Genomic DNA, 56,271 nt, shown 5'->3' with positions numbered 1-56,271 from the left:
TTCTTGGCCAAGAGCGCGGAGACATGCAAAATCGTTATCCGGCACACACAATAGTGAACGAGGCAGTGAAGGCGGCAGGTAGCTCGCCAAAGACCCAGTTTGCGCAAGGACTGATAAATGCGGTCTTGCGCAAAATAGCTGTTTCAAGCAAAGATGAAGATCTTGTCGGCCAAGGGTTTGGTATTACTTTCCCAAGATGGTGGCTTGAGCAATTACAAGCCGCTTATCCAAAAGAATGGCAGGGCATTTGTATAGAGCAAGGCAAGAGACCCCCTCTAGTGCTTCGGATCAATACTAATAAGATCAGCCTTATCGACTATTACGTTTTATTAGAATCAAAAGAAATTTCATACAGACGCATTGAGCATTTGAGTGGCATAGCACTTGATACTGCGATAGTGATTCAAGAGCCGATTCCGGTATCGCAGATACCCGGATTTGATGAGGGGCTCGTTTCTGTTCAAGATGCGGGAGCCCAGCTAGCGACTCTATTGTTGAACCCACAGGCGGGGGATCATATATTGGATGCGTGTGCGGCGCCTGGTGGCAAGACCGCACATATAGCAGAGCACATGGGTTCAAATCAATATCAATTGCTTGCCTTGGAGATTGATGCCGAGCGCCTTAAAAAGGTTGAGGGCGCTCTTGAGCGGCTTAGTTTGCCAAAGAAATGCATTGCCTTAAAGCAAGGAAGCGCTAGTCGGCAAGACTGGTGGGACGGACAGTTTTTTGACAAAATACTCTGCGATGTACCCTGTTCGGCCTCTGGGATTGTGAGGCGCCATCCGGACATTGTCTTCTTGAGACGCAAAGAGGATATCGCCGCGTTTGTTAAGACCCAACGGGCAATCCTAGAGAACGCTTGGCGTATGCTAAAGCCCGGCGGCTCTCTTTTATATGTGACCTGCTCCGTATTTCCAGAAGAGGGAGAAGAGCAAATAGCGTGGTTTTTATCTCAGCACCCGAATGCTTTACGATTAGAGTCCCCCGGGCAATTACTGTCCGACCAAGACCATGATGGATTCTTCTTCGGCTTGCTAAGCAAGAACAAGGAATAAAGTAATAAGGAATGATGGGTTTACTACGCAAAATTAGCTTAAGCCTCATTTTTGCCCTTGCTATCTGTATGGGTTCGCTTGCTCATTCACAGGGTATTGTTGTTAAACAGGCGGAGCTAGAGAAGATCGATGCGGGTTGGTTGCTTAATGCAAATTTTTCGATCGCACTGCCGGCGGGACTTGAGAACGCCCTAAAAAAAGGGGTGACCTTACATTTTGTGACCGAGTTTCAGCTTACGCATGGACGTTGGTACTGGTTTGATGAGAAGGCCGTGAAAGTAGAGCGCCAAATCCGTTTATCGCATCAACCGCTCATCAATCAATATCGCATCACGGTCGGTGACTTTACATTTAGTGCAGCAAGCCTAGCCGAAGCGTTGCGAGCAACTGGAACGGTAGGCGGGTGGAGCGTCATTGAGACTGCCGCAATTAGTCCCACCAAACAATATGAGGCAGCAGTGCGTCTCACCTTGGACTTGGGCAAACTTCCCAAACCTTTTCAGGTCGATGCCCTCAATAGCAAAGACTGGTCACTCTCGGGTGAGTGGCTACGATTCCCATTTAATGCCACGATGGGTAATGTTGTGGGACGGAAATAGTGGATATTCTTGCGACCCTCACCAGCAAAGATCTGATTAAGCGCAGAGCATTGCCAGTGCTGACCGTATTTGCTGGCCTGATTGCCTTGGTGCTTTTACTCCTGCTGTCTACCGCAACCTCAAACACAGAGTTTTTTGATGGTTACTTCATTTGGCTATATGCCGCCAATATTGTTGTCGGAGGCCTGTTATTGCTATCCATTGTCGTATTGGTAGTGGTGATCAGTATCCGTTGGCGGAAGGGGCGCTTTGGTACTCGCTTGATTGCTAAATTAGCCATGATCTTTGCTTTAGTCGGAGTGGTACCCGGAATCATTTTATACAGCGTGTCTTGGCAATTCGTCTCTAAAAGTATCGAGACCTGGTTTGATGTCAAGGTTGAGTCGGCCCTCAACTCAGGTCTGGAGCTAGGTCGAGTCACCTTAAGAATCGCTCAAGAGGAGATATTGTCAGAGGGCAAGTTTATTGCTGAGCAGATTGTGCAGGTTCCCGCGGGCACCACCTCTGAGCAGGTCGGCAGTATGGTCGTCAAAATCCGCAATCAGTTTGGGATACAGGAAGTGAGCCTCTTTAATCTGCAGCGCACATTGATCCTAAGCACTGAGCCTAATCCTAAGGGTTATTTTCCAGCACCTAGTGCAGAAGTAGTGGCTGAGGCATTTAAGAAGAATGGCATTACCTTCTTAGATGAAATTGATATTGAGCAGGGACAGCATGGTTATCGAGTAAGGGCTATTGTGCCAATCACTCGACAAAAGGCTGTGCCCAGCAAGGCAGGGTCTAGTAAAACGGCCGAGGATAAATATTTCTTGCAATTGGTGCGCTTTATTCCGGCGCCACTGGCCAAGAACATCTTTGCCGTCGAGTCCGCTTATAGTGAATATCAGGAGAAGGCTCTGGGTCGGTTAGGTTTGCGCAAGATGTATATTGGCACCCTCACGCTCACCCTCTTTTTTGCCTTATTTGTAGCAGTAACTCTGGCTCTTTTACTGGGTCGGCAGTTGGCGCAGCCTTTACTAATGCTCTTGCGCGGCACTCAGGCTGTGGCCCAAGGGGATCTATCCCCCAAACCAGAGCTTGATACGGGTGACGAACTTGGCATGCTCACCCGCCAATTTAATGTCATGACCAAGCAACTCTCAGATGCACGCACTTCCTTGCAAGAGTCCAAATCTTTTCTTGAAACGGTCTTAGGAAGTCTAACGGCTGGCGTCTGTATTTTTGATAAGCACTTTAATCTCGCATCGAGTAATCCCGGGGCAGCAAAAATTTTGGGGACCGACTTACTGGTGCTTACTGGGAAGCCATTGAGCAGCAGTCCAGCGCTCCAAGAGTTTGAGGCTGCAGTTCGCGAAGGATTTGAAACCCAGAACTTAATAGCCCCTGTTGCAAACGCAGATTATGGCGCTGGGGGGCCGGTATGGCAAAAGCAGGTTCAAATCCACCCCGTGAATGAGTACGAGAACGATTTGGGGTCAACTCTATTTGTACGAGGCACACAGCTCTCATCCGAATTAAAGATGATTGTGTTTGACGATATTAGTGACGTGATCGCTGCTCAGCGCTCAATCGCTTGGAGCGAAGTAGCAAGACGCTTGGCCCACGAGATCAAAAATCCATTAACACCGATCCAGCTCTCTGCTGAGCGCTTACAGCATAAGTTGCAGGACCAATTAAACCCAGAGCAAGCAGAAATGATCGAGCGCAGCACTAATACCATCATTGGGCAAGTTCAGGCCATGAAACAAATGGTCAATGAGTTTAGGGATTTTGCCAAAACTCCTACGCCCAACTTAACTGCGCTGGATCTAAATTCCTTAATAAAAGAGATTATGGGGCTCTATGAAGGAAGCGCTATCAAGACAACTTTTGCCAGCGATTGTCCGCGGGTGATGGGCGATCCAACCCAAATACGCCAAGTTATCCACAACCTTTTACAAAATGCTCAAGATGCAAGCCTAGAAGCAGGGCATGCAGAAGGGGGCGTTGAGATTAAAACGGAGTTGGTGCCCATGGGCGACGTGGAGCAAAGTAAGTTTGCAGTGCGCATGACAATTACGGACAGCGGCCCAGGTTTTCAGGCTAAGATATTGGCAAGAGCATTTGAGCCGTACATCACCACTAAGGTTAAGGGAACCGGGCTTGGTTTGGCGGTAGTGAAAAAAATTATTGATGATCACGGTGCAAAAATTGAGATCAATAATCGTAAACAGGGAGATGCGGTGTTGGGCGCCCAGATATCCATTTTGTTTGTAAATCTTGCGAAAGAGGTTGCATAAGCATGGCTAGTATTTTGGTGGTGGATGACGAGATGGGAATCCGAGAGTTACTCCATGAGATCTTGACCGAGGAGGGGCATACGGTTTATCCCGCCGAGAGCGCCATGCAGGCCCGGGCAGTGCGCGAGCAAATGGAGCCCGATCTTGTCCTCCTGGATATCTGGATGCCCGATACCGACGGAATTACGCTTTTAAAGGAATGGGCCCGCGATAATTTATTAACGATGCCCGTTGTGATGATGTCAGGCCACGCAACAATCGACACAGCGGTTGAGGCAACCCGAATTGGAGCCCTTAATTTCTTAGAGAAACCAATTGCTTTACAAAAGCTCTTAAAGACCGTTAGCAAAGCTCTAGAGAGAGGCTCACTTAAAAAGCCAGATAGCGAGACTCCAATAGCAGAAACAAATTCACTCGAGTTACCAAAAGGCAGTAATTCGGATGAGTATATTGGCGGCATTGCAAAGAGCTACTTTGATTTACCCCTAAGGGAGTCGCGCGACCTCTTTGAGAAAGCCTATTTTGAATTCCAAATGCTAGTAACCGGCGGCAGCATGAAAAAAATCTCAGAGTTCACCGGGCTAGAGAGGACCCACCTCTATCGTAAGCTAAAGGCCCTTGGGATAGACGTCAGTAAATACAAAGGCGAGTGATGCTCTATAATCGCAAGTCTTGGCCTGGTAGCTCAGTCGGTAGAGCAGAGGATTGAAAATCCTTGTGTCGGTGGTTCGATTCCGCCCCGGGCCACCAAGATTCTATAAACCACCTTCGGGTGGTTTTTCCATTATTATTGGCTCGATATCATAAAGCGATTAGTCAAGGAAATATTTATGACAATAAAAAAGACATATTGGGCACTTATATCAACATTGGCTTTTGGGTTTATGCCATTAGCATGGGCTCAACAAAATACTACTTCCTCCCCATTAGAAACGAACAGCTCTGTTGAAAGCTCAGTCAATCCTTCAAAGTTGGTTAGGGTAAACATAGAATTTTCTGCGTTTGCTAATTCAATCGCCCTCGGGGGCACGACGATCTTAGTTGATCAAAATCCTGTGTGTAAGTCTCAGATTGCCTCTGATATATGCTCTTTCCAAATTACTCCAGGTAAACATGAAATTACCCTAAACACTCATACTGATACAGGAACTTTTACAGAGAAATATGATTTTGAGTTAGGAAAAATTTATACTTTTGATGTGGTAACGGATGTTGGAAATTCAGTCCTTAATATGTTTATACCGTTTGGCGCAGCAATTTTTAGTAAAAAAGGTAGCGATGCTCAAATTAAACTCAATTTAGTAAGTACTAAACAAGAAGGTGGGTAAAAGGACAATTAGGATCAATCGTCCTCAGCCCCGGTCGATTCCGCCCCAGGCCACCAAACTCAAATAATGCCCTGCTTCTGCGGGGCATTTTCTTTTGGGTTTGGCTGGGTTCAGCGCCATTAGTCTCGGATATCCCCATCAAGAAACGTACTTTAAAAGGACAGTTTTGTGACAGGAAATTTGTCATCCCTCAATCACTTAAGTGTTGCTTTTTAATACTAGTTTCTATATTTCCGCCTGAAAAAGAATTATTTTGACTATAAGAGGAATAGACTGAACTTCTACAAAGCGCTGGGAGTCTGATGATGGATAAAAGATATGAATCTAAAGAACAGCATATAGCAGAGCTCACGATCAAAAACCGAAGACTTGCTAATAGAGCCAAAGCCATGGAAAAATTAATTACAGGCTGGAATGAGGCAAACACCCTATTAGTAGCTAAGCTTAAGCCAAAACTAAGTCTTAAGGACTACGAAAAGTCCATCAACTATCAACCAAGCGGCTCATTTAAATTAATTTGGTAGGTGGCTAAGTATTTTCCATATTTTTTCAATTACAGAGTTGATGGTGGAATAAAGATCTTCGCCCTCATCCTCAGAGTAAAGCTGCTTATCTTTAAGGTGAATAGTAATCTCAACAGTATTTCTTAGGGCTTTTTCAACTGTAATATCGATGAATAAAAAAACAGTAGCCATAGTAGATTCATCGAATTGATTACGAATTTTTTGTAAGCGGTTATCGATATAGGCTTTGACTATAGGTAATTTAGCAAAAGAATTACCCTCATACTTAATGCCTATAGACGAAAGATTCCTCGCTTTATCAGGCGAACCATCAAGCCGCACTGGGACCTTAAAATCGATAGCAAGGTAAGTTTTATTTTCTTGTATGACCCTCACCCTCGCTTTATTGCATTAATTTTTGTGTTGATATTGCCGTAGACCTTCCAATACTTAAGTTCTTCAAATAGCTTATCCAGATCTGCATAAGATAAGTTCTTCATATCTTGTAGGGTGAATGAGTCACCTGCCTCTAGTTTTTGTACAGCATCAACATATGTCAGTTCGGCCATCTAGATCCTCTTGTTTTATCAATGATTATTCTGAATAAGATAAGCCGAATAGCGTGTCACTTGCCAAGTTCAAGTTGGCAAATGTAATAAATCTGACTTATGGGTGTAAAAGGTACATGATGTTAGATGGACAAGAGAGCACTCTAGGGGGATTTGACTATCAACCAATTCGTGATCGAGCGTTTCCATTTAGCTTTTAGAGCTGGACTGATCAATCGGTTTGGGGAAATACCTACGGCCAGTAAATTAGCGATTGAATTTAATCTTCGTAATTTTCAGTCAAATCCAATTAGCCGTGAATCGGCGAGAAAATGGATCAATGGCCAATCCATGCCAGAGACAGCAAGACTGAAGGCTTTAATCGGCTGGCTTAACTTAGACGCGGCGTTTATTTACTCTACGACTATCACTGAAAAAGCGAGTATTCCTGTAGCGATTGATAGTCAGAAAAATATGGCAAAAGTAGAGGCCTATGAACGACGAAAAATAGAAGGTTTGGCACAAGCTGCTTTGAACTTTGTATCGCCTCTGACGGCTGTATTAAATACAGAGGGCATCATTATTTTGGTTAATAGTGCATGGCGATCTGCTGCCATGCTATATCCAAAGTTAAAGGGAGGAAGCCTAGGATGCGAGGGCGTCAATTATCTTGCTGTTTGTGAGAAAGCAATGGGACTGGGCTCTGAAGAAGCGAATAAAGTGGCCAGTTTTATTCGTGCAGTTATTGCGGAACATTCGAAAACGTTTACTTCAAAATATCCTTGTCACAGCAATGGAGATAAAAGATGGTTTGAGGTCAAGGTATCTGCCTACAAACACTTGGATGACGTGTGTTGTGTTGTTACCCATATGCCGATTACTGAAGCAACGTTTAAGAAGAAAAAACTGATTGGGCAACCCTTACGGAAATAACCTTTAAAAAACATTTGTGTTTATGCGGGTTTCATCTGTGCCAATTAATGTGGCATAGTTTATGCATAGCTATAAGTAAGTAAATCTTTTAAAGGGGTGCTTATGTCAAATACCGATTCTTTATGGCTATTTTTAATACTGTGCTGTTTTGTCCTGGCAATACAGGCTACTTAAACCGGTAATTATTGCCGCAGAAGTAGGGGTTTTGTTATCCCTTCATGCCATGTCGTTTAAAACGACAGTCTAGGAATAGAGTCAGGCATCCTAAGGCCCTGGTTCGATTCCGCCCCGGGCCACCAAGATTCTTAATAGCCCACTTGTTGGGCTATTTTTATTGCTTGCTATAACTGTCCGCATGGGCTAGATACCCAATGCGGCTTTTAATATAACCCTTATGTCACGCTGGGCAAAAGTATTAAAACCCTTTTGCTCCAATACATTCCTTTCCATATCAGATTCTAAAAAGTGAATACATATTTCAACAACCTTATCTGGAGATATAAATTTAGCCGCCTCCAAAAACTCAGGCTCTATATAGGTATTTGGATCAATGGTTGCAATCACAGCTTTTTTATTTGCGAGTAAATACGACACTCTAACAATTTCAAAGATTCGAGTAAAATCATATAAATTAATATTTAATACAACTTTTGATCTGGCAATCAACTGATCTCTAGCCTCGCCATAAAAACCACTTGCAAATATTGTGCTGATGCCTGCGTTTGAAAGTTGGTGAAATATCTCTAATCTTTTTTTACCAGTTAATCCATAAATCAATACATCTATATCTTGTGTATGCGGTTTCGGTATTCTTGTAAGTGTTGGCGCATAAGCCACAGGTACCACTTGAACATTTTTTGCGCCCATCAATTCCCAGGCCAGAAGGTTGGATGGGCTGTACTCCCATACTTGGAACTTATTGGAATAAAAATGAACCTCAGGACGAATTTGGTCTTTAGACGAGCCACGTATCTGTTCTAAGTTATAAATAATCGTATTTCCGGGCAATTTTTCTAAAACCCCAATCGGCAGTACTTGGGCGCCAAAAATAATATTAATCGATTCTGGGTCAAAATTATTAAGGGCATAGGTAACGGATTGCCCCAACTCTTTAAGACCCCACTCAATTGATTGAATTACTTCTCTATAACCATAGAGCCCATGCATTCTTGGGTGTGGTACGCAATGCATGAGATGAAATTTCATGGCAATCATATTTATTAAAATAGGTATTAATATATTTTACGTGTAATTTAAAATAAATTTCATGTAGTGGTGGCGAGGACTCCAAGGATGTTCCATCCCTGCGCTAGTCAAGCTTCATGACCGACACATTAACTATCGCACGCCTCGTGTCGGTCAAATGCTTCTTCCAAATCAACCCCATACAAAGAACAAGTTGATTTTGTGAGCAAATTTTACATGGTGGGAGAACCAGATGCTTGAAAAGCAAAATCGTTATAGCTGAACGGATTGAAAATCCTTTTGTCGGTGGTTCGATTCCGCCCCGGGCCACCAAATTCAAATAATGCCCTGCTCATGCGGGGCATTTTCTTTTGGTCTGGCAGGCTTGCTTCTTTCAATTAATATACATACAATGTACATATGAGTTCACTGCGATTTGAATGGGAGCCCAAAAAAGCTTCGGCCAATTTGAAAAAACACGGCATTTCGTTTGAAGAGGCGAAATCCGTGTTTTATGATGAAAGCGCCAAGTTAATTTCTGATCCTGATCATTCGGAAGATGAAGACAGATTTATTTTGCTCGGGGTAAGCCATTCTCTTCGTGTAATTTTGGTTTGTCATTGTTATCGAAGTGAGGGTAATGTCATTCGGGTTATTTCGGCTCGTAAGGCAACCGTCAAAGAGACAAAAACTTATAAAAGGTGATGAATATGCGCAAAGAATATGATTTCTCAAAAGCTCGTAAAAATCCATATGCTTCTATGCTCAAGAAGCCTATTACCATTAGATTAGATGAGGACTCAGTGAGCTACTTCAAGGCTGTATCCCAAGAGGTGGGCATTCCTTATCAAAGCCTAATCAACCTCTATTTGAGAGATTGTGCGGCCACTCATAAGAAACTAAATCTTGGTTGGAAGTAGTCTGGAGATCGGATCGAACATCCTTGGCTCTCTCTAATACCGCCCTAGGCCACCAAGATTCTATAAACCACCTTCGGGTGGTTTTTTATTTGATTAAACAGAAAGGCTATAGGTATTTGTGTATATTGAATGTAGTTAAAGCTCTTTTTGTAACCCATGCCTAAACTTGTATATAAATTAACCAATTAAATGATTGTCTTGACATGCATTGCAATGATTAATCTACTATCTCTTTGATCATGTATTTTAAGAGCATATTTTCTGAAGGAAAAAAATGATAACAAAAAAAAGGTATTGCGCATTCAGGCCGTCGTAATGCTCTTAGACTTGGCTTGGGCGCTGCATCTATTGCAACATTTACATCCGCAACAACAGCAGAGGCCGCAACCCCCAAAACGCCCTTCGCGGTGAGCCAAACTTATATTCCGATTGCTGATAGCGCTCAGCAATTTCCGGTTAGACGGATTTATTGCATCGGACGAAATTATGCGACACATGCTATTGAGATGGGCTCTGACCCAACCCGGGAGCCGCCTTTTTTCTTCCAGAAGCCAAGTGATGCAATTCAGTATGTAGCACCAAATAAAATTGTGGAACACCCCTACCCTACTTTGACGAAAAACTATCATTACGAAGTAGAGTTGGTGGCTGCTATAAAAACAGGCGGTAAAATATTTCGTCAGAAAAAGCCCTGGATCACGTATTTGGCTATGCATTGGGATTGGACATGACGCGTCGTGACCTACAGCGCTTTATGGGTGATCAGAAAAAGCCGTGGGAAATTGGTAAATCTTTTGATCATTCAGCGCCGATCGGCCCCCTTTTTTCAGTAGGAAAAATTGGCCATCAGAAAAGCGCCAACATTTCTCTATCCGTGAATGGTGATATCAAGCAAAAGGCTAACCTTAATCAGATGATTTGGTCAGTCGCAGAACAAATTGCAAAATTATCAGAGGCCAATGAGCTATTCCCGGGCGATATTATTTACTCAGGAACGCCAGAGAACGTTGGACCGGTTGTGCGAGGCGATATCCTCCGGTGCAAGTTAGACGGCTTTCCGGATCTGGTAATTAAAATCGTTTAGCCCTTTATTCCATTAATTGGCTAAGGCAATGCTAAGCACACCTTCTCGGGAAACATATTAGTAAAGTAACGGCTAGCATGTCTTAATTTGCTGGGAATTACATAGTAGCGTCTCTAACCAAGCTTTAACAAGGCGACGCCCAGCACGATTAGGGCTCCGCCAACCCAGCGTATTGCAATATTGGGGTCTCCAAAAACCAGAACGCCAATCGTAAAGGTGCCAACTGCGCCAATCGAAGTCCATACTGCATAAGCCGTACCAATTGGTATCTCTTTGAGCGAGTACCACAGCAATAATCCGCTGAGGGCCATGCTAACAATAGCCAACAGAAGCCCCCAGGCTTTCATATTAGGCAGATCGGATAGTTTGAGACCCAGTGGCCAGCCAATCTCACAAAGGCCAGCTAGCAAGAGTGCAATCCAGTAGATGCTCATTAAAAAACTCAATCAGAATATAAAAATGCTTAAGTAGGCTAGCATAGCAAAGATGAAAATATTTTTAACTGGGGCAGAAGGCTTTATTGGCAGTAAGGTATTAGAGCGCTTACACGCTGAAGGGCATGGGCTTAGCGCCGCCGTTCGTTCAGTTCAGGAAGAGAAACGATTGCAGGCGCTGGGGATTGAGACAGTTAGAGGTAATTTATGCGATGAAATCGATCTACATGCAGCACTAAAGGGCCATGAGGCAGTGATTCATTGTGCGGCGTATGTGCGCTTGTGGGGTCCACGAGCAACATTTCAAGGAGTGAATGTCGAACTCACCAAGAAATTAATTGCAGCATCACAAGTGGCAGGAATAAAACGTTTTATTCATATGAGTACGGCGAGTGTAGTTCTAAATGAACGACGCCCACTATACGATGCAGAAGAAAGTCTACCATTGTGTAATCGCAATGAGATGCCCTATGCGCAGTCCAAAGCGCAAGCAGAGGAGGCGGTGCTGGGTGCCAACACAACACAACTAGCAACAGTAGTGCTTCGCCCAGCATTTGTATGGGGAAAAGGAGACCTAATCGATCGACAGATTGGGCCTGCTGCTAATCATGGAAAGTTCGGTTGGTTTAATCAAGGAGAGTATTTGTATTCAAGCTGTTATATCGGTAATTTATGCGAAGCAATTTCTTTGGCCGTGCAAAGCTCGGTAAAGGCAGAAGCATTTTTTATAGCTGACAACGAGACCCTGCGTTTTCGTGACTGGATGACTCAGCGTTTGCGCGTTGGTCATTACCGCGTGCCAACATTCTCAATTCCCAGGGCACTGGCCTGGCCATTTGCACGATTTACCGAGAATGGTTGGAATTATTTACCACTGAAGAGTGATCCGCCGTTAGTTCGTGAGGCGGTTCGAGCGACGGGCTATCCCCTGACACTCTCCATAGAGAAGGCAAAACGCATTCTTTCGTATCGAGCACCCTATTCGATCGAAGAGGGTATGGCGGCCATTGCCACCTCTCAAGAGGACCAAGACTAAAGCGGGGCGGCGAAGGAGAAGAAAGTGAGTAATTTCGTAATATGAAACAACTTGCTGAAAAATGAAATCACATGCAATGAAAACAAGCAGATGGGCCACATTATTTATATAACTAATTGATTTATATAGATTTAATTTTCAAATCACTATGCTACATTGAACCTATCAAATTATTTAACCTATGGAGGATTCATGAATAGCAAATTAGTTCAAGAGGCACCTTACCACCCTGGATATGAAGACGCATCCTTTGAGTCGGCAGAAAATCCAATAATGACCGAGCTAAATCAATATCGCAAAATGAATGCACGGTATATGGAGACGGCTAAAAAGATTGTAGAGTTCTTGGGATCAGGAAGCAAAGCTGCTGCTTAGTCTGATTGCTTAGCCCACTTAAAACCACCTTCGGGTGGTTTTTTATTTTTAAGCCAATTCGAAACAAGAGACCAGATCAATAAACACCCACATAATAATGCGATGCATTGGAGCAAAGAAAGCAAGAAAACAAATCTTGTATATTAGGAAGAATTCAAAGTAGTATGACTCGGAAATCATATGCCTGCTAATAATAAAAAACTAGATCTTGAGCGGCTATTTGAACAAAATCGTTCATGGATTAAGAAGGTCACCGACGATGATCCTGACTACTTTTCACGCTTAGTGGATCAACAAAACCCAGAGTATCTATGGATCGGTTGCTCAGACTCCCGCGTGCCAGCAAACCAAATCGTTGGATTAAAGCCTGGTGAAGTATTTGTCCATCGAAATATTGCCAATATGGTGGTGCATACCGACTTCAATGCCTTATCAGTGATTCAGTTTGCGATCGATCGATTAAAAGTAAAACATATTATTGTGGTTGGGCATTATGGCTGTTCCGGCATTGAGGCTGCAATGAATAATGTTCGGATTGGGATTGCTGACAATTGGATACGCCACATTAAAGATGTTCATGACAAACATAATCGTGAGCTTAGTAATATTCATGATCAACATAAACGACTAGATCGATTATGCGAACTCAATGTGCTTGAGCAAGTAGTTAACATTGGCCAAACCAATATCGTGCAAGATGCTTGGTCAAAGGGGCAGGGGATCTCAATCCATGGATGTATTTATAGCTTGTGTGATGGGGTCCTGATGGATCTAGACACAACCGTCACCGATTCCAATGAGCTAAACCAGCGCTATCTGCGGTTATTATCGAAGTAAGCACCAAACAAGTAGGGCTATATGAGTATTACAGTCATCGGAATCTTTAAAACACTTTCTTTAGAGGACTTCGAACTCTATCGAAGCCAAGTTGGCATAAGCATTGCGCTATATGGTGGATCGGTAGTCCGTCGAGGCGAGTGCGCAGAACCATTTTGGAATCAATTAAATACAAATTCTTTTGATACCTTTGTCGAGCTCTCATTTCCGAATATGGACGATGCTAAACGTTGGTCAGAAAGTCCAGAATACTCAGCATTGCTGCCAGTTCGGGAGCGCGCTATGGAGCTTACTTTATTTGCAGTGAAGACCTAAAAGCGTTCATTTTTATCAAGCACACGCCACTGCCCTACAGGGAGGGAACCAAGCGCAAGCTGACCAATGCGGATTCTCTTTAGTCCAATGACCTCAAGATTAACTAATTCACACATCCTCCGGATTTGCCGTTTTCGCCCTTCGCGCAATACAAAGCGCAATTGATCCTCGTTTTGCCAACTTACTTTCGCAGGCTTAAGCGCTTTGCCATCAAGTGATAGACCATGTTGTAATGAGCGCAGGCCTGCATCAGAGAGTTGACCAGAAACCCGCACTAAATATTCTTTCTCAATCGGACTATCTTCCCCAATTAATAATTTAGCAATGCGACCATCCTGAGTTAGTACCAGCAATCCAGATGAATCAATATCAAGACGCCCGGCAGGGGCTAGCCCACGAAAATGAAGTCGCTGTGTTTGATCGGGTGCGGCTGCAAATTGGTTCTCGGGGGTAATTAAAGATGCCGCAGGTTTATATTGCTGTTCATCATCTAAATGTGAGATATAGCCAACAGGCTTATTTAACAAAAGGGTGAGACGTTGCTCTTGTTGACGTTTAGCCCCTGCTCGAAGTGCTATGGTTTGATGTCGATAGGCTCTAGTACCAAGCTCATGTATAGGCTCACCATCTACGGTCACCAAGCCCTGCTCAATATAAGAATCAGCCTCTCTGCGCGAACAAAGACCGAGCTCAGACAGTAGTTTAGAGACCCTGATTTTTTCCACTATGCACTCATTTACGCAGCTGTGCTTGACGACGAATAATCTCAGCCTCAATCTTTTTTAAAGTAAGGTCATTAGGATTTTGCCAATTACCACCAGATTGATTCACCATATAAACAAGGGAGGCGGCAAAATCTACTACGCTTAGATCAGGTTTGCCGCCTTTTGCAGGCATTCCACGCACGCCCACATACCCATGAGCGGTTAGCTGCACTTGTCCTTCCTTAATGAGGGGAGCCCATTTAGCCTTATCACCAAGACTGGGAGCACCTGCAACCCCAGCAGAATGACATACCGCACAAACAGTTTTATAGGTATTTTCTGCAGGGCTTGCCCAGCTGTTGGACGAAAAATAAATCGAGGATAAAAAAACAGATAAAACAATCAATTTAATTTTTTTCATTCACGGTCACCTTGCTCCGGTAAATATTTAATCCAGTAAGATGAATAAAACAACCAAAATTGAGTCTCTATGAATCGTTTTATTCGTTCCGTTCTTATTTTAAGTCTTATTGGCGTAGTTTTTGTCTCCGGATATACCTATTTCATGCTGAATTGGAGCTATGCGGAGGGCGAGCGAGCCGGCTATGTACAGAAGTTTTCAAAGCGCGGTTGGCTTTGTAAAACCTGGGAAGGAGAGCTCGCAATGGTCTCAATGCCCGGCACCATGTCAGAGAAATTCTTCTTTTCGGTGCGCGAAGATGCGGTCGCTAACAAAATAAACGCTAATATGGGGCGAAAAGTTGCCCTGCAGTATGAACAACATGTTGGTTTACCAAGCAGCTGTTTTGGAGAAACTCCATATTTTGTTAAAGATTTATTGGTTTTAGAATAGCCTTAAGATAAAAACTTAGGCTCCAATTTTTTTATCAAGAATATTTATATTTGTAATATTTTGTGTTTACAATTGCATTGGCGCTAAAAGAATGCGCCAAACAATGAACAATCAACAAGGAGCTTCACTTGAATAAAGCAGAACTAATCGCAGCGATTGCTGACGATGCCGAAATTTCTAAAGCCAAAGCTGAGTATGCATTGAACTCTGCTATCGAGCACATCATTAAGGCAGTAACCAAGGGTGATTCTGTTCAATTAATCGGGTTTGGAACATTTGCCTCAGGAAAGCGCGCTGCACGGATGGGCCGCAATCCAAAAACTGGCGAGCCACTTAAAATCGCCGCCTCAAAGACCGTGAAGTTTTCTGCTGGTAAGGCATTTAAAGACTCTGTGAATAAGCGCAAGAAGTAATTCGCTGCTTTTATACAAACCCAGCTGCGGCTGGGTTTTTTCTTACCTGAACAGTTCGCTAACTTTGCACCAAGCGTCGATGGCGATGAATGCTCATGAGGATGCCTGCCCCAAAGCCAAGTGTTACAAGGGCTGTGCCGCCATAGCTGAGAAGCGGTAGAGGCACTCCAACAACTGGCAGCAGGCCGGTCACCATGCCGATGTTGACAAAGGCGTAGGTAAAAAAGATGAGGCTAATAGCGCCGCCAAGCAAACGTGTAAAGAGGGTTGGAGCCCCCATCGAAATGGTAAGACCGCGCTTGATCAAGGCAAAAAAGAGCAGAATTAAAACAAGGTTACCCAAAAACCCAAACTCTTCTGCAAAAACCGCAAAGACAAAATCAGTATGTTTCTCGGGAATAAATTCGAGGTGTGATTGCGTTCCTTCGCGCCAGCCTTTACCAAAAAATCCTCCAGAGCCAACCGCAATCATTGCTTGAATCGTATGAAATCCACGGCCCAAGGGATCATTAGAGGGATCTAATAGAGTACAGACCCGATTTTTTTGATACTCTCGAATAAGGGGCCAGCTGACATCAGGTGCGCAAATGCTGCTACTAAAAACAATAAGCATAAGAATGGCGATGCCGCCCGCTGCAATAATAGGCACAATCCAGCGCCATGGCAAACCGGCTAAGATAATCACATAAAGCCCAGCAGCAAGAACTAAAAGGGCTGTTCCTAAATCAGGCTGGCGGGCAATTAAAAAAACTGGTAAGGCTAGAATGAGTCCAGCAACAAGATAGTCAAGGGTAGAGCGAATACCCTCACGTTTTTGAAAATACCAAGCTAACATTAATGGCACAGCTATTTTCATAATTTCGGATGGTTGAATCGTAATGCCCAAATTTATCCATCGACGAGCTCCCTTTTTGATAAGGCCAAAGATGGCCACAGCAATTAGCAGGGCAATGCCGATGCCATAGACCCAAACTGCCGCCATCTCTAACCACTTTGGAGGAATTTGCGAGACGATACACATAATGACAAAAGCAATGAACAAATTACGGATTTGATCAACAATCGCAACAGGCGTCCCTTGCCCGGCTGATAAAAATACAATAAAGCTAATTCCAGCTAGGCCAAGAAAAATAAAGCCAAGTTGAGGATCAAAGCCCCGAAAGGCATAAAAAATAATAGACTTTACTTTGGCTAGGGCACTCTTTTCCACTCGGGGATCTCCTTTGGCCATTTGCCGTCAATATAGTAATCCAGAGCTTTGCGCGCAATGGGCGCGGCATGTTGTGCTCCAAAACCAGAGTTCTCAACAATCATGGCAATCGCAATTTTTGGCTTGTCGTTTGGTGCGTAGGCCACAAATAAAGCATGATCTCTTAAAAACTCAGGCGTGGTGGCGTGGTTATATGTTTTGGAATTTAAGCTAAAAACTTGCGCCGTGCCGGTCTTGCCGCCTGCAACAAAAGGAGCATTTCGGAATGAAGAAGCCGATGTACCCGATTTGTTAACCTCGACCATTGCCTTTTTAATGATCTCAACGTTTTCTGGTTTCAGGTCGATGCGATAACTTTCTTTAGGAGTAGTCAATTCTTTTTGGCGAGTGAAGGGATCCTCAATGGCTTTGGCAATATGGGGTTTCATGACCACGCCATAGTTGAGCACATTTGCAAGCCCATGGGCTAACTGCAAAATTGTGAATGCGTTATAGCCTTGTCCAATTCCCAGAGAAATCGTTTCACCGTCAAACCATTTTTGTTGATCTGGTTTTTTGAAGGCAGCCTTTTTCCAATCGGTCGATGGCAAAACTCCGCGGACCTCGCCATCTAAATCAATCCCAGTGATTTGACCAAAACCAAGCGGCTTCATAAAGTCATGCATCATGTTGACGCCCATATCACGTGCCAAGAGGTAATAGTACGTATCACAAGATTCCACGATGGACTTTTCCATATTGACCATGCCATGGCCGCCAACCTTATCATCCCGAAAGGTGTGATTGCCAAATGTAAAGAATCCGGGATCAGAAATGGAGTCTTCGGGCGCTCGCTTATTAAGTTCAAGAGCTGCTAAAGCCATAAAAGGCTTATAGGTGGATGCTGGTGGATAGATGCCTTTGAGGGGGCGGTTATACAGCGGTTTTTCCTTAGACTCGTTTAACTCTTTCCAGGTCGTTGCATCAATGCCTTCTACAAAATCATTAGGATTGAAATTGGGCTTTGACACAAATGCCAATACGTCACCCGTTTCTGGCTCGATCGCTACAAATGCACCTCGCCGTTTTCCATAGAGCTCTTCAACCAAGGCTTGTAATTTGATATCAATCGAGAGGATGACATTTTTCCCTGGGATAGAAGGCTTACTAGACAGGGTCCGCACCGGTTTGCCGCCGGCCGTAATCTCAACCTCATCGTAACCAGGAACGCCCCGCAAAACCCTTTCATAGGTTTGTTCAATACCAATCTTGCCAACATATTGAATCCCTGGCAAGAAGGCACTTTGCAGTGCATAGGGGTCATCGCTGCCCTTGGTGTTCTCAAGTTCGGTTTGCATCCGCTCTTTATCTTTAACAGACACTCGGCCTATGTAACCTATGAGATGTGAGGCTAATTCGTTATAGGGGTATTCACGAAAATTGCGGGCACTAACATCCACACCAGGAAAGCGATAGCGATTTGCTAAGAAACGTGCCATTTCGTTTTCGGTCAACATCGAGCGCAAAGGAAAGGTACCCATATTGCGTGAGTCCTCAAGCGCCCTCTTAAAATTTCGGCGATCGCGCGGGCCGATTTGGATAATCTCGCCCAGTTGATCGATGAGGGCATCTGGATTACCTTTAATTTGTGATGCATCCACCTCTAAAGTCAATGCAGAGTAATTGCGCCCAATAACAATGCCGTTGCGATCAATCAATAGTCCTCGATTGGCAGGGACTGGAACAATGGCGATGCGATTGCTTTCTGCTAGCGTAGAGTATTTGTTGTGACTAACGACCTGTAGCCAAAAGAGACGAAAAATTAATAGGCCAAAACAGATTGTGACGAATAGGATGGCAATGCGCACTCGCTCATGAAAAGAATATAAATCTGGCTTTTTAAGCGAGGGCATAAAAATCTATAGCGGTCGATTAGGGTCAACATCAATGGGCCGACGCTGTGGGAAAAGCAACACATTCGTTGCTAGTGGCCATAGCATTGCCTCAATCATTGCTTGCACAATAGCTGTTAGGCCCCACCAGTGAATTTGTTCACTAAGCGCCCAATTAACTAAAACAGGAAACAGAGAAACTAATAAAAAGATGGGAAATACGTTAAGAATTTGCGAGAACGAAGTTAGAGCGGTAATTCGGTTATGCCACGCAATCGCCAAATAAGAAACTAAAGAATAGCTAAATGCATGGACGCCCAGAAGGGAGCCGCTATGAATGTCCATTACCAGACCAAATAAAAAAGCAGTCACTATGCCAACATAGCGATGTTGATGAACATTCCAAAACACAATACAAATAATTAGTAAATCTGGAACCCAGGCATGGTTTCCAAATGGTAAAAAATTGAGAAGTAGTGCGAGGAATAGGCTGAGATAGATAAATGATGGCTTAACCGACCTCAGAATATAGCCGCTTTGATAATCAATCATGGCTGACCTTTTGGTCTAGTTTGGCGCCTACCGGGTGCTGGTGCAGTAGCGGGGCCCCCGGAACCAATCGCAGGCTTTGCGTCCCATTGCGGATTGTAAATAAGCGCCAAAGCCTGCAGATGGCGATTAACCTCTGCGATCGGACTACAAAATACATTGGATGCATTTTGCTCAGCATTGCGTTCAATTTTGGTAATCACAGCGACTGCAAATCCTGGTGGGTATATTCCATCTACCCCAGAGGTTAATAGAATATCGCCCACTTCTAGGTCGCTGGCTACAGGAAGGTAGCGGAGTTGTAATAAGTTACCGCGCCCAGCCCCAACAACTGCTGCACGCAAACCATTGCGCGCAACTAAAACTGGCACAGCAAAATCCCAATCTTCTAATAAAGATACTTCAGCGGAATTATCAAAAAGGCGAACAACTTGTCCCAAAATACCAGCATCGTTTGCGATGGGGGAGCCAAGATTTAGGCCATGGTTACTGCCACGATTAATGACGACTCGTTGAGAAATTGGATTGGGTGGATTAAAAAGAATCTCAACAGGTACCGTAGTGAAATTAGTATTTTTCTGAAGATCTAAGAGATTTCTGAGATTTTGATTTTCAACACTAAGGAGCGCTGCTTGATTGGCTAGAAGAGACAGTTCGGTTTGGCGAGTTTTCAGAGAAAGATTTTCTTTCTCAAGCGCAGAGCGAGTTGTGAAATAGTCGTCACCGAAAGAAAACAAATCAGAGGGAAGAAGCATTAAGTTTTCAAGAGGACGCAAAACATAACTTACTTGATTGCGAATAAAGCCTAAGGACTTGACTTGAAAATCAATGACCATGAGAGCCAACCCAATTACTAAACAAGCAACTAACTTGGCAAGTGCAGGTATGCCCTGTTTAAAAAGTGGGGGGGTACTATTTTGCACGACCCTGCTCGGCTATTAGCCGCCTACTCTTGGGAAAACACTCCACCAAGCTTATCCATACGCTCAAGGGCAATGCCACAACCCCGTGCGACACAGGTTAGAGGATCCTCTGCAACGTGAATGGGCAAACCAGTTTCTTCCATGAGCAGGCGATCAAGATCCCTTAACAAGGCGCCACCACCAGTAAGCATTAAACCTCGTTCTGCAATGTCCGATGCCAGCTCTGGAGGGGTTTGCTCCAGAGCTGCTTTGACTGCTGTCACAATTTGATTCAGTGGGTCAGTTAGGGCCTCGAGGATTTCATTGCTCGTTACCGTAAAGCTGCGTGGAATACCTTCTGAAATATTTCGTCCCTTGATTTCCAATTCACGAATCTCGGCTCCAGGAAATGCAGAACCAATCGCTTTTTTAACCGCCTCGGCAGTTTGTTCGCCAATGAGCATGCCGTAGTTACGGCGAATGTAATTGGTAATCGCCTCATCAAACTTATCACCGCCGACACGAACAGACCCTTTGTAAACAACGCCACCTAAAGACATCACACCCACTTCAGTTGTGCCACCGCCGATATCAACCACCATCGAACCAGCGGCTTCAGAAACTGGAAGACCCGCACCAATAGCGGCGGCCATGGGCTCTTCAATTAAAAATACTTGTGAAGCGCCGGCACCCAATGCCGACTCGCGAATAGCGCGACGCTCAACTTGGGTTGAGCCACATGGAACGCAAATGATAATTCGGGGGCTGGGTCTAAAGAGTTTGCTCTCGTGAACCATCTTGATAAATTGCTTGAGCATTTGCTCGGTGATGGTGAAGTCAGCAATTACGCCATCTTTCATTGGACGAATGGCTTCGATATTTCCGGGTACTCGACCCAGCATACTTTTTGCCTCGCGCCCTACTGCCAAAATTGTTTTTTTGTTATTGGGCCCACCTTCTTGGCGGATTGCTACAACGGAGGGCTCATCAAGGACAATTCCCCGATCACGCATATAAATAAGGGTGTTTGCAGTACCTAGGTCAATGGCTAGGTCATTGGAAAAATAGCTACGAAAGAGACCAAACATAATGTAAGTGGGAAAATAGAATTATTAATTTGAACGAAGATGAAATGATACTCTAGCACCCCATGGATATAAATGAAGTTCACCGTATAGCGAAGCTATCCCGCCTTGAATTAAGCCCTTCAGAGGCCGAGGCGGTTTTGCCTCAGTTGAAAGCCATTTTTGCCTTGGTAGAGGAGATGCAGGCGGTCGATACAAGCGCAGTAGACCCCCTGCCACACCCAATTTTGTTCATCCAGGATTTAGCCCAGCCTTTACGTCCTGATGCAGTTACCGAAATGGATGTGCGTGAGAGTAATATGGCCAATGCCCCAGCGCAAGATAGAGGCTATTTTTTAGTGCCCAGGGTGATTGAATGAGCTGGCATCAAAAGACCCTCGCCCAATTATCCAAATCATTGATTAATAAGGATATTTCAAGTTTAGAGCTGAGCAATTACTACCTGAATCGGATGGAGCTCAGGAAGGATTTGAACGCTTATTTGGATATCCAGCCAGAGTTAACTTTGGCCCAGGCAAGGAAGGCCGATACCTTGCGTACCCAAGGCAAGGCCGGCCCCCTTACTGGAATCCCAATCGCCCATAAAGATGTCTTTGTTAGTAAAGGCTGGGCCACAACTGCAGCCTCAAAAATTCTCAGAGGCTATATCAGCCCTTTTGATGCAGCTATAGTCGAGGCCCTTGGCATGCCGTGTGAACGCCACCCCCAAGCTGCTGGGATGGTTTGTCTTGGAAAGACCAATATGGATGAGTTTGCGATGGGCTCTTCTAATGAGAACTCGGCATATGGGCCAGCGCTTAATCCATGGAACTCGAAACATGTGTCGGGCGGATCATCGGGAGGCTCCGCCGTAGCGGTAGCGGCAGGCTTGGCTCCCATTGCAACAGGAACAGATACAGGCGGCTCGATACGTCAGCCTGCTGCTTTCTGTGGACTGACAGGAATTAAGCCAACATATGGGCGGGTCTCGCGCTACGGCATGATTGCCTATGCGTCCTCATTGGATCAGGCGGGCCCTATCGGAAAGACAGCTGAGGACTGCGCCTTGTTATTAAGCGCAATGTCTTTTCATGATTCGCGTGACTCAACGTCTTTATCAGATAGTGGCGAAGACTATTCACGCTGTTTAAACGCCACTTGGTCTGACAAAGATCAAAGCAAGCCCTTGGCAGGATTACGGGTTGGTTTGCCTAAAGAGTTTTATGCCGATGGTTTATCTCCCGAGGTTGCCAAAGCTCTACTGTTAGCAAAAGAGGCACTCCATACTCTGGGCGCAAGTGTGTGCGAGGTTAGCTTGCCCAAAACAAAATTATCCATTCCGGTTTATTACGTGCTTGCACCCGCCGAGGCGTCGAGTAATCTAAGTCGGTATGACGGGGTACGCTATGGTCATCGGGCAAAAGAATATTCTGATTTAGTACAAATGTACCAACGCTCACGCAGTGAAGGTTTTGGCGATGAGGTTAAGCGCCGCATTTTGGTTGGCAGCTATGTTCTCTCACATGGGTATTACGATGCGTACTATTTACAAGCTCAAAAAATACGGCGCATCATTGCTGCGGATTTTCAGGTGGCGTTTAATCAATGCGATGTGATCTTAGGGCCGGTGGCACCGGATGTAGCTTGGGGCTTTGGCGAGAAGTCAAAGGATCCCTTGCAGATGTATTTAGAGGATATCTATACACTTTCCACAAATCTTGCGGGTTTGCCTGCGATGAGTGTCCCTTGCGGGTTTTCAAAGGAGGGTATGCCGATTGGGATGCAATTGATCGGTAACTATTTTTCTGAAGCGCGACTATTACAAGTTGCGCACCAATACCAATTGGCTAGCGATTGGCATTTGCGAACCCCTTCGGAGGTGGTTTCATGAAATGGGAAGTGGTCATTGGACTCGAAACACATACTCAACTATTGACGCACTCTAAGATTTTTAGTGGAGCATCTACTCAGTTTGGTGCCTTACCCAATTCACAAGCTTGCCCAGTTGATTTAGCCCTGCCTGGTGTGTTGCCAGTTCTAAATTATCAGGCGGTGGCACATGCTATTCGTTTTGGTTTGGCGATTGGCGCTACTATCGCACCAGCGAGTATTTTTGCGCGTAAGAACTATTTCTATCCGGATTTACCAAAAGGCTATCAAATTAGCCAATATGAGATACCGGTAGTGATCGGTGGCCAATTGGAAATTATGCTTGGCCAAGAGGTAAAAGTGGTTCATCTCACACGCGCACATCTGGAAGAAGATGCTGGTAAATCAGTTCATGAGAACTTTACTGGACCCAATGGCGAACCAGCTAGTGGGATTGATTTAAATAGAGCAGGTACGCCCCTTCTTGAGATTGTGACCGAACCCGTAATGCGCAGCGCTGCCGAGGCAGTAGCCTATGCCAAGGCTTTGCATAGCTTGGTGGTATGGCTTGGAGTTTGTGATGGCAACATGCAAGAGGGATCCTTTCGATGCGATGCTAACGTTTCTGTACGCCCCTTTGGACAAAAGGAGTTTGGTACACGTTGTGAAATTAAGAACCTAAACTCCTTTCGTTTTCTAGAAGAAGCGATTAATTATGAGGTGCGTCGTCAAATCGAATTGATTGAAGATGGCGGCACGGTCGTACAAGAGACTCGTTTATATGATCCTGATCGACAAGAGACTCGCAGTATGCGGAGCAAAGAAGACGCACACGATTATCGGTACTTCCCAGACCCAGATCTGTTGCCCTTAATCATCTCCCAAGAGTGGATTGAGGAAGTGCGCTCAAGTATGCCCCCATTGCCAGCCACATTGCGCGAGCAATGGCAGACTAATTTTGGACTGAGTGCTTATGACGCACAGGTTTTAAGTCAAGATCGGGCAAGCGCTGATTTATTTACGGAACTAATTGGATTATTGGGCGCTGCGCAAGCAAAGTTAATTTCTAATTTCATCACTGGTGAGCTGGCCTCGGCTCTCAATCGATCTAATTTACAAGCGATCGATGCGCCGCTGAATGCCAAGCATCTTAGCCATTTACTAAGACGCCTAATGGACGGTACGATTTCTGCCAAAATTGCTAAAGATATCTTTGCATTAATGTGGGAAGAAGCGCTTAATGGTAAAGAGGTGTCAGATGTTGATCAAATTATTGAGAGTCGGGGCTTAAAGCAAATCACCGATAGTGCTGCATTAGAAGCATTGATTGATTCAGTCTTGCAGGCTAATACAAAATCAGTAGAGGAGTTTCGTGCAGGCAAAGAAAAAGCATTTAATGCTTTGGTGGGACAGGTTATGAAAGTCTCACAAGGCAAGGCCAACCCGCAGCAATTAAATGAATTACTGCGCCAGAAATTACAAAGTTCATAGGGAATGGGTAATGAGTAATCAAGAACTGAGCCAAGAAGAACAAGAAGCGTTGGTAGCCCAATGGCTGTTGGCCTGCCCAGGATTTTTTGAGAGACACGCTGAAGTGTTGCAGGACGTTCGTCTAAAGGATCCGCATAGCGACCGTGCTATCTCTTTGCAGGAACGCCAAATGCATTTATTGCGTTCACAAAATCAGGCCCTGAACCAGCGCTTAAACGAGATGTTACGTTTTGGCGGTCGCAATGACAAAACTCAGCAAGCGATGGTTGCTTGGCTACAGCAATTAATCGAGGCTCAAGAGGCTGCGGCAGTTGCCGTAGCAATTGAGTTAGGTCTATCAAGCATCTTTGAGGTTGAGGTTTGTTGTCTATTGCAAGTCGATGAAAGTTTCCAGGCCTTATTGGATCAGCCGTTTTGCCAAATCTATGCAGATTGCCCTGCCACCTTTAAAGAAAAAATAGCGCAGTCTAAACATAATGATGCAGATTGGCAAAGCATTGCCATATTGGCATTACCTCTGGGCAATGACCAGTGCGCAGCTTTGGTATTGGCTAGCTCAGACCCAGAACGTTTTACCAAAGACATGGGTGCCTTCTATTTAAAACAAATTGCTGGCTTGGCGGCCGCAGCTTTAAGACGAGTCGCCTGGTAAACACGCCGACGTGAGCGATTCTTTTCCTGAAATAGAAGCATATTTGCGAGCGTTGCACGTCTTGCGACAACTGTCGCCCCATACCCTTAAAGCCTATCGAACAGACTTGTTGGTGCTTCAAGAAAATGCAAGGGCGGAAGGGCTTACCCTGAGCAAGGTAAGCAATGCCTTAATTCGGCGCTGGGCTGCATCCTTACATGCCAAGGGAAGATCACCTCGAACGATTGCGCGCACACTATCTGCGTGGCGTGGTTTTTATGCTTGGCTCGCTTTGGAAGGCGAAGCCCAGAAATCTCATTCCAGCTTGAGCGTCAATCCTGTCTCGGATGTGAAGGCGCCCAAGCGTAACAAGCTATTACCTAAAGCCTTATCGGTGGAGCAGGCCATTGCTTTAGTAGAGCATGCTGCTAAGGAAGCTAAAGAAAAAAAGGATTGGGAGTCGTATCGAGACTACGCTACGATCGAGTTGTTATATTCCTCGGGATTGCGCTTGTCTGAACTTTTAGGAATTGATGTTGAGCCGAGCCGATCTTCTGCAGGTTGGCTGGATTGGGATGCTGCGGAGGTATCGGTGCTCGGTAAGGGCAATAAGCGCAGAACGATTCCGGTTGGAAAGCCAGCGATGCGATCTTTACAGAGTTGGCGGGAGATGCGAGCCCAGTATTTAGCAAACACTAAGGAATTGGCCCTGTTCATCTCGATACAGGGTACACGTCTGTCAGCACGAACTGTTCAAGCACGCTTGCGAAGACTTGCAATCCGCGCAGGACTTCCAACCCATGTTCATCCACACATGATGCGCCACAGCTTCGCCAGCCATGTTTTGCAGTCCTCTCATGATTTACGTGCTGTTCAAGAGATGCTAGGTCACGCAAGTATTGCAAGCACTCAAATTTATACGTCCCTTGACTTTCAGCATCTCGCAAAAGCCTATGACAGCGCACATCCGCGCGCTAGAGCAAAAAGCTCAGGAAAGTAAGATGAGCAAGCAGATACAGGGCCAAATGCATTTTCTGAAAGTATCGGTAAGATAGACCCCACTAACTGTGCATAACCATCACCCCAGAGAATAAATTAAATGGCCCTGATCCCTGTAACTATCTTGACCGGCTTTTTAGGAAGCGGCAAGACCACTTTACTTAAGCATATCTTGACCGAGCAGCACGGCAAAAAGATTGCTGTTATCGAAAATGAGTTTGGCGAAGAGAACATCGATAACGACATCTTGGTTCAAAGTGCGCAAGAACAAATTGTGCAAATGAGCAATGGTTGTGTATGTTGTTCTATTCGTGGGGATTTGGTGGAGGCACTTAATCAGTTGTGGGAAGAGCGTAAGAGCAAAAAGATTAACTTCGATCGGGTTGTTATTGAAACCACCGGAGTCGCAAATCCAGGCCCTGTAGCGCAAACCTTCTTTATCGATGACGATATTGCAAATCGTTATGTCTTGGATGCCGTGGTGACCTTGGTGGATGCCAAGTATAGCCAACAGCAACTGACCGAACATGAGGAGGTGCAGCGCCAAGTAGGCTTTGCCGATCGTATCTTTATTACTAAGCCAGATCTTGCCAGCAAAGAGGAAATTACTAGCCTTAAAATTCGTTTGATGCATATGAACCCGCGGGCGCCAATTGAGATGATTACGCGCGGCGTTGCTCCCTTGGACGCAGTATTTGATTTAAAAGGCTTCAATCTCAATGCTAAGTTGGATATTGACCCCCATTTTTTAGGGGAGCATGATCACGATCACAGTGAGTGTGGACATGACCATCATGATCACGAGCACCACAATCACCATGACCATCATGGCCATGCCGACCGAATACAGTCCTTTGTGTTCAAGAGCGATAAGCCCTTTGATCATCGTAAATTAGAGGATTTTTTGGGGGGGGTTATCTCAGTATTTGCGGAGAAGTTGCTGCGCTACAAGGGCGTTTTATATGTGAAGGGGTCGGCCCGGAAGGTTATTTTGCAAGGTGTGCACGAAATGATGGGCAGCGACCTGGCAGGCCCTTGGGGCGCTGGGGAGCCCAAACAAAGCCGAATGGTTTTTATTGGCATCGATTTACCCAAAGACACCTTACTAGGGGGCCTGGAAGGCTGCCTGGTCAAGTAATCCTCATGTGGCTCGGGTGCTGTACAATCCGCCGCCACGGCATTAAAACAAATAGACATTGAAACTTTTATAGAAAGAGTAATAATGCTCGCTTAATGATGTAATTAGGGGTTTAGTAGTTACCCTTAATGGGCAGCATTTTTGAAGAAGTACTAAATGCAGTATTAAATTATTTCGGATTGGGGAACAAGATGACCACTAAAGAAGCCGGCACAAAGGCAAAAACTGCTGAGACCAGCAAGAAAGCCTCTGCTTCGTCCGCCAAGGGTGCGCCATTAACAGAAGCCGAGTTGCTCAAGATGTCCGATAAAGACTATATGGGCGCAGCGCAATTAGAGTTCTTTCGTACCAAATTGCAGACCCTCAAAGAAGATATTCTGAAGCACGCAAGTGAGACAACCGAGCACTTGCGTGAAAACATTTTGGTTCCCGATCCCGCCGACCGTGCCACGATTGAAGAAGAGCATGCATTAGAACTCCGTACTCGAGATCGTGAGCGTAAATTGCTTAAAAAGGTTGAACAGGCCTTGGCTCGCATTGAGTCGGGCGACTACGGCTGGTGTGAGGAGACTGGTGAGCCAATAGGCGTGTCCCGTTTAATTGCGCGGCCAACCGCCAACTTGTCCCTAGAGGCTCAAGAGCGTCGTGAATTACGGCAGAAATTGTTTGGTGAATAGGGTTTCTATTCATCATGACTAAAGCCGTACCGACATTAGCGGATATCCCGCCACTCTTAAAAGCTGAGATTTTGGCTGAGGCCTTGCCGTACATTCGGCAATACCATGGCAAAACTATCGTCATTAAGTACGGTGGCAATGCGATGGTTGAAGAGCGCCTAAAAGAAAGTTTTGCGCGCGACGTTATCTTGCTGAAGTTAGTGGGCATGAACCCAGTGGTAGTTCATGGCGGTGGCCCACAAATTGATGAAGCTCTAAAGAAAATTGGTAAAACCGGCACCTTCATTCAAGGAATGCGAGTTACCGATGACGAGACCATGGAGGTGGTGGAGTGGGTCTTGGGTGGCGAGGTGCAACAAGACATCGTGATGTTAATCAATCATTTTGGCGGCCAAGCAGTTGGCTTAACTGGTAAAGATGGTGGCTTGATTCATGCGAAAAAGTTATTCGTACCCAATGATCAAAAGCCGGGCGGAGCCCCGATTGATTTAGGTTTTGTTGGCGAGATTGAGGCGATCAATCCCGCAGTTGTAAAAGCTCTACAAGACGATGCGTTTATTCCAGTGATTTCGCCAATCGGCTTTAGTGCAGAGGGTCAGGCCTATAACATCAATGCTGATTTAGTCGCAGGCAAGATGGCAGAAATCCTAAAGGCTGAGAAATTGGTGATGATGACCAATATTCCAGGCGTCATGGATAAAGCCGGTAATTTGCTAACCGATCTCACGGCCCGCGAGATTGATGCTTTATTTGCAGATGGCACGATCTCCGGTGGAATGCTGCCGAAGATTTCATCGGCACTCGATGCCGCCAAGAGTGGCGTGAACTCTGTCCACATTATTGATGGTCGAATTGAGCACTCACTTTTGCTTGAAATTCTGACGGAACAAGCTTTTGGTACCATGATACGTTCTAGATAAACAAAAACTCCTATGAACACAAGCAGTAGCCCTCTTGATCAGGAACTTGGTTCTGAATTGAACGGGGGTGAAACCAAGACCCGTAAACGTCCTCGCCCCGGCGAGCGTCGTTTGCAGATCTTGCAGATTTTGGCAGAAATGCTTCAAAACCCGCGCGGTGAGCGAGTTACAACCGCAGCTTTAGCTGCCAAAATTGGTGTATCCGAAGCCGCTTTGTATCGTCATTTTGCAAGCAAGGCCCAAATGTTTGAGGGCTTGATTGCTTTTATTGAGCAAACTGTATTCGGTCTAATTAATCAGATCAATCAAAAAGAAGAATTAGGCACTGCGCAAGTGAAAGGCATTGTACAAATGCTCTTGGTCTTTGCAGAAAAGAACCCTGGGATGGTACGAGTCTTATTAGGCGATGCTTTATTGCAAGAAGATGATCGTTTGCAAGAGCGTATCAATCAAGTGCTTGATCGGGTGGAGGCATCATTAAAGCAATCACTTCGCATAGCGCAAAGTCAAGGTAAAGACGGTCAGGCGGACATAGTCAGCATGCAGGCAGCCTTGTTAATGAGTTTTGTGATTGGTCGTTGGCATCGCTTTGCTCGTAGCGGCTTTAAAAAATTACCGAGCGATGGTATTGAGTCAAGCCTTCGCATTCTCCTTGCAGCATGACCGAGCTGTATCTTTCAAAACAAACAATTCACTTTGTTGAGCCCTTGCCGCTACAAAGCGGTACCAGTATTGAGAACTATGATTTGGTGGTCGAGACCTATGGCCAATTAAATCCTAAGGCCAGTAATGCCATTTTGATTTGCCATGCACTTAACGCTTCCCATCATGTCGCTGGTATAAATCCAGATGATCCAAGTGATATTGGGTGGTGGGACAACATGGTGGGTCCCAACAAGCCGATTGATACCAATCGATTTTTTGTCATTGGCGTAAATAATTTGGGGTCCTGTTTTGGTTCAACGGGCCCCATGAGCATTAATCCAAAAACAAATTTACCGTATGGCGCTAGCTTTCCTGTGTTGACTGTAGAGGATTGGGTCAACGCACAAGTGCGCCTAGCCGATCGTTTAGGGATCAAACAGTTTGCAGCCGTGATGGGCGGAAGTTTGGGTGGCATGCAGGCTATGTCATGGGCAACACAATACCCAGAACGGATAGCCCATTGCGTTGTGATTGCCTCTACTCCAAAACTAAGTGCCCAGAACATTGCTTTTAATGAGGTCGCTCGTAATGCCATATTGTCGGACCCCGATTTTCATGGGGGGGATTACTACAAGCATGGGGTTGTGCCGAAAAGTGGCTTACGCCTCGCGCGCATGGTGGGTCATATCACTTATTTATCGGATGACGATATGGCCGAGAAATTTGGACGCGATTTACAAAGGCCTGCAGGCGCTCCTGATGAATACCGTTTTAGTTTTGATGTGGAGTTTGCGGTTGAGAGTTATTTGCGTCACCAAGGGGATAAGTTCTCGGGTTACTTTGATGCCAACACTTACCTTCTGATTACTCGCGCACTCGATTATTTTGACCCTGCAAAACGCTTTGGGGGCGACTTAAGTCAAGCCCTCTCACCAGCACAAGCAAGCTTCTTGGTGGTGAGTTTTTCAACGGATTGGCGTTTCTCCCCAGATCGAAGCCGAGAAATTGTAAAGGCCTTACTCGACAACAAGGCAAATGTAAGTTATGCAGAAATAGATGCGCCACATGGGCATGATGCTTTTTTATTAGATGACGCGCGTTATCACAATTTAGTACGCGCTTATTTTGCAAAAGTGGCGGAGGATCGATGCAATTAAGAGCGGATTTCGATGCGATTGCTAATTGGGTTACCCCGAATTCCTCATTATTGGATTTGGGTTGTGGTGACGGATCCTTTTTAGATTTCATTCGCACAAAGCGCCATGTGAAGACCTATGGCGTCGAAATCATGGATGCTTCAGTTCTGGCCTGCATAAAGAAAGGCCTTAATGTTATTCAGCAAGATTTAGAAGGCGGTCTAGCCTTGTTTGAAGATCAAAGTTTTGATACCGTGGTCTTGTCCCAGACATTACAAACTATCCATCAAACCGAACGTATCTTGCGGGAGGTCGTGCGGGTTGGTGAGCAATGCGTAGTGTCCTTCCCAAACTTTGGCCATTGGTCCCATCGCTTTGCAGTGGCCCTCGGCAGAATGCCTGTATCGAAGTCTTTGCCGTATGAGTGGTTTAATACGCCGAACGTTCGGGTTCTGACCATTGCTGACTTTGAGGCCCTTGCACATAAATTAGGGATTGAGATATTGGGCCGGGTTGTATTACACGAAGGTAAGACTGTGCAGTGGGCACCTAATCTATTAGGCAGCTTGGCCATCTATCGCGTGCGTGGTGCTTGATAACGTTCATTCGTGGGGTAAAGACTTACGGGTCTATTTAGAGTGGCCCAGCGTTCGCATGTTTTTCTTGGGGTTCTCCGCGGGCCTCCCGCTATTACTGGTATTGGGTACCCTTGGGTTTTGGTTACGCGAAGCGGGAATAGACCGCAGCACGATTGGTTATTTATCATGGGTTGCCTTGTTCTACGCGGGTAAATGGTTATGGGCGCCATTAGTCGATCGTGTACCCATTCTATTTTTGACCAAGCGACTGGGTCGGCGAAGAGGCTGGCTATTGTTTGCACAGGCCTTAATTATTTTTGGGTTGATTGGTATGGCAACAACCGATCCAAAACAGAACTTAGAGCCCATCGTTTGGTTTGCACTCTTGGTTGCATTTGGGTCGGCAACGCAAGATATTGCTTTGGACGCTTTTCGGATTGAGTCGGCAAAAGCACAATACCAAGCGGCACTAGCAGCCAGTTATCAAACAGGTTATCGCTTGGCGATGATTTGGGCAGGTGCCGGGGCCTTATGGTTGGCAGCCCGAGCAGAAACAACAACAGGGGTTTATCTCGCCGAGGCTTGGCAATTTGCGTACTTATGTATGGCCTTATCAATTGGTGTGGGGGTTGTCACCACCCTGCTAAGTCCGGAGCCTCAGTCAGTTTTGTTACCAAAAGCTCGTTCTGCAGGGCAGTGGTTGCAGCAGACCTTAATACAGCCCTTTGCGGACTTTATTGGCCGTTATCGGTGGCAAGCATTTTTAATTCTGGGTCTAATCGCCATTTATCGAATTAGTGATGTGGTCATGGGTATTATGGCTAACCCCTTTTATGTTGACATGGGCTATACCAAGGATGAGGTGGCGGCTATCACCAAAGTGTTTGGCGTGATCATGACCCTGCTGGGAGCTTTCTTGGGCGGTCTATTGACAATGCGTTTTGGGGTGATGCGAGTTTTATTTTTGGGAGGTGTTTTATCCGCAGCCAGTAACTTGCTATTTGCATGGTTAAGTACGCGCGGTCATGATCTAAATGGTTTAGTTTGGGTAATCTCTGCCGATAATTTGAGTTCAGGGATCGCGTCCGCAGCATTTATTGCCTACCTATCGTCCCTAACGAACGTACAGTATTCAGCAACGCAATATGCGTTATTCAGTTCGATGATGCTGCTCTTGCCAAAATGGCTTGCAGGCTTTTCGGGGGCGTACGTTGATACTTTTGGCTACGAACATTTTTTTATAGCAACCTCGCTAATTGGAATTCCAGTACTGATCTTAATTACACTTGCTATCCGTTTTGAGAAATCAAACTCGCCTTAGAGTTTCCAGTCGTACTCAATGATGAGCGGGGCGTGATCAGAAAAACGTTGCTCTTTATAAACTCCTGCTTTTCTGGCAGCCTGAGCGAGTTCAGGCGTGGCAATTTGATAGTCAATGCGCCAGCCCACATTCTTTGCATAGGCCTGACCGCGTTGACTCCACCAGGTATAACAAGTATCACTAGCATCCGGCTCTAATTGCCGATACACATCCACATAGCCTAGTTCTGAGAATAGATTTGTGAGCCAAGCACGCTCTTCGGGTAAGAACCCCGAGTTCTTTAGATTACCTTTCCAGTTCTTTAAATCTATTTCGTGATGGGCAATATTGACATCACCACACAACAGAATTTGGCGCCCACTCTTTTTGAGTTGGATTAGATGCGGCAAGAAAGCATCCAAGAAACGAAACTTAGCCTCTTGGCGCTCTAGGGAGCTCGAGCCTGAGGGCATATACACAGAGATCACAGAGAGCTGCCCTATCTGCACTTCAACATAGCGACCCTCCGCATCAAACTCAGGATTGCCAAATCCCAATTGCACATGCTTGACCGGATGGGGTGTGAAGATGCCCGAACCGCTGTACCCTTTTTTTTGGGCATGATGAAAGTAAGCATGCAGGCCTGGCGGAGAAAGGATTTCAGGGCCAAGGTCGGCCTGTTGTGCTTTAAGTTCTTGTACGCAGATAAAATCAGCAGATTGATCGTTTAGCCACCCCATAAAACCTTTTTTGGCGGCGGAGCGAATTCCATTGAGATTGGCGGAAATGATGCGTAACATAAAGACCTATGAATTTAAATCCTGAGCAAGAGCAGTTTGACTTTATCCGCTTTGCACTGGAAGCAAAGGTTTTGTCATTTGGAGAGTTTAAAACGAAGGCGGGGCGGCTATCGCCTTATTTCTTCAATGCCGGACTTTTTTATGATGGAGCTCGCCTCGGGCGTTTGGGAGAGTTCTATGCCCGTGCTCTCATTCAATCGGGTATAAGTTTTGATATGTTGTACGGCCCAGCTTATAAAGGCATTACCTTGGCGGCTAGTACCGCGATTGCTTTGGCTGAACAAAATCAGAACACAAGCTTTGCATATAACCGCAAGGAAGCGAAGGATCATGGTGAGGGCGGTAATACTGTCGGGGCACCATTGGCAGGACGTGTGGTCATTATTGATGATGTAATTTCAGCGGGAACCTCGGTTCGCGAGTCGGTTGATCTGATTAGGGCTGCTGGAGCTATGCCCTGTGCTGTTTTAATAGCACTCGATCGAATGGAGAAATCTGGTAATGCGGTCGACGTAGGTGAATACTCTGCGGTACAAAGCGTTTATCAAGAATTTGGCTTACCTGTGATCGCTATTGCAGATCTTAAGAGTTTGATGGCATATTTACAGCAATCAAAGGACCCTAATCTTCAGCAATACCTACCGGCAGTTCAAGACTACCGCGCTCGTTATGGGGTTTAGCTTAGAAGATATCTTTTAGAGAGTATCTAAATCAATCTCACCGTGGTAGACGGTTTGTGCCGGACCGGTCATCATCACAGAAGGCGCCACTTGAGCACCAAAACCATTCCACGCTATCTGAAGTTCTCCGCCGCGTGTCTGAACACGGACTGGGGAGTCAAGTAAGCCACGCCGAATCCCTGAGACAACAGCCGCACAGGCACCGGTACCGCACGACAGGGTTTCACCAGCACCGCGTTCATAAACACGTAATTTAATTTCATGGCGATTAATTATTTGCATAAAGCCTGCATTAACGCGCTTTTGAAAAGCTGGATGCGATTCAATCAACGGCCCATCAATTAATACGGGAGCGCTATCAAGATCCTCAACAATTTGGACCGCATGAGGATTGCCCATAGATACCACAGCAATCCAATCAGCATGAGCGCCACTATTTTGGGAAAGTGGCAGCGCATATAAAGTCTCATGCATTTCTTGCTTATTGGTCAGCCCCGAGGGGTCAAACGGAATATCAGTAGGATTAAAAATTGGCTGACCCATATCAACCTCAACTTGATCATCGTGAAGTCGCTTGAGCGTGAGAACAGTATGAGCCACTTCCACTTGAATCTCATTCTTGGTGCTAAGTCCCTGTTCGTGAACAAAGCGTACAAAGCAACGCGAGCCATTTCCACATTGCTCAACCTCGCCGCCATCCGCATTAAAAATGCGGTACTTAAAGTCAACCCCTGGCTTACTACTTTTTTCAACCAACAAGATCTGATCGGCGCCAACGCCCAATTGGCGATGAGCAAGTCTGTGCCAGAGTGAGGAATCGAGTTGACTAAGATCGTGCGTTGTGCCATCAATCACAATGAAGTCATTGCCAGCACCATGCATTTTGGTAAAACGTAGTTTGCGCATAGTTGGATAATTGCAATCAAAGCCTAATCATACAAGTTTGCCTCTCCAGGCGGACGATATTTAAAGCGCTTGTGTACCCAGTAATACTCAGCTGGCCGTTTACGAATCTCATCCTCAAAGCAGCGATTAAGACGTGCTGTATCGGCCACAGGATCATCGCTTGGAAAGTTCTCAAGAGCACGCTGAATGCGGCAGATGTACTTACTACGGTCAGCATTTAAGGTCGTGATCATCAGGCAGACCTCAGCATTGCAGGCCCTGGCTAAGCGTGAGATTGCAGTAATGGTATTGGCCTGAATCCCAAAGAAAGGAACAAATACAGAGTCTTTAGGGCCTAGGTCAATATCTGGAGCAATAAAAATAAAATTACCTGATTTAATTTCTCGAATCAGCTCCAATAGGCGGCTTTGTCTAGCAATAGACTTACCGCCAAAGCGATTGCGCCACTCAATAATTTTTTGATTGAAGAATGGGTTCTTCATATTTTGATAAAGGCCCGCCCCTCGAGGCCAGCTTTTTTCTGCCGCCATTGCGGATAAAGCCATAAAGCCACCTTCAAGACCAACAAAGTGCGGGATCACAAAAATACGTGGTTTGCAATCACCTAATTTAACTTCAGACTGGATCTCAATCATCGATACGATTTGCTCTGCTGAGCCAAGCCAGATTCGACTACGCTCTAAGACACTGCGCCCAAACAGACGCCAGTGCTCAATTGCAAGATTCTCAATTTGATTAATTTTTAGCTCTGGAAAACATAAGCGCAGATTTGTTAGCACCACTCGTTTGCGTTGATGTGGTAAGCGTCCAAATAAGGAGCCTAAGGCATAACCAGTCTGTACGGTCCAGGTGTAAGGAACAAAAGCGAATAGCCGCAAGATGCTTAGAGCGATGTAATTAAAAAAGGTGTGAAACCAGTTCATCATACAAATTAGCTTTGTGGAGGTAGCAGGGCGCCTTCGGGGTGTTTGTAGCGGTTATACGACCAAATAAATTGCAAGGGTGCCTCTAGAATAACTTTTTCAATTGCGTGGTTCATTTGCAGGGCTGCGGTGTTCGCATCATCTGAGAACGGCTCTAATAGGCGCGCCTTTATGAGCCAACCTTGACCGATCGATTTGCGGATTGCAGAAAACAAGATGACCGGTGTTTGTTTGCGATTAGCAAGTCGAGCGGGTAATGGTGTGGTGTACGCATATCGACCAAAAAACTTTACCCACACACCATCACCGCCACTAGGTACTTGATCAGGAAGAATACCGATAGCCTCCCCCTCTTGTAGGGCCTTGACCATTTTACGAACACCGTTCAGATTGGTTGGCACAAATTGCATATTGGGATAGGCGCGTTGCTCTTCAATCACTTCATTGAGCCACTCTTGACGAGCGGGGCGATACAAAATCGTGGCAGGAAAGTGTTTTGCAAGAATACGCGGAATGATTTCAAAGCCACCAAGGTGGGGGGTTAGCATCACCAAACCCCTACCTTTGCCAATTGCTTCTTCGACAATTTTCCAGTTCTGTATCTCGGCCAACTGCAGTGCTTTTTGGGGGTTGCGCCAAATCCATAGGCTGTCCATAAATAACATCCCGGAGGATGCCGCAGCTCGCAAGGGGCTTGGTTTAATGCCGCTAAGGCTCATGGCATGACCGTAGTTACTCTGAAAGAGAGCCCGAAAATGGCTTGAGCCGAGATAGGCTGATATCCCGCCAAGACCACCCAGTAACTGGGTTAGCCCAAGCGGGAGGCTGGCAAGCCCTTTAAGGAAGAAGCGTAAGACGGTGTTTTGCACTTAGTAATGATATTCAATTGAGTGGCGCACCTCATTTTTATAGGACTGCATAGATAAATGAGGTGGTTTTTGAAAGATTCAGATAAAATACATATATTCGCCGAGTTAAAGACAACTTGCGGGGCGAATTAAAAAAATCTGCTAAAGCGTCGCCGTTGTATTCCCCGGCACGTGGAGTTGTCAGTGCCCTTGAAATGGAGAATAGAATGGCAAACGATTATTTCTTTACCTCAGAGTCAGTTTCTGAGGGTCATCCCGATAAGGTCTCAGACCAAATCTCAGATGCAATCTTAGACGCGATCTTGACCCAAGATCCCAAAGCACGCGTTGCTGCAGAAACACTTTGTAATACCGGATTGGTAGTCTTGGCTGGTGAAATTACAACCCATGCAAACGTTGATTACATTCAAGTTGCACGTAATACCTTGCGTGAAATTGGCTATGACAACACCGATTACGGCATTGACTACAAAGGCTGTGCCGTTTTGGTGGCCTATGACAAACAAAGCCCTGATATTGCACAGGGCGTTGATAAAGCGCACGATGATGGCCTAGACCAAGGGGCTGGTGATCAAGGCCTGATGTTTGGTTACGCTTGCGATGAGACCCCCGAACTAATGCCCCTTCCTATTTATTTGTCTCATCGTTTAGTAGAGCGGCAATCGCAATTACGTCGTGATGGTCGTTTAAATTGGCTACGCCCTGACGCAAAGTCTCAAGTTACATTGCGCTACGTCAATGGTAAGCCTGATTCCATTGATACCGTAGTTCTCTCCACTCAGCACTCCGCTGATATTCCTTTGGAGAAATTACGCGAGTCCGTGATTGAAGAAATCATTAAACCAGTATTGCCAAAGAACTTAATCAAAGGGGATATTAAATATTTGGTAAATCCTACTGGTCGCTTTGTAATCGGCGGTCCACAGGGTGATTGCGGCTTAACCGGTCGCAAAATTATTGTAGATACCTACGGCGGTGCCGCGCCGCATGGCGGCGGTGCTTTCTCGGGTAAGGATCCTTCCAAGGTGGACCGCTCGGCAGCCTATGCAGGTCGTTATGTTGCTAAGAATGTGGTAGCCGCAGGCCTTGCCAGTAAGTGCTTAATCCAGATTTCCTACGCAATTGGTGTGGCGCGCCCCACTTCGGTGATGGTAAGCACGTTTGGGACTGGCAAGATCCCCGATGAGCAAATTGCGAAATTGGTATCAGAGCACTTTGATCTGCGACCCAAGGGTATTGTTAAGATGCTGGACTTGTTGCGCCCAATCTATAAAAAGACAGCTGCCTATGGCCATTTTGGCCGGGAAGAGCCTGAATTTACTTGGGAGCGCAAGGATAAGGCTGGAGCCCTAAAGGCAGCAGCAGGCATTTAACAGAAAACTTGTTTACAATTTGATTATTCCTCCAAGGAGCGTTGCAAGGGGCCGTGATTTATATGCGCCTCCCAGGCTTGGAGGGGAGTTACTTGGTAACTTCATTGCAACTGCGCTCGCTAACCCGTATTGTCAATTGGTTAGCGAGTTTCATGAACTTGCTCCGCTTGACGATCATTAGCCGGAGCTTTTATGAACACTATTTCTGATATCAAACTAGGTAGCGACTACGCCATTGCCGATATTAATTTGGCTGACTTTGGTCGTAAAGAAATTAAGATTGCTGAAACGGAAATGCCAGGCCTGATGGCAATTCGTGAAGAATTTGCAGCAAAACAACCCTTGCGAGGAGCTCGTATTACTGGTTCATTGCACATGACCATCCAGACCGCAGTTCTGATCGAGACCCTCGAGGCCTTGGGTGCTGAAGTGCGTTGGGCCTCGTGCAATATCTTCTCAACCCAAGACCATGCGGCAGCTGCAATTGCAGCAAATGGTACCCCCGTCTTTGCGATCAAAGGCGAGACCTTGGAGCAATATTGGGATTACACCCACAAGATTTTTGAATGGGCCGATGGCGGCTTTACCAATATGATCTTAGATGATGGTGGCGATGCGACCTTACTTTTACATCTTGGTACCAAGGCAGAAAAAGATCAGGCAGTTCTTAATCAGCCTACGAGCGAGGAAGAACGTATTTTATTTGCGGCCATTAAGAGCAAGATAGCCGTTGATCCCACTTGGTATTCCACGCGCTTGGCGAAGGTAAATGGAGTGACGGAAGAAACCACAACTGGCGTGCACCGACTCTATCAAATGCATGCTAAGGGCGAACTTCGCTTCCCAGCCATTAATGTGAACGATTCTGTGACCAAGAGTAAGTTCGATAACTTATATGGTTGCCGTGAGTCTTTAGTTGATGCGATTAAGCGCGCTACGGACGTCATGATTGCCGGCAAGGTTGCGGTGGTCGCAGGTTATGGTGATGTGGGTAAGGGTTCTGCCCAAGCGCTCCGTGCACTGTCTGCTCAAGTATGGGTTACTGAGGTAGATCCAATTTGTGCATTGCAGGCAGCCATGGAAGGGTATCGCGTCGTAACAATGGACTACGCAGCAGATAAAGCCGATATTTTTGTAACTGCTACGGGTAACTATCATGTAATCACGCACGATCACATGAAGAAGATGAAGGACCAAGCAATCGTTTGCAACATTGGCCATTTTGATAATGAAATCGATATTGCGGGCATTGAAAAATATACTTGGGAAGAAATTAAGCCCCAAGTAGATCATGTGATATTCCCCGCAGCAAATGGTTTACCCGAGAAGCGCCTGATTATTTTAGCGAAAGGCCGTTTAGTGAATTTGGGTTGTGGCACCGGTCACCCCTCTTATGTAATGAGCTCATCATTTGCAAACCAAGTCATTGCGCAAATTGAGTTGTGGGGAGCAGCTGGTACGAATAAATATCCAGTGGGCGTATATACCCTGCCAAAGCATTTGGATGAAAAAGTCGCACGTTTGCAGCTCAAGAAGCTAAATGCACAGTTAACGGAGTTAAATGATCAACAGGCTTCTTATATCGGCGTTAAGAAAGAGGGCCCATTCAAGCCTGAAACCTATCGTTATTAATGACGCTGTTTGATCATGAATGTAGCCACTAGTCCATGGAATTAAGCATCGAGTTCTTCCCCCCTAAAACCCCAGAGGGGGAGGTGCGTCTTGCGCAAACGCGGGAGCGCTTTAGCGCTGCTTTACAACCTGCGTTTTACTCGGTGACCTTTGGCGCAGGCGGATCTACGCAGGCGGGCACTCTACAAACCGTGCGAATAATCCACGAGACAGGTGAAGTAGTGGCTCCGCATTTGTCATGCGTGGGCAGCTCTAAAGCGCTGATCGCCGATCTATTAAAGCAGTATCAGGCATTAGGCATCAAGCGCATCGTTGCATTGCGGGGCGATTTACCATCGGGTATGGGCCAGTATGGTGAGTTTCAGCACGCCAATCAGCTGGTTGAGTTTATTCGTCAAGAAACCGGAGACTGGTTTCATATTGAGGTCGCCGCTTACCCAGAGACCCATCCCCAGGCTGAGTCACCGAGTAAGGACGTGCAGTTTTTTGCTTCGAAGGTGAAGGCAGGCGCAGATTCTGCAATCACACAATACTTCTTTAATAGCGATGCTTACTTCCGTTTTGTCGATGATGCCTATCAATTAGGTGTGAATGTACCGATTGTGGCTGGCATCATGCCGATTACGAGTAGTACTCAATTGCTTCGCTTCTCAGACGCTTGCGGTGCCGAGATCCCTCGTTGGATTCGTCTGCGATTGCAATCGTATGGCGATGATCTGGCATCCATCAAAGCTTTTGGGGAAGAGGTAGTCACAACACTTTGTGAGCAATTAATTGTTACGGGTGTTCCAGGCCTGCATTTTTACTCGCTCAACCAATCTGAGCCAGTTCTGCGCATTACCCAAAACTTACAACTGGGTAAAGGCTGATCCAAAATCAATTTGCTTTATTTGGGATAAATCATTGAGTTTGTAACCACGTAGTCCAGAGCCTGGTCATGGTCTTGGGGAACCCAACGGTCTGCGCTAAGCCTTTGCCAATCATAGGCAACCCCAATCGTCTTAAAGGTATGCCCCTCATTTTTTAGGGTGGCAATGGTGCGGTCAAAATAGCCACCCCCATAGCCTAGGCGCCATAGGCAATCTTTTTGAAGACTCCAACCCACGCAGGGGATCAAAATACAGTCCGGTTGTGCCAACTCAATTCCCGGAGACTCAGGATTTGGCTCCAGAATCCCATATGCATTCGTAATCAAGGCGCACGATTCTGACCAGGTATAAAAATCCAAGCGCTTATCTGATCGAACCTTGGGAAGCAGGAGCGATCGTTGAGGTGCTGATTGCTGCCACTGAAGAAGGGGAGCCTTGAGGTCTGGTTCTTCTTTAAAAGGCCAGCAAAAGGCGATTGACCGATAGTTCGAGTCTGGCCTCTGTAGAAGCTCGCCTAGCTTAGCCAGAAGACCTAAATGGGCTCCCTCAAAAGCTGTACTTTGCCTGTAATCGACTCGATTTTGCAATAAATCATGGCGGACTTGATCAATAGGGGTATGCATAGCTTCTATTATCGAGTGAAAATAGAACTATGTGCCCTAATTTATCTATCCGTCTCACTGTACGGCGAGGCTTTAGCTTCTTAGTCTGCGCTTTAACCTTGAATCTAGGCCTATGGCAATTCAGCATTGCCAAAGCCCCTACTGCTTCCAAATCCCAACAGAATCAGCCCGTATCTCAGGAGTTGTCCGAAGCTGATAAATTGTTCATTGAGTTACGCGATGCGGCACGAAAGAATGATGTCACGCGAAGCGGTCAATTGGCAGCAGCGCTGGTTAATTATCCCTATACCGACTATGTACGGTATTTCAGAATCAAGCCACAACTATTTGATAAAGGTAATGAGGCGCGCGCCGATACGATACTCGATGAAGAGGTGTATGCATTTTTAAGAGCATATGAGGGGACTGCGATTGCAGATCGACTACGTAACGATTGGTTGCTCGTTCTCGGTAAACGCAAAGACTGGCCACAGTTTGATAAAGAGTATTCACTCTTCATGTTGGATGACGACACCAATGTGAAATGCTATGCATTGCAGTCACGACTTGCGAAACAGGAAGATCCAAAACGGATTGGCGAAGATGCTTTAAAAATCATGATCGATCCACGCAATTTTGGTTCAGCATGCCAAGAGCTAGTTCCCCTTTTAGTACAAGCTAAAGGGCTGACAATCTCTCAGGCGAAAGCCTTGGGGCGTGCAGCTGCCGAAATGAATTTAGAGACCATTGGAAAACGGATTGGGGGCGATGATCTGCTTGCGACGCTTGTGCGTTCAGCTCGCGCTGATGCTAGTAAGGCCTACCGTGATTTTTTACAATCGAACGCTCGGCTCAGTAAAGAGGATCAAGCAATGGCCTGGGGCGTGCTTGGACAATTTTTAGCAAAACGCTTAGACCGAAACGCGATTGATGCGTATCGGCGTCAACAGCAACTCGGCTTTGATGCTCTTTTGTCAACCGAAAGCCAAGAGTGGAAAGTGCGCACGGCCTTACGGGCTCACGATTGGCAGTTAACCAAGGATGCGATTGAGAAAATGAATCCGGCAGTAAGACAACGCGATCCAGCATGGACCTATTGGTATGGTAGGGCCTATAAAGAGCTCGGCAGTCCTGAATTAGCTAATGCACAATTTAAGGAGTTAGAGGATCAATATCATTTTTATGGGCAGCTGGCGCGCGAGGAGCTTGGTAAAGCAATCTTTATTCCGGCCAAAGTAAAAGTTAGCGAGGCAGAAATTAAAGGAATGGCAGGGCGCAATGGCTTTGTTCGGGGTGAACAGTTCTATGCAATGAATTTACGCTTTGAAGGGAATCGTGAGTGGAATTGGGAGTTGCGCGGTATGAGCGATAAGCAATTATTGGCTGCCGCAGAGTATGCCAAACGGATCCACCTATACGACCGGACCGTTAATACGGCAGATCGCACAAAAGGGGAGCATGACTTTGCATTGCGTTACCCCACCCCATTTAAAGAACAATTGAGTCCAATTGCCAAGAATATTGATTTAAATCTCGCGTGGGCATATGGTTTGATTCGGCAAGAGTCACGATTTATAACAAACGCCTCCTCTTCGGTTGGGGCATCGGGACTTATGCAAGTGATGCCTAATACAGCCAAGTATGTCGCCAAAAAAATAGGGATGAACTCTTATACGAATGAGCGCCTAAAGGATACCCAAACAAATTTAACCCTAGGTAGCCACTACCTCAATATGGTTCTCCAAGACCTTGATGGATCATGGGTACTCGCTTCTGCTGCATACAATGCAGGGCCCTCTCGACCAAAATCGTGGCGCGAGAAGTTAACGCAATCAACGGAGGGCGCAATTTTTGTTGAGTCCATTCCGTTTAATGAGACCCGCACCTACGTGAAAAATGTCTTGGCTAATGCAACGTATTATTCTCTTTTAATGGATGGAAAGTCGAGCACGATCAAGCAGCGTCTTGGTACCATTCAGCCAAAAACAGCCGTATTAAGCGAGCTACCATGAAGCACGATGTATTAATTATTGGCGGTAGTGGTTTTGTTGGAAAAACCATCGCTCAGCAGTTGCAGCAAAAGGGTTACTCGGTATTAATACCGTCAAGACGCTACAGCGCTATTCGTGATCTCCGCTTGTTGCCCAGCGTTACTCTTGTTGAGACCGATGTTAATCATCGCGAAGCAATTCATGATCTCTTGGCAGAGTTAAAGCCAACGGCCACAGTTATTAATTTAGTCGGGATTTTGCATGACCGTACGGGTCATCCTTATGGCCCAGGTTTTAAGAAGGCGCACGTTGATCTTCCAGAAATGCTTATGCAGGAGATGAAAGTTTTTGGCCTAAAACGATATCTGCATATGAGTGCCTTAGGAGCGCATTCTCAAGGACCTTCCATGTATCAACGAAGCAAAGGAGATGGCGAGCGGTGTGTCGAGCAAAGCGGACTTGATTGGACTATTTTTAGACCTTCGGTCATCTTTGGTGAGCAAGATCAATTTATCAATACCTTTGTGGGCTTGGCTAAACTTTTTCCGGTGATTCCTCTGGCCAATACCCAAGCTCTTTTCCAGCCTGTGAGCGTCAATGATGTTGCGAAAGCATTCGTAATGGCCCTAGAGGATCAGCGTACGATCCATGGTATTTATGATTTGGTCGGTCCGGAAGTATTTAGCATGGAAGATTTAGTGCGATTTGCAATCCGTAAAGCAGGCAAAAAGAACCCAGTGATTTCATTGCCCAATTGGGTAGGATATCTACAAGCTATTGCCTTTGAGTTTGGGCCCGGACCTACGCTAATGTCCCGCGATAATATTGCTTCGATGAGCGTTCCTAATGTATTGGCACTCGGTAGTCGTGACTCGTTAAGCGAAGACTTTGGGATTGCTAAACAGCATTTAGAAAGCTTAATTGCTTGAAGATTTATCAAGTTGGCGGTGCTGTACGCGATCGCTTGCTCGGTTTACCAGTTCATGACATTGATTATGTAGTGGTCGGATCGTCGGTTGAGGAAATGCTAGCGAACGGCTTTCGTCCCGTCGGCAGTCATTTTCCAGTCTTTTTGCACCCACAAACCCAGCATGATTATGCCCTTGCCAGAACAGAGCGTAAAACCGCACCTGGGCATCAAGGATTTGTATTTCATGCAGATCCAAGCATTCGGCTCGAGGACGATCTTAAGCGACGCGATTTAACGATTAATGCCATCGCTCAAGAAGTAAACGCTTCGGGCGAGCTCATCGGAGATTTAATTGATCCATATCAGGGCAAAGCAGATTTAGAGCAAGGCATATTTCGTCATCTATCGAATGCGTTTTCGGAAGATCCCTTAAGAGTATTGCGAGTCGCACGATTTGCCGCCCGTTTTCCGAAGTTCAATATTGCCCCAGAGACACTCGTTTTAATGAAATCAATGGTGCATAACGGTGAGCTTAAGACCTTATCCAAGGAGCGAGTTTGGCAAGAGCTTGCAAAAGCGTTTATATCTCAAGCGCCCGAATGCTTTATAGAAGTCTTAGAACAATGCGATGCGCTTGAGGAAATTTGGCCCAATGCGCTTGTTAAGCAGTGGCAGCATATGTCAAGCAGAAAAGAAATACTTGCCCAGTTACATCAGGCAGTTACCGTATATCCAGAGCTAGACAAACGCTTAGCGATTGTCTTAAAGCGACTAAAGCGGTCAGAGATTGTTGATTGGGCAAGCGGGTTGAGAGTGCCAAATGACATTACAGAGTATTGCCTGCTTACTGCTGATTTTGAAGCGTGCCGCCACTCCCCCATTCATCCGCAGATAGCCCTTGATTTGTTTAATCGCTCCGATGTTTGGCGTAAACCAAAGCGCTTTATAGAGGTACTTCGTTTAGCAGATACACTCGGTATTGATATTCAGGAATGGCAGAATTTAATGGAGGCTGCTCTGCAGATTGATGGGGGGCAGATTGCAGCAGAGATCAGTCAACAAGGCATAAGCACCAATCATGGCACGCAAATACATCAGGCGCTTGCGCATGCACGTCTAATGGCCATTACACGGACACTTGATCAATAAAATCGGTTGCGGCCTGCAAAGCCAGGTAATTGGTTTAGTTGAAGATTGAGTGTCTCTAGATTTTTTCCAAAAGCGATCACCTTAAAGAGTTCGCCCATTTCTGCTTCAGATATTAATTTTTGTAGCGCATTTGAAATCGGGAGAAAGTGCTCTATATCGTGCGGATCTGATTTTTCTAATACAAGTTCCATAATGCCTGCATCGAGTAAATAGGATGCTTGGCTTGAGAAAAAAAGTTCACCATGGATACTTTCCTCTAATATTCGCAATAGGCTAGAGCACTCAATATGGTTTGTGATATCGGAGATGCCAGGAAATTGCAGCACATCGGTCAGCGCACGATGGCGATGATGAGCCATCAAGGTTCCAGATTGGCGCTGAGGGTGGTAGTACTCTTGCTCATGAAAGCCATAGTCAATGATTAGTAATAAGCCGCAAGCCAATTGTTCTGTAAGCGATCTGAGCCAGGCTTGTGCTTGTAGATGCACTTCTGTTGTATAGCCATCAGCAAATGCTTCAGTATTTAGTAATACTGGAGGTATCTTATTAAGTTCAGCTTGGCTTAAGGCGGCACCTATGGTGGAAACGAGTGATGCTGGAGAAGAATCTGTATCGACTGCAATATCAAGACGATGCCATATGTTGCGATGCATGCAAATTCGCTCGCATGGAATAGCATCTAACACCTCATTTGCTAAGACTACCCCCTCAATATGATTAGGGATAGAGCTTAACCAAATGCACTGCGTATGAATCGCATGCTCATGACAGATATTCTTTAAAAGAAGCTGTTGGCGTTTAGCAAGGTCAGGTGAGAGTTCGATAATTTGATATTCATCAAGATCAAATTCGCGTAAATGCAATTCCAGCAGAATCGATTTTGCAAGACTGCCGGTGCCCGCACCGAATTCCAAAACACGGGTAGGAAGGCCCTGTTGCTTAAGAGCCTCTAAGACGGGCAAGATGGTACTTACGATGGTTTGTCCAAAAAAAGGACTAATTTCAGGAGCGGTTATGAAATCACCAGCGACCCCAAATTTTTCTATGTCAGAAGAGTAATAGCCCAAATTAGGCTCATACAGGGCAATATGCATATACCTAGAAAAGGCCAGATGCCCCCCATTTTGCTTAATTTCCTGGGAAATTTTAGCCATCATCGCGGCCAAATGCTCCTCTTCGGGCTGGGTCAGGTTAATATCCATAGCTCATTAGTCTAAGAGAGTTTACGTGGAAGGTTCAAAGACGTCCTCGCATCGTACTGTTTTGCTTACCGGAGCGGCTAAACGCTTGGGTAAAGAAATTGCTTTGCACTTCGCTAAGGCGGGATGGAATGTGGTTTTACATTACGGCAGCTCTAAGCAAGATGCTTTAGAGACCCTTGCAAAAATTAAGAGCTTGGGAGTTGAGGCAATTGCAATTCAGGCCAACTTGGCAGAGGCCGAAGAGATCAAGGTTTTGTTTAAAGCAAGTATCGATCAATTTAATAGAATCGATTGCTTAATTAATAGCGCCTCTGTCTTTGAATACGATCGACCCAGTCAGGCAATGCATATGCTGACACAGCCGAGCCTCATGGGTAATATCCAAGTCAATCTAGCCGCACCAGTTTTGCTGGCACAAGAAATGTTTCATCATCTCCAAAAGCAGCCCGCTCGTAATGATGGTCTCGTTCCGGTAACGATTCAGTTACTGGATCAAAAGCTGATTAATTTAAATCCGGATTATTTCTCCTATACATTGTCAAAGAGCGCATTGTTAACAGCCACTGAAATGATGGCGCTTGATTTTGCTCCAATCATGCGCTCGGTCGGTTTGGCCCCCGGCATAACACTGCCATCTGGTCAACAAACAGAAGCAGAATTCTTACGCGCACATCGGATGACCCCAATGGGGTATTCATCCAGTGCAGATGATATTGCACAGGCAGCATTATTTATTGCTAATGCAAAAGCAATCACAGGCACAACCATTTATGTCGATGGCGGTCAGCATTTGCTGTCATCGGAGCGTGATGTGATGTTTAACACTCAATAAGGTCGCCATGCACTCCCTTTTATCGCATCCCAGTCTAATAAATTGCCGCCGCTTATTTTTAAAAGACTATGAGGTTTATATCAATATTGGTGTTCATGATTTTGAGAAGAAAGCAGAGCAACGCGTAATTTTTAATGTTGATCTTTATGTGCCTCTTGAGCAAAATACCCCCATGCATGATCGATTGGATGAGGTTCTGGATTATGACTTTATTCGTAAAACAATTACTCAAAGAGTCCAGAGAGGACACATTCATCTCCAAGAAACTCTATGCGACGATATTGTTGGGGCAGTTTTAGAGCACCCTAATGTAATGGCTGCGAGGGTTAGTACCGCAAAACCAGATGTTTATCCCGATTGCGAGGCGGTTGGGGTTGAGGTGTTCAAGATTAAACAGGTTAGTCAATAACTCTCATCTTATTTATTGACTATGGCAGATCCTCGTAAACAAGCTTTTGAAGAGAATAAGTTAGATAAAAAATTGTCTCGTTTGGTGGGCGAGGCAATTGGTGACTTTAGGATGATTGCCGACGGTGATAAGGTGATGGTATGTATATCAGGCGGCAAAGACAGTTATACCTTACTAGATATCTTATTAAAACTACGCGAGCGTGCCCCCATCTCCTTTGAGATCGTGGCAGTTAATTTGGATCAGAAGCAGCCAAATTTTCCGGCGGAGATATTGCCCAACTATTTAAAGCAACTAAATGTACCGTTTCATATTGAAGAGCAAGATACGTACAGCATTGTAAAACGAGTTATTCCTGAGGGAAAAACAACCTGTGGCTTGTGTTCACGTTTACGGCGCGGTATTTTGTATCGGGTTGCAGATGAGCTCGGGGCTACCAAGATAGCCTTAGGACATCATCGTGATGATATTTTAGAAACCCTTTTGTTAAATATGTTCTTTGCAGGGAAGCTGAAGGGTATGCCCCCAAAATTACGCTCTGATGATGGGCGGCATATTGTGATTCGTCCGCTTGCCTATGTTCCAGAAAAGCTGATTGAGCGTTATGCTACCTCCATGAGCTTCCCCATCATTCCGTGTGATCTATGTGGTAGTCAGCCCAATCTTCAAAGGGCAGCCATGAAGAAGCTCTTGCGGGACTGGGAGAAGCAATTTCCTGGCCGAGTTGAGAATATTTTCCGCTCAATGCATCAGATTGTGCCCTCGCATTTAATGGATCCCAACGCATTTGATTTCCAAGGACTAGAGAGCCATAAGAACCTCAGTGCCCTGGGAATAAACCTTGAGGGAGATTTAGCAATTGATGAGGGTGAAGATGTGTGTGTCCCGCTGAATCAAGCCCAATTCCCTATTTCATTTGCTGATAAGCTTTAATTTCTTAGACCAACCGCTTTCTCATTAACCCATCTCAAGCCCTATACTTATGGCTATGAATATAGTGATATTGGCAGCTGGGCAAGGCAAGCGCATGAAATCTGCTTTGCCAAAGGTATTGCAACCTCTAGCGGGCAAACCCCTTTTAGAGCATGTACTAGAAACCGCTATTTCTTTAACGAAGGCAGCACAGCCAGTAGTAGTTATTGGGCATGGCGCACAGTATGTCAATGCATTCCTAAGCGATTTAGCGAACCGTAATCCACGTTTTAAGGCAATTAAAACGGTTTTACAAAAAGAGCAAAAGGGTACAGGCCATGCGCTCTTACAGACCCTAACCAAATTAAATAAAGATTTACCAACTCTTGTCTTATATGGCGATGTGCCATTGACCACAAAAGATACTCTTCAAAGCCTCATTCGCTTAGCCGATGGAGTTCGCGCAAAACAGTCGGCCCTCGGTTTATTAACCCAGAATATGGAAAACCCAAAGGGGTACGGGCGCATTGTGCGAGATCAGGATGGCGCAGTAAGTGCGATCGTTGAAGAAAAAGATGCCAGCCCAAGCATTAAAGCAATTCATGAGATTAATACAGGTATCATGGTTTTGCCAAGCGAGTCTTTATCGAAGTGGCTTAAGAGCTTAAAGACTAAAAATGCCCAAGGTGAGTATTACTTAACGGATGTGATTGCAATGGCAGTCCGCGATGGTGTTCCCATCCGAACCTCACAAGCAAAAAATGAGTACGAGATCTTAGGAGTCAATAGTCGTGATCAGTTGGCTGCGCTAGAGCGTCAAATACAAAGACAGCGAGCCGCTGCATTATTAGAATCAGGCGTTACCTTATTCGATCCTGAGCGTATTGATATCCGTGGCGAACTTAGTTGTGGTCAGGATGTATGGATCGACGTGGGTTGTGTGTTTGAAGGACGCGTTCACTTGGCAGCCGGAGTTCGTATTGGCCCTTATTGCGTTCTAAAAGATACCCAGATTGCTACCAATACGCAAGTCGGAGCATTCACACATATCGATGGTGCACAAATTGGTGCTGAAGCACGAGTGGGCCCCTATGCACGCATTCGACCGGGTACGATATTGGCGAACGAAGTTCATATTGGTAACTTTGTAGAAGTTAAAAACACGAAGATTTCGGCACAGAGCAAAGCCAACCATTTGGCTTATGTGGGCGATTCTATTGTGGGGGCTCGTGTCAATATCGGCGCCGGCACTATTACCTGTAACTACGATGGTGTCAATAAGCATCAAACGATTATTGAGGATGATGTTTTTATTGGATCTGATACTCAGTTAGTGGCACCTGTGAAAGTTGGTAAGGGGGCCACCTTGGGCGCAGGAACAACCCTGACCAAAGATGCTCCTGCTGGAAAGTTAACTGTGTCGCGCGCGAAGCAAGTCTCGTTAGACTGGCAAAGACCGATAAAGATCAAGCCCAAATCTAGCAAAGTAAAGAAATAATCTATGTGCGGAATTGTGGGCGCAGTCTCCAAGAGTAATGTGGTCGATACCTTGATCGAGGGTTTGCGGCGTCTGGAATATCGTGGCTATGACTCTTGCGGTTTTGCAGTGATAGATGCCACCAAGACAAATCATCCACTGCAGAGAGCTAGAACAACTGCACGAGTCGCTGATTTAGCGAAGCAGGCCACCGAGTTTAATGGCCATATTGGGATTGCGCATACCCGTTGGGCCACCCATGGTAAGCCAGACACACAAAACGCACACCCCCATATCTCGAATGACTTAATTGCGCTGGTGCATAACGGCATTATTGAGAACTATGAGGCATTACGTGAACAACTGATTGCCGCTGGATATCAATTTAGTTCTGAGACTGATACCGAGGTAATTGCGCACTTAGTTCATCGCGAGTATGTCAAATTAGCTAAGCCTGACTTAAGAGAGGCTGTAGCAGCGAGTATTTTGCAGTTAAAGGGGGCTTATGCCATCGCAGTCATTTCTCAAACAGAACCTAAGCGCTTAATTGGAGCTCGTGCTGGATCCCCCCTGATTGTAGCGATTGGCGATGATGGTCATTACGTATCTTCCGACGCCCTAGCATTAGCAGGAAAAGCACAAACCATGATTTACCTTGAAGAAGGGGACTTGGTGGCAATCAGTGAGGGCGATTTCAATGTTTGGGATCGTGGCGGAAAAATTGTAAGTCGTGAAATCAAGCCAATGCCAGTGCAGGGAGAGGCTGTTGAATTGGGACCCTATCAGCATTTCATGCAAAAGGAGATTTTTGAACAGGCCCGCGCGGCTTCTGACACGATTGCTCATATTTCTGAGTTTGGACCAGCCCTGTTTGCTGCTGATCCTAAAGAATGGCAAGCGTTTGATCAGATTTTACTTTTAGCCTGTGGTACCAGTTATTACTCTGCCTGCGTTGCTAAATATTGGCTTGAAGAAATTGCACGCATTCCAACCCAAGTGGAGATTGCAAGCGAGTATCGCTATCGTCAGTCAATTCCCAGGTCAAAAACTTTAGTAGTCGTTGTCTCCCAATCGGGAGAAACCGCTGATACATTAGCGGCCTTACGACATGCAAAGGAGCTTGGTCACGGCATGACCTTATCGATTTGTAATGTTGCTTCTAGTGCTATGGTGCGTGAGACACAATGGCACTTTTTAACGCATGCTGGTACAGAGGTGGGTGTAGCATCTACAAAAGCCTTCACGACCCAGTTACTTGCTTTGTACTTATTGGCCTGCTCGATTGCAAAGCGCAAAGGATTGGTATCGAGCGATGCCGAGAAAAAAATGCTTCATGATCTGCGGCATTTACCACAGGCGATTCATGCAGTATTAGCGCTAGAGCCACAAATTATTTCTTGGAGTCAATTGTTCATAAAATGCGAGAACGCATTATTTTTAGGACGAGGTATCCATTTTCCCATTGCTTTAGAGGGGGCCTTAAAGCTGAAAGAAATTTCCTATATACATGCAGAGGCCTATCCTGCTGGCGAACTTAAGCACGGGCCACTAGCCTTGGTAACTGAAAAAATGCCGGTGGTTACCGTAGCGCCCAACGATACGCTTCTCGAAAAGCTCAAGTCAAATATGCAAGAAGTCAAGGCTCGCGGAGGACAGCTATTTGTTTTTGCAGACCAAGGCACTCACATTAAGAGTGAGGAAGGCATACGGGTGATTCGCCTGCCTGAGCACTATGGAGATTTATCTCCCATCTTGCACGTTATTCCACTCCAACTCTTGGCCTATCACACCGCCTGTGCTTTGGAGACTGACGTTGATAAACCACGTAATTTAGCCAAAAGCGTCACGGTCGAATAAATCCGCATTAAGTAGCATCCTTGTGGTCAAATATTGGATGTGAAAAGTCGTTTAGTTACCCCACATTTTTCTTGGAAATTCTGTCTGTCATATCCCAGTAAAAATGGGCTGGCACTGATTGTTTCTCTTGGTCTTGGTGCATGCGCAGTCGGACCCGATTTTAAGAAACCAGACGCACCTAAGGTTAGTTCGTTTACAGAAAAGCCGGTTAGCAATAAGTTAGCAACAGCACCAGGTGTGGGCGGAACACAACAGAGCATAGAACCTGCAGCAGATATCCCAGCAGAATGGTGGGCCTTGTATCGCTCTCCCGAGCTTGATAATTTGATTAAGCAAGCTTTAAAACGTAATCCGAATTTAGGTGCTGCAGACGCAACTCTGAGAGCAGCTCAAGAAAATGCAAATGCAGCTTTTGGATCTTTTCTATTTCCGAGTATCGGTTTAGGAGGAAGTGCAACACGCCAGCAAATAAATCCGTCCACATTTGGACAGGGCTCTGGAAGTCCCAGTATTTATAACATTTACAACACCTCGGTTTCTGTGAACTATAACCTTGATGTATTTGGTGGCGCACGTCGTGCAGTTCAAAGTGCAGAAGCGCAGGCAGAGATTTCTGGATTTCAGCTCGAGGGAGCCTATTTAAATCTGACAGCAAATATAGTGACTACGGCGATTCGTGAAGCTGCATTACGCGCCCAGTATGAATCCAATCTAGAGATCTACGAAGCACAGAAAAATCTGGCGGATATTATTGCAAAACAACTCGAGATCGGAACTGCATCGCGGGTTGATCTCACTTCACAACTTTCTCTAGCAGCTAGTTCACAAATTGATTTGCTCAATCTGAATAAAAACTTGTCTTTTACTCGTAATCAGTTATCGGTACTGGTAGGTGAGTTTCCGGGTAACGGCGTGCTGGCTAAATTTGATTTAAATAAATTAAATCTACCCGAGAAAATTCCCCTATCCGTACCATCGGATTTGGTCCGCCAACGCCCTGATATAAGGGCTGCAGAAGCCTATATTAAATCTACTAATGCCTTAGTTGGTGTCGCAACTGCTAATTTGTTGCCACAAATTACCCTCAGTGGCGCCACAGGTTCACAGGCATTAACGACTGGCGCTCTATTTGGGCCCAATGCCGCAATTTGGTCAGTTGCCGGTGGAGTCTTTCAGCCTTTGTTTCAAGGGGGCGCATTACTTGCTCAGCGTAGAGGGGCAATTGCCACTAACGAAGCTGCCGTCTTTCAGTATCAGGCAACCGTCCTGAGCGCCTTTCAGGAAGTGGCCAATGCATTACAAGCATTAGAAAGCGATGCCCTTGCCCTAAGAGCGGCATCCGAAGCTGAGCGGAATGCCTTAGAGTATCTAAATTTACTAGAGCAACAATATAAATTAGGTACAGGAAGTTATTTGGCTGTGTTAATCGCTCAAAGGCAATATCAGCAAACCAAGTTTCGTTTGATTGATGCACAAGCCAATCGATTTGCGAACACCGCAGCTTTATTTGTGGCCCTCGGTGGAGGTTGGTGGAATCGCACTGGCCCTGCTTATCAGGCGCAGAAGAAAGAAGACCTCCATAATCAAGGATCTAGTCAGCAAGAGATGCGCCAATGAATGCAATACACACCATCATCGCTTGGATAAAAAATAAAGTCTTGAGTAAACAGAATCTCGACTTTGTTTTGCTACAGCTTAAAAAGATAGCTAACGCAACTCGGCCACGAGAGCGGTTTAGAAATACAAAGACATACGCTGCCCTGATGCAGATGCCAACATTAAAGCGCCGCATGATTGTGATGCTTGTTTCAGTCTTTGTGCTCCTTGGCTTGGTCGTGGGATTTAATCAATTAAAAACCTTGATGTTCAATTACTTTATGTCTGGTTTGGGGTTACCCCCAGCTACCGTCACAACGATGGTTATTGAAAAGCAGGAATGGCAGCCCAAGATGACTAGTGTTGGAAACGTCCGCGCTTTTCGGGGTGTTGATTTAAGCACTGAAATTGGCGGCCTGGTATTAAATGTTCCAATCAAGTCAGGCTTAGATGTTAAGGAGGGCGATCTTCTTATTAAGCTGAATGACGCAGCGGATCTTGCACAACTAGAGGCGATGAAGGCAATGGCTGATCTTGCCAAGGTCATTAATGAGCGTGATAAGGCTCAGTTAGCTATTCAGGCAATTAGTAAAAATGTCTATGACACCAGCACGGCAGATATGAAAGCCAAGCGTGCTCAGGTAGATCAGCAAACTGCATTGGTAGCCAAAAAGAATTTAAAGGCCCCATTTAGCGGTCGTGTTGGTATTGTGACGATTAATCCAGGTCAATATGTAAATCCAGGGGATAAACTACTGACCCTGCAAACTATTGACCCAATCTACGTTGACTTTACTTTACCGCAAAGCTCAGCAGGAACTATTAAAGCTGGACAAACAATCGACTTGCAAACGGATGCATTTAAAGATTCTATATTTTCTGGCAAGATCACTGCGGTTAGCCCTAAAGTTGATCTCAATACACGCAATATTCAGATTGAAGCGCAGATTAGCAATCCAGATAAAAAGTTATTACCTGGGATGTTTGCTAATGTAAACATTAATTTAGGCGATAAGCTTGAGCTTCTAACCTTGCCACAAACCGCTGTGACCTACAACCCATACGGAAGTACAGTTTTTATTGCTGTTAAAACTAATCGTAAGGATAAAAAAGGCAATCCCATTATGGAGGCGCAGCAAGTATTTGTGACACCAGGGCTCAAGCGTGGTGATCAAGTCGCAATTATGAAAGGCCTAGAATCAGGCATGACTGTGATCACGAGCGGCCAATTAAAGCTAAAAAATGGTACCCCACTCATTGTAAATAATAGCGTCTTGCCGGCTAACTCGCCAAATCCTAAACCACAAGAGCAATGAGTCAGGACTTTACGCGTCATCAATGGACGGATATTTTTATTCGTCGGCCAGTGTTGTCAATCGTAGTTAGTCTCTTAATCTTATTGTTGGGCTTAAAAGCTGTTGGATCCTTACCCGTTAATCAGTACCCCCAAACCCAAAATGCGGTTGTAACGATTACGACAGCTTATTTTGGTGCTGACCCAGAAACCATTGCTGGCTTTATTACTCAGCCATTAGAAGGCGCCATTGCCCAAGCTCAGGGCATCGATTATTTGTCATCAATCAGTATTGGCGGGGTATCAACCATTTCTGCTACCTTGCGCTTGAACTATGACGCAAACAAAGCGTTGACACAAATTAATACGCAAATTAGTTCAGTTCGCAATCAACTACCACCGCAAGCTCAGCAGCCGATCTTAACGGTGCAAATTGGCCAATCAACAGCCGCTATGTATATGGGCTTTTATAGTGATGAGATTGCCAACAATAGCATTACCGATTATTTATTGCGGGTCGTCAAGCCAAAGCTCGACTCTATTAGCGGTGTACAAAATGCGGAGATCCTGGGGGGGCGTAAATTTGCTTTACGGGCATGGCTAGATCGCGATCGGATGGCGGGATTAGGGGTTTCTCCAGACGAGGTATATGCAGCACTTGCTGCTAATAATTATTTATCACCTGTAGGCAGCACCAAGGGGCAAATGGTATCGGTTGACTTGGTCGCTAGCACTGACTTGCATTCGCTCGATGAATTTCGGAAATTGGTCATTAAGCGAAATGGTGCTGATATTGTTTATCTTGAGCAAGTTGCAACCGTAACTCTAGGCTCAGAAGATTACAACAATAATGTTGCTTTTAATGGCAAACAATCTGTGTTTATTGGCATTAAGGTAGCGCCTGATGCTAATTTGCTTGATGTAGCAAAGCGCATTCGAAACACATTCCCTGATATTCAAAGGCAACTTCCTTCTGGTTTAAATGCCAAAATCGTATTTGACTCTACTGACTTTATTAATACATCGATCGAAGAGGTTGTCAAAACTCTTCTAGAGGCATTAGTTATTGTGACCCTTGTGATTTATTTATTTTTGGGTAGCTATCGAGCGGTAGCAGTCCCAGTGCTAGCAATGCCACTCTCTTTGATTGGCACTTTTTTTATGATGCAGGCACTTGGCTACTCAATTAATTTACTCACCTTGCTTGCCTTAGTGCTAGCTATTGGATTAGTGGTAGATGATGCAATTATTGTGGTTGAGAACGTTGATCGCCACATGAAGGAGGGTAAATCACCTCTCGAGGCTTCTCTAATTGCAGCCCGAGAATTAGGTAATCCTATTTTAGCGATGACGGTTGTGTTGATTGCAGTTTATATCCCCATCGGTTTTCAGGGAGGCTTAACTGGCGCACTCTTCACTGAATTTGCTTTTACCTTGGCAGGAGCAGTGGCAGTATCTGGCGTAGTAGCGTTGACCCTTTCGCCCATGATGTGTTCACAAATCTTCTCGCAGGAAGAAGAAATGTCGCCTTTCGTGAAAAAGATTGATGCGGTATTCGAGCGAGTGCGCCACTCATATCAAGAAACACTTCGTGACCTTTTATC

Annotated in this window: 59 protein-coding genes, 1 tRNA gene, 1 pseudogene and 1 riboswitch (2 of these 62 running past the window's edge); of the genes and pseudogenes, 44 read left to right on the top strand and 17 right to left on the bottom strand. The window is 45.5% G+C overall.

The window, feature by feature from the left end; all coding sequences use genetic code 11:
* The 7 genes from rsmB to NKE59_RS09590 all read left to right on the top strand — a co-directional run.
* On the top strand, window positions 1-1,058 hold the 3' portion of the coding sequence (gene rsmB, locus NKE59_RS09620; protein WP_353439958.1) for a 16S rRNA (cytosine(967)-C(5))-methyltransferase RsmB. It extends 283 nt beyond the left edge of the window; only the last 1,058 of its 1,341 coding nucleotides appear in the window; its start codon lies beyond the left edge, outside the window; the stop codon is at window positions 1,056-1,058.
* A gap of 11 nt (window positions 1,059-1,069) precedes the next feature.
* Window positions 1,070-1,657 carry a DUF4390 domain-containing protein gene (locus tag NKE59_RS09615; protein ID WP_353438796.1) on the top strand — a complete coding sequence of 196 codons (588 nt, stop codon included), beginning with the start codon at window positions 1,070-1,072 and terminating at the stop codon, window positions 1,655-1,657.
* Window positions 1,657-3,936: an ATP-binding protein gene (locus NKE59_RS09610; protein ID WP_353438795.1), complete on the top strand. Its 2,280-nt coding sequence runs from the start codon at window positions 1,657-1,659 to the stop codon at window positions 3,934-3,936. Before NKE59_RS09615 ends, NKE59_RS09610 begins: the two co-directional genes overlap by 1 nt.
* A 2-nt stretch (window positions 3,937-3,938) precedes the next feature.
* Complete coding sequence (locus tag NKE59_RS09605; protein WP_353438793.1) at window positions 3,939-4,589, top strand: response regulator; 651 nt, start codon at window positions 3,939-3,941, stop codon at window positions 4,587-4,589.
* Window positions 4,590-4,610: 21 nt separating this feature from the next.
* Window positions 4,611-4,686 (top strand) — tRNA-Phe (locus NKE59_RS09600).
* A gap of 80 nt (window positions 4,687-4,766) precedes the next feature.
* Window positions 4,767-5,264: a hypothetical protein gene (locus tag NKE59_RS09595; protein ID WP_353438792.1), complete on the top strand. Its 498-nt coding sequence runs from the start codon at window positions 4,767-4,769 to the stop codon at window positions 5,262-5,264.
* Between the two features lie 302 nt (window positions 5,265-5,566).
* Window positions 5,567-5,788, top strand: a complete 222-nt coding sequence (locus NKE59_RS09590) for a hypothetical protein (protein ID WP_353438790.1) — start codon at window positions 5,567-5,569, stop codon at window positions 5,786-5,788.
* Here NKE59_RS09590 and NKE59_RS09585 read toward each other — a convergent pair.
* Window positions 5,777-6,163, bottom strand: coding sequence for an HPF/RaiA family ribosome-associated protein (locus NKE59_RS09585; RefSeq protein ID WP_353438788.1), 387 nt, complete (start codon window positions 6,161-6,163; stop codon window positions 5,777-5,779). The two genes, NKE59_RS09590 and NKE59_RS09585, sit on opposite strands and share 12 nt — an antisense overlap.
* Window positions 6,160-6,336: a hypothetical protein gene (locus NKE59_RS09580; protein ID WP_353438787.1), complete on the bottom strand. Its 177-nt coding sequence runs from the start codon at window positions 6,334-6,336 to the stop codon at window positions 6,160-6,162. Before NKE59_RS09580 ends, NKE59_RS09585 begins: the two co-directional genes overlap by 4 nt.
* 153 nt (window positions 6,337-6,489) lie before the next feature.
* Here NKE59_RS09580 and NKE59_RS09575 point away from each other — a divergent pair, with 153 nt between their 5' ends.
* Complete coding sequence (locus NKE59_RS09575; protein ID WP_353438786.1) at window positions 6,490-7,248, top strand: hypothetical protein; 759 nt, start codon at window positions 6,490-6,492, stop codon at window positions 7,246-7,248.
* 360 nt (window positions 7,249-7,608) lie between these two features.
* Here NKE59_RS09575 and NKE59_RS09570 read toward each other — a convergent pair whose 3' ends face one another.
* Window positions 7,609-8,454, bottom strand: a complete 846-nt coding sequence (locus tag NKE59_RS09570; RefSeq protein ID WP_353438785.1) for a hypothetical protein — start codon at window positions 8,452-8,454, stop codon at window positions 7,609-7,611.
* A gap of 399 nt (window positions 8,455-8,853) precedes the next feature.
* Here NKE59_RS09570 and NKE59_RS09565 point away from each other — a divergent pair, with 399 nt between their 5' ends.
* From NKE59_RS09565 to NKE59_RS09555, 3 genes and pseudogenes are all read left to right on the top strand, one after another.
* Entirely contained in the window at window positions 8,854-9,138 is a 285-nt protein-coding gene (locus NKE59_RS09565) for a BrnT family toxin (RefSeq protein WP_353438783.1), read from the top strand.
* A gap of 5 nt (window positions 9,139-9,143) precedes the next feature.
* Window positions 9,144-9,353, top strand: a complete 210-nt coding sequence (locus tag NKE59_RS09560) for a BrnA antitoxin family protein (protein WP_353438781.1) — start codon at window positions 9,144-9,146, stop codon at window positions 9,351-9,353.
* Window positions 9,354-9,700: 347 nt separating this feature from the next.
* Window positions 9,701-10,437 (top strand): annotated as a pseudogene (locus NKE59_RS09555) (fumarylacetoacetate hydrolase family protein).
* A 113-nt stretch (window positions 10,438-10,550) separates the two neighbouring features.
* Here the strand turns inward: NKE59_RS09555 and NKE59_RS09550 are convergent.
* Window positions 10,551-10,871, bottom strand: coding sequence for a multidrug efflux SMR transporter (locus NKE59_RS09550; protein WP_353438780.1), 321 nt, complete (start codon window positions 10,869-10,871; stop codon window positions 10,551-10,553).
* Window positions 10,872-10,923: 52 nt separating this feature from the next.
* On the opposite strand from NKE59_RS09550, the gene NKE59_RS09545 reads away from it, so the two are divergent.
* The 4 genes from NKE59_RS09545 to NKE59_RS09530 all read left to right on the top strand — a co-directional run bounded on the left by NKE59_RS09545 (window position 10,924) and on the right by NKE59_RS09530 (window position 13,434).
* Window positions 10,924-11,907, top strand: coding sequence for an NAD-dependent epimerase/dehydratase family protein (locus NKE59_RS09545; protein WP_353438779.1), 984 nt, complete (start codon window positions 10,924-10,926; stop codon window positions 11,905-11,907).
* A 192-nt stretch (window positions 11,908-12,099) separates the two neighbouring features.
* Window positions 12,100-12,282, top strand: coding sequence for a hypothetical protein (locus NKE59_RS09540; protein WP_353438778.1), 183 nt, complete (start codon window positions 12,100-12,102; stop codon window positions 12,280-12,282).
* A 180-nt stretch (window positions 12,283-12,462) separates the two neighbouring features.
* Window positions 12,463-13,119, top strand: a complete 657-nt coding sequence (gene can, locus NKE59_RS09535) for a carbonate dehydratase (RefSeq protein ID WP_353438777.1) — start codon at window positions 12,463-12,465, stop codon at window positions 13,117-13,119.
* Window positions 13,120-13,140: 21 nt separating this feature from the next.
* Window positions 13,141-13,434, top strand: coding sequence for a DUF1330 domain-containing protein (locus NKE59_RS09530; protein WP_353438775.1), 294 nt, complete (start codon window positions 13,141-13,143; stop codon window positions 13,432-13,434).
* Here the strand turns inward: NKE59_RS09530 and NKE59_RS09525 are convergent.
* Together NKE59_RS09525 and NKE59_RS09520 are read right to left on the bottom strand one after the other, a co-directional pair.
* Window positions 13,431-14,159 carry a pseudouridine synthase gene (locus NKE59_RS09525; protein WP_353438774.1) on the bottom strand — a complete coding sequence of 243 codons (729 nt, stop codon included), beginning with the start codon at window positions 14,157-14,159 and terminating at the stop codon, window positions 13,431-13,433. The two genes, NKE59_RS09530 and NKE59_RS09525, sit on opposite strands and share 4 nt — an antisense overlap.
* Before the next feature lie 7 nt (window positions 14,160-14,166).
* Window positions 14,167-14,559: a c-type cytochrome gene (locus tag NKE59_RS09520; RefSeq protein WP_353438772.1), complete on the bottom strand. Its 393-nt coding sequence runs from the start codon at window positions 14,557-14,559 to the stop codon at window positions 14,167-14,169.
* A gap of 69 nt (window positions 14,560-14,628) precedes the next feature.
* On the opposite strand from NKE59_RS09520, the gene NKE59_RS09515 reads away from it, so the two are divergent.
* Both NKE59_RS09515 and NKE59_RS09510 read left to right on the top strand, forming a co-directional pair.
* The gene (locus NKE59_RS09515; RefSeq protein WP_353438771.1) at window positions 14,629-14,991 is read left to right on the top strand and encodes a hypothetical protein; all 363 of its coding nucleotides are present in this window, start codon (window positions 14,629-14,631) and stop codon (window positions 14,989-14,991) included.
* Between the two features lie 128 nt (window positions 14,992-15,119).
* The gene (locus NKE59_RS09510; RefSeq protein WP_353438769.1) at window positions 15,120-15,404 is read left to right on the top strand and encodes an HU family DNA-binding protein; all 285 of its coding nucleotides are present in this window, start codon (window positions 15,120-15,122) and stop codon (window positions 15,402-15,404) included.
* A 58-nt stretch (window positions 15,405-15,462) separates the two neighbouring features.
* On the opposite strand, the gene rodA is transcribed toward NKE59_RS09510, so the two are convergent.
* The 5 genes from rodA to NKE59_RS09485 are packed head-to-tail and all read right to left on the bottom strand — an operon-like array spanning window position 15,463 to window position 21,024.
* Complete coding sequence (rodA, locus tag NKE59_RS09505; protein WP_353438768.1) at window positions 15,463-16,635, bottom strand: rod shape-determining protein RodA; 1,173 nt, start codon at window positions 16,633-16,635, stop codon at window positions 15,463-15,465.
* The gene (gene mrdA, locus NKE59_RS09500) at window positions 16,596-18,506 is read right to left on the bottom strand and encodes a penicillin-binding protein 2 (RefSeq protein WP_353438767.1); all 1,911 of its coding nucleotides are present in this window, start codon (window positions 18,504-18,506) and stop codon (window positions 16,596-16,598) included. Before mrdA ends, rodA begins: the two co-directional genes overlap by 40 nt.
* Window positions 18,507-18,512: 6 nt before the next feature.
* Entirely contained in the window at window positions 18,513-19,037 is a 525-nt protein-coding gene (mreD, locus tag NKE59_RS09495) for a rod shape-determining protein MreD (RefSeq protein WP_353438766.1), read from the bottom strand.
* Window positions 19,034-19,957 (bottom strand): rod shape-determining protein MreC, encoded by a 924-nt coding sequence (gene mreC, locus NKE59_RS09490; protein WP_353438765.1) that lies wholly within the window; start codon window positions 19,955-19,957, stop codon window positions 19,034-19,036. Before mreC ends, mreD begins: the two co-directional genes overlap by 4 nt.
* Before the next feature lie 23 nt (window positions 19,958-19,980).
* Window positions 19,981-21,024: a rod shape-determining protein gene (locus NKE59_RS09485; protein WP_353438764.1), complete on the bottom strand. Its 1,044-nt coding sequence runs from the start codon at window positions 21,022-21,024 to the stop codon at window positions 19,981-19,983.
* 62 nt (window positions 21,025-21,086) lie between these two features.
* Here NKE59_RS09485 and gatC point away from each other — a divergent pair, with 62 nt between their 5' ends.
* From gatC to NKE59_RS09425, 12 genes are all read left to right on the top strand, one after another.
* A complete protein-coding gene (gene gatC, locus NKE59_RS09480; RefSeq protein ID WP_353438763.1) occupies window positions 21,087-21,380 on the top strand; it encodes an Asp-tRNA(Asn)/Glu-tRNA(Gln) amidotransferase subunit GatC in 294 nt (97 codons plus the stop codon).
* Window positions 21,377-22,891 (top strand): Asp-tRNA(Asn)/Glu-tRNA(Gln) amidotransferase subunit GatA, encoded by a 1,515-nt coding sequence (gene gatA / locus NKE59_RS09475; protein ID WP_353438761.1) that lies wholly within the window; start codon window positions 21,377-21,379, stop codon window positions 22,889-22,891. Before gatC ends, gatA begins: the two co-directional genes overlap by 4 nt.
* Entirely contained in the window at window positions 22,888-24,360 is a 1,473-nt protein-coding gene (gene gatB / locus NKE59_RS09470; protein WP_353438760.1) for an Asp-tRNA(Asn)/Glu-tRNA(Gln) amidotransferase subunit GatB, read from the top strand. Before gatA ends, gatB begins: the two co-directional genes overlap by 4 nt.
* A gap of 10 nt (window positions 24,361-24,370) precedes the next feature.
* Window positions 24,371-25,012: a DUF484 family protein gene (locus tag NKE59_RS09465; RefSeq protein ID WP_353438759.1), complete on the top strand. Its 642-nt coding sequence runs from the start codon at window positions 24,371-24,373 to the stop codon at window positions 25,010-25,012.
* 10 nt (window positions 25,013-25,022) lie between these two features.
* Window positions 25,023-25,991, top strand: coding sequence for a tyrosine recombinase XerC (locus tag NKE59_RS09460; RefSeq protein ID WP_353438758.1), 969 nt, complete (start codon window positions 25,023-25,025; stop codon window positions 25,989-25,991).
* 99 nt (window positions 25,992-26,090) lie between these two features.
* Entirely contained in the window at window positions 26,091-27,128 is a 1,038-nt protein-coding gene (locus NKE59_RS09455; protein ID WP_353438757.1) for a GTP-binding protein, read from the top strand.
* 299 nt (window positions 27,129-27,427) lie between these two features.
* Window positions 27,428-27,805: an RNA polymerase-binding protein DksA gene (gene dksA, locus NKE59_RS09450; RefSeq protein ID WP_353439956.1), complete on the top strand. Its 378-nt coding sequence runs from the start codon at window positions 27,428-27,430 to the stop codon at window positions 27,803-27,805.
* Window positions 27,806-27,819: 14 nt separating this feature from the next.
* Window positions 27,820-28,725, top strand: coding sequence for an acetylglutamate kinase (gene argB, locus NKE59_RS09445; protein ID WP_353438756.1), 906 nt, complete (start codon window positions 27,820-27,822; stop codon window positions 28,723-28,725).
* Between the two features lie 12 nt (window positions 28,726-28,737).
* Window positions 28,738-29,388 carry a nucleoid occlusion factor SlmA gene (gene slmA, locus NKE59_RS09440; RefSeq protein ID WP_353438755.1) on the top strand — a complete coding sequence of 217 codons (651 nt, stop codon included), beginning with the start codon at window positions 28,738-28,740 and terminating at the stop codon, window positions 29,386-29,388.
* Window positions 29,385-30,527, top strand: coding sequence for a homoserine O-acetyltransferase (locus tag NKE59_RS09435; protein ID WP_353438754.1), 1,143 nt, complete (start codon window positions 29,385-29,387; stop codon window positions 30,525-30,527). Before slmA ends, NKE59_RS09435 begins: the two co-directional genes overlap by 4 nt.
* Window positions 30,518-31,102 carry a methionine biosynthesis protein MetW gene (gene metW, locus NKE59_RS09430; RefSeq protein WP_353438753.1) on the top strand — a complete coding sequence of 195 codons (585 nt, stop codon included), beginning with the start codon at window positions 30,518-30,520 and terminating at the stop codon, window positions 31,100-31,102. Before NKE59_RS09435 ends, metW begins: the two co-directional genes overlap by 10 nt.
* On the top strand, window positions 31,095-32,405 hold the full coding sequence (locus NKE59_RS09425) for an AmpG family muropeptide MFS transporter (RefSeq protein ID WP_353438752.1): 1,311 nt from the start codon (window positions 31,095-31,097) through the stop codon (window positions 32,403-32,405). Before metW ends, NKE59_RS09425 begins: the two co-directional genes overlap by 8 nt.
* On the opposite strand, the gene NKE59_RS09420 is transcribed toward NKE59_RS09425, so the two are convergent.
* Complete coding sequence (locus NKE59_RS09420) at window positions 32,402-33,184, bottom strand: exodeoxyribonuclease III (protein WP_353438750.1); 783 nt, start codon at window positions 33,182-33,184, stop codon at window positions 32,402-32,404. The two genes, NKE59_RS09425 and NKE59_RS09420, sit on opposite strands and share 4 nt — an antisense overlap.
* An 8-nt stretch (window positions 33,185-33,192) precedes the next feature.
* On the opposite strand from NKE59_RS09420, the gene pyrE reads away from it, so the two are divergent.
* Window positions 33,193-33,864, top strand: coding sequence for an orotate phosphoribosyltransferase (gene pyrE, locus NKE59_RS09415; RefSeq protein WP_353438749.1), 672 nt, complete (start codon window positions 33,193-33,195; stop codon window positions 33,862-33,864).
* Window positions 33,865-33,879: 15 nt separating this feature from the next.
* Here the strand turns inward: pyrE and dapF are convergent, their stop codons facing one another.
* Genes dapF through NKE59_RS09400 form a run of 3 tightly spaced genes read right to left on the bottom strand, consistent with a single transcriptional unit; the run spans window position 33,880 to window position 36,562 of the window.
* Window positions 33,880-34,770: a diaminopimelate epimerase gene (gene dapF, locus NKE59_RS09410; RefSeq protein WP_353438747.1), complete on the bottom strand. Its 891-nt coding sequence runs from the start codon at window positions 34,768-34,770 to the stop codon at window positions 33,880-33,882.
* Between the two features lie 23 nt (window positions 34,771-34,793).
* Window positions 34,794-35,696: a lipid A biosynthesis acyltransferase gene (locus NKE59_RS09405; protein WP_353438745.1), complete on the bottom strand. Its 903-nt coding sequence runs from the start codon at window positions 35,694-35,696 to the stop codon at window positions 34,794-34,796.
* A 5-nt stretch (window positions 35,697-35,701) separates the two neighbouring features.
* Window positions 35,702-36,562 carry a lysophospholipid acyltransferase family protein gene (locus NKE59_RS09400; protein ID WP_353438744.1) on the bottom strand — a complete coding sequence of 287 codons (861 nt, stop codon included), beginning with the start codon at window positions 36,560-36,562 and terminating at the stop codon, window positions 35,702-35,704.
* A 206-nt stretch (window positions 36,563-36,768) separates the two neighbouring features.
* Here NKE59_RS09400 and metK point away from each other — a divergent pair, with 206 nt between their 5' ends.
* The 3 genes from metK to metF all read left to right on the top strand — a co-directional run bounded on the left by metK (window position 36,769) and on the right by metF (window position 40,436).
* Window positions 36,769-37,935, top strand: a complete 1,167-nt coding sequence (gene metK / locus NKE59_RS09395; RefSeq protein WP_353438743.1) for a methionine adenosyltransferase — start codon at window positions 36,769-36,771, stop codon at window positions 37,933-37,935.
* 27 nt (window positions 37,936-37,962) lie between these two features.
* Window positions 37,963-38,060: riboswitch (S-adenosyl-L-homocysteine riboswitch) on the top strand.
* Window positions 38,061-38,127: 67 nt separating this feature from the next.
* Window positions 38,128-39,567: an adenosylhomocysteinase gene (gene ahcY / locus NKE59_RS09390; protein ID WP_353438741.1), complete on the top strand. Its 1,440-nt coding sequence runs from the start codon at window positions 38,128-38,130 to the stop codon at window positions 39,565-39,567.
* 35 nt (window positions 39,568-39,602) lie between these two features.
* On the top strand, window positions 39,603-40,436 hold the full coding sequence (gene metF / locus NKE59_RS09385) for a methylenetetrahydrofolate reductase [NAD(P)H] (protein ID WP_353438740.1): 834 nt from the start codon (window positions 39,603-39,605) through the stop codon (window positions 40,434-40,436).
* 17 nt (window positions 40,437-40,453) lie between these two features.
* Here metF and NKE59_RS09380 read toward each other — a convergent pair whose 3' ends face one another.
* Window positions 40,454-41,059, bottom strand: coding sequence for a 5-formyltetrahydrofolate cyclo-ligase (locus NKE59_RS09380; protein ID WP_353438739.1), 606 nt, complete (start codon window positions 41,057-41,059; stop codon window positions 40,454-40,456).
* A 29-nt stretch (window positions 41,060-41,088) separates the two neighbouring features.
* Between NKE59_RS09380 and NKE59_RS09375 the strand changes: the two genes are divergently transcribed.
* Genes NKE59_RS09375 through NKE59_RS09365 form a run of 3 tightly spaced genes read left to right on the top strand, consistent with a single transcriptional unit; the run spans window position 41,089 to window position 45,088 of the window.
* Complete coding sequence (locus NKE59_RS09375; RefSeq protein ID WP_353438738.1) at window positions 41,089-43,050, top strand: transglycosylase SLT domain-containing protein; 1,962 nt, start codon at window positions 41,089-41,091, stop codon at window positions 43,048-43,050.
* Window positions 43,047-43,958 carry a complex I NDUFA9 subunit family protein gene (locus NKE59_RS09370; RefSeq protein WP_353438737.1) on the top strand — a complete coding sequence of 304 codons (912 nt, stop codon included), beginning with the start codon at window positions 43,047-43,049 and terminating at the stop codon, window positions 43,956-43,958. The genes NKE59_RS09375 and NKE59_RS09370 overlap by 4 nt, the downstream gene beginning before the upstream one ends.
* Window positions 43,955-45,088 carry a polynucleotide adenylyltransferase gene (locus tag NKE59_RS09365; protein WP_353438735.1) on the top strand — a complete coding sequence of 378 codons (1,134 nt, stop codon included), beginning with the start codon at window positions 43,955-43,957 and terminating at the stop codon, window positions 45,086-45,088. Before NKE59_RS09370 ends, NKE59_RS09365 begins: the two co-directional genes overlap by 4 nt.
* Here the strand turns inward: NKE59_RS09365 and NKE59_RS09360 are convergent.
* On the bottom strand, window positions 45,082-46,290 hold the full coding sequence (locus NKE59_RS09360) for an SAM-dependent methyltransferase (RefSeq protein ID WP_353438734.1): 1,209 nt from the start codon (window positions 46,288-46,290) through the stop codon (window positions 45,082-45,084). The genes NKE59_RS09365 and NKE59_RS09360 overlap by 7 nt on opposite strands.
* A gap of 25 nt (window positions 46,291-46,315) precedes the next feature.
* Between NKE59_RS09360 and NKE59_RS09355 the strand changes: the two genes are divergently transcribed.
* From NKE59_RS09355 to NKE59_RS09320, 8 genes are all read left to right on the top strand, one after another.
* Window positions 46,316-47,122, top strand: coding sequence for an SDR family oxidoreductase (locus NKE59_RS09355; RefSeq protein WP_353438733.1), 807 nt, complete (start codon window positions 46,316-46,318; stop codon window positions 47,120-47,122).
* A 7-nt stretch (window positions 47,123-47,129) separates the two neighbouring features.
* Window positions 47,130-47,531 carry a dihydroneopterin aldolase gene (locus NKE59_RS09350; protein ID WP_353438731.1) on the top strand — a complete coding sequence of 134 codons (402 nt, stop codon included), beginning with the start codon at window positions 47,130-47,132 and terminating at the stop codon, window positions 47,529-47,531.
* Window positions 47,532-47,552: 21 nt separating this feature from the next.
* Window positions 47,553-48,464, top strand: a complete 912-nt coding sequence (gene ttcA / locus NKE59_RS09345; RefSeq protein WP_353438729.1) for a tRNA 2-thiocytidine(32) synthetase TtcA — start codon at window positions 47,553-47,555, stop codon at window positions 48,462-48,464.
* Between the two features lie 55 nt (window positions 48,465-48,519).
* Window positions 48,520-49,941: a bifunctional UDP-N-acetylglucosamine diphosphorylase/glucosamine-1-phosphate N-acetyltransferase GlmU gene (gene glmU / locus NKE59_RS09340; protein WP_353438728.1), complete on the top strand. Its 1,422-nt coding sequence runs from the start codon at window positions 48,520-48,522 to the stop codon at window positions 49,939-49,941.
* A gap of 3 nt (window positions 49,942-49,944) precedes the next feature.
* Window positions 49,945-51,777, top strand: coding sequence for a glutamine--fructose-6-phosphate transaminase (isomerizing) (gene glmS / locus NKE59_RS09335; RefSeq protein WP_353438727.1), 1,833 nt, complete (start codon window positions 49,945-49,947; stop codon window positions 51,775-51,777).
* Window positions 51,778-51,816: 39 nt separating this feature from the next.
* Window positions 51,817-53,394, top strand: a complete 1,578-nt coding sequence (locus NKE59_RS09330) for an efflux transporter outer membrane subunit (protein ID WP_353438726.1) — start codon at window positions 51,817-51,819, stop codon at window positions 53,392-53,394.
* 152 nt (window positions 53,395-53,546) lie between these two features.
* A complete protein-coding gene (locus NKE59_RS09325; RefSeq protein ID WP_353439954.1) occupies window positions 53,547-54,689 on the top strand; it encodes an efflux RND transporter periplasmic adaptor subunit in 1,143 nt (380 codons plus the stop codon).
* Window positions 54,686-56,271: the 5' portion of an efflux RND transporter permease subunit gene (locus tag NKE59_RS09320; protein ID WP_353438725.1), read on the top strand. Its footprint extends 1,471 nt past the window's final position; the window shows 1,586 of its 3,057 coding nt (coding positions 1-1,586); its start codon is at window positions 54,686-54,688; its stop codon lies beyond the right edge, outside the window. Before NKE59_RS09325 ends, NKE59_RS09320 begins: the two co-directional genes overlap by 4 nt.

This window comes from Polynucleobacter sp. UK-FUSCHL-C3, from assembly GCF_040409815.1.
GTDB lineage: Bacteria > Pseudomonadota > Gammaproteobacteria > Burkholderiales > Burkholderiaceae > Polynucleobacter.
Note: the sequence above shows the minus strand (reverse complement) of the source record. Positions and strands in the feature narration are given on the sequence as shown.

What these genes read in the sequence shown, in the direction of transcription:
- can (WP_353438777.1), top strand. Translation starts at nt 12,463, where the DNA reads ATGCCTGCTAATAATAAAAAACTAGATCTTGAGCGGCTATTTGAACAA.
- NKE59_RS09435 (WP_353438754.1), top strand. Translation starts at nt 29,385, where the DNA reads ATGACCGAGCTGTATCTTTCAAAACAAACAATTCACTTTGTTGAGCCC.
- glmS (WP_353438727.1), top strand. Translation starts at nt 49,945, where the DNA reads ATGTGCGGAATTGTGGGCGCAGTCTCCAAGAGTAATGTGGTCGATACC.
- NKE59_RS09570 (WP_353438785.1), bottom strand. Translation starts at nt 8,454, where the DNA reads ATGAAATTTCATCTCATGCATTGCGTACCACACCCAAGAATGCATGGG.
- NKE59_RS09590 (WP_353438790.1), top strand. Translation starts at nt 5,567, where the DNA reads ATGATGGATAAAAGATATGAATCTAAAGAACAGCATATAGCAGAGCTC.
- NKE59_RS09375 (WP_353438738.1), top strand. Translation starts at nt 41,089, where the DNA reads ATGTGCCCTAATTTATCTATCCGTCTCACTGTACGGCGAGGCTTTAGC.
- NKE59_RS09595 (WP_353438792.1), top strand. Translation starts at nt 4,767, where the DNA reads ATGACAATAAAAAAGACATATTGGGCACTTATATCAACATTGGCTTTT.
- NKE59_RS09405 (WP_353438745.1), bottom strand. Translation starts at nt 35,696, where the DNA reads ATGATGAACTGGTTTCACACCTTTTTTAATTACATCGCTCTAAGCATC.
- ahcY (WP_353438741.1), top strand. Translation starts at nt 38,128, where the DNA reads ATGAACACTATTTCTGATATCAAACTAGGTAGCGACTACGCCATTGCC.
- mreD (WP_353438766.1), bottom strand. Translation starts at nt 19,037, where the DNA reads ATGATTGATTATCAAAGCGGCTATATTCTGAGGTCGGTTAAGCCATCA.
- dksA (WP_353439956.1), top strand. Translation starts at nt 27,428, where the DNA reads ATGTCCGATAAAGACTATATGGGCGCAGCGCAATTAGAGTTCTTTCGT.
- NKE59_RS09580 (WP_353438787.1), bottom strand. Translation starts at nt 6,336, where the DNA reads ATGGCCGAACTGACATATGTTGATGCTGTACAAAAACTAGAGGCAGGT.
- gatA (WP_353438761.1), top strand. Translation starts at nt 21,377, where the DNA reads ATGAGCTGGCATCAAAAGACCCTCGCCCAATTATCCAAATCATTGATT.
- argB (WP_353438756.1), top strand. Translation starts at nt 27,820, where the DNA reads ATGACTAAAGCCGTACCGACATTAGCGGATATCCCGCCACTCTTAAAA.
- metK (WP_353438743.1), top strand. Translation starts at nt 36,769, where the DNA reads ATGGCAAACGATTATTTCTTTACCTCAGAGTCAGTTTCTGAGGGTCAT.
- metF (WP_353438740.1), top strand. Translation starts at nt 39,603, where the DNA reads ATGGAATTAAGCATCGAGTTCTTCCCCCCTAAAACCCCAGAGGGGGAG.
- NKE59_RS09380 (WP_353438739.1), bottom strand. Translation starts at nt 41,059, where the DNA reads ATGCATACCCCTATTGATCAAGTCCGCCATGATTTATTGCAAAATCGA.
- ttcA (WP_353438729.1), top strand. Translation starts at nt 47,553, where the DNA reads ATGGCAGATCCTCGTAAACAAGCTTTTGAAGAGAATAAGTTAGATAAA.
- NKE59_RS09350 (WP_353438731.1), top strand. Translation starts at nt 47,130, where the DNA reads ATGCACTCCCTTTTATCGCATCCCAGTCTAATAAATTGCCGCCGCTTA.
- rodA (WP_353438768.1), bottom strand. Translation starts at nt 16,635, where the DNA reads ATGGCCAAAGGAGATCCCCGAGTGGAAAAGAGTGCCCTAGCCAAAGTA.
- NKE59_RS09565 (WP_353438783.1), top strand. Translation starts at nt 8,854, where the DNA reads ATGAGTTCACTGCGATTTGAATGGGAGCCCAAAAAAGCTTCGGCCAAT.
- NKE59_RS09325 (WP_353439954.1), top strand. Translation starts at nt 53,547, where the DNA reads ATGCCAACATTAAAGCGCCGCATGATTGTGATGCTTGTTTCAGTCTTT.
- gatC (WP_353438763.1), top strand. Translation starts at nt 21,087, where the DNA reads ATGGATATAAATGAAGTTCACCGTATAGCGAAGCTATCCCGCCTTGAA.
- dapF (WP_353438747.1), bottom strand. Translation starts at nt 34,770, where the DNA reads ATGCGCAAACTACGTTTTACCAAAATGCATGGTGCTGGCAATGACTTC.
- NKE59_RS09540 (WP_353438778.1), top strand. Translation starts at nt 12,100, where the DNA reads ATGAATAGCAAATTAGTTCAAGAGGCACCTTACCACCCTGGATATGAA.
- NKE59_RS09550 (WP_353438780.1), bottom strand. Translation starts at nt 10,871, where the DNA reads ATGAGCATCTACTGGATTGCACTCTTGCTAGCTGGCCTTTGTGAGATT.
- NKE59_RS09605 (WP_353438793.1), top strand. Translation starts at nt 3,939, where the DNA reads ATGGCTAGTATTTTGGTGGTGGATGACGAGATGGGAATCCGAGAGTTA.
- NKE59_RS09360 (WP_353438734.1), bottom strand. Translation starts at nt 46,290, where the DNA reads ATGGATATTAACCTGACCCAGCCCGAAGAGGAGCATTTGGCCGCGATG.
- NKE59_RS09420 (WP_353438750.1), bottom strand. Translation starts at nt 33,184, where the DNA reads ATGTTACGCATCATTTCCGCCAATCTCAATGGAATTCGCTCCGCCGCC.
- glmU (WP_353438728.1), top strand. Translation starts at nt 48,520, where the DNA reads ATGAATATAGTGATATTGGCAGCTGGGCAAGGCAAGCGCATGAAATCT.
- gatB (WP_353438760.1), top strand. Translation starts at nt 22,888, where the DNA reads ATGAAATGGGAAGTGGTCATTGGACTCGAAACACATACTCAACTATTG.
- NKE59_RS09485 (WP_353438764.1), bottom strand. Translation starts at nt 21,024, where the DNA reads ATGTTTGGTCTCTTTCGTAGCTATTTTTCCAATGACCTAGCCATTGAC.
- NKE59_RS09370 (WP_353438737.1), top strand. Translation starts at nt 43,047, where the DNA reads ATGAAGCACGATGTATTAATTATTGGCGGTAGTGGTTTTGTTGGAAAA.
- NKE59_RS09530 (WP_353438775.1), top strand. Translation starts at nt 13,141, where the DNA reads ATGAGTATTACAGTCATCGGAATCTTTAAAACACTTTCTTTAGAGGAC.
- NKE59_RS09515 (WP_353438771.1), top strand. Translation starts at nt 14,629, where the DNA reads ATGAATCGTTTTATTCGTTCCGTTCTTATTTTAAGTCTTATTGGCGTA.
- pyrE (WP_353438749.1), top strand. Translation starts at nt 33,193, where the DNA reads ATGAATTTAAATCCTGAGCAAGAGCAGTTTGACTTTATCCGCTTTGCA.
- NKE59_RS09615 (WP_353438796.1), top strand. Translation starts at nt 1,070, where the DNA reads ATGATGGGTTTACTACGCAAAATTAGCTTAAGCCTCATTTTTGCCCTT.
- NKE59_RS09560 (WP_353438781.1), top strand. Translation starts at nt 9,144, where the DNA reads ATGCGCAAAGAATATGATTTCTCAAAAGCTCGTAAAAATCCATATGCT.
- mrdA (WP_353438767.1), bottom strand. Translation starts at nt 18,506, where the DNA reads ATGCCCTCGCTTAAAAAGCCAGATTTATATTCTTTTCATGAGCGAGTG.
- NKE59_RS09455 (WP_353438757.1), top strand. Translation starts at nt 26,091, where the DNA reads ATGGCCCTGATCCCTGTAACTATCTTGACCGGCTTTTTAGGAAGCGGC.
- NKE59_RS09465 (WP_353438759.1), top strand. Translation starts at nt 24,371, where the DNA reads ATGAGTAATCAAGAACTGAGCCAAGAAGAACAAGAAGCGTTGGTAGCC.
- NKE59_RS09520 (WP_353438772.1), bottom strand. Translation starts at nt 14,559, where the DNA reads ATGAAAAAAATTAAATTGATTGTTTTATCTGTTTTTTTATCCTCGATT.
- NKE59_RS09545 (WP_353438779.1), top strand. Translation starts at nt 10,924, where the DNA reads ATGAAAATATTTTTAACTGGGGCAGAAGGCTTTATTGGCAGTAAGGTA.
- slmA (WP_353438755.1), top strand. Translation starts at nt 28,738, where the DNA reads ATGAACACAAGCAGTAGCCCTCTTGATCAGGAACTTGGTTCTGAATTG.
- metW (WP_353438753.1), top strand. Translation starts at nt 30,518, where the DNA reads ATGCAATTAAGAGCGGATTTCGATGCGATTGCTAATTGGGTTACCCCG.